General features: G+C 34.5%; 56 protein-coding genes, 2 tRNA genes and 1 pseudogene. 29 read left to right on the top strand and 30 right to left on the bottom strand.

Annotation, left to right across the window (positions count from 1 at the left end; translation table 11 throughout):
* Positions 1 to 58: 58 nt before the first annotated feature.
* Entirely contained in the window at positions 59 to 1819 is a 1761-nt protein-coding gene (sppA, locus tag IEV84_RS09380) for a signal peptide peptidase SppA (protein WP_188494030.1), read from the bottom strand.
* Positions 1820 to 1938: 119 nt separating this feature from the next.
* Between sppA and folK the strand changes: the two genes are divergently transcribed.
* On the top strand, positions 1939 to 3075 hold the full coding sequence (gene folK / locus IEV84_RS09375) for a 2-amino-4-hydroxy-6-hydroxymethyldihydropteridine diphosphokinase (protein WP_188494029.1): 1137 nt from the start codon (positions 1939 to 1941) through the stop codon (positions 3073 to 3075).
* Position 3076: 1 nt separating this feature from the next.
* On the opposite strand, the gene IEV84_RS09370 is transcribed toward folK, so the two are convergent.
* From IEV84_RS09370 to IEV84_RS09360, 3 genes are all read right to left on the bottom strand, one after another.
* Complete coding sequence (locus IEV84_RS09370) at positions 3077 to 5248, bottom strand: Ig-like domain-containing protein (protein ID WP_188494028.1); 2172 nt, start codon at positions 5246 to 5248, stop codon at positions 3077 to 3079.
* A 41-nt stretch (positions 5249 to 5289) separates the two neighbouring features.
* Positions 5290 to 5826: an RNA methyltransferase gene (locus IEV84_RS09365; RefSeq protein WP_188494027.1), complete on the bottom strand. Its 537-nt coding sequence runs from the start codon at positions 5824 to 5826 to the stop codon at positions 5290 to 5292.
* 81 nt (positions 5827 to 5907) lie between these two features.
* Positions 5908 to 6348 (bottom strand): DUF1573 domain-containing protein, encoded by a 441-nt coding sequence (locus tag IEV84_RS09360; protein WP_188494026.1) that lies wholly within the window; start codon positions 6346 to 6348, stop codon positions 5908 to 5910.
* 163 nt (positions 6349 to 6511) lie between these two features.
* Here IEV84_RS09360 and mutS point away from each other — a divergent pair, with 163 nt between their 5' ends.
* The 5 genes from mutS (at position 6512) to IEV84_RS09335 (ending at position 10294) form a co-directional block, all read left to right on the top strand.
* Positions 6512 to 9118 (top strand): DNA mismatch repair protein MutS, encoded by a 2607-nt coding sequence (gene mutS / locus IEV84_RS09355; RefSeq protein WP_188494025.1) that lies wholly within the window; start codon positions 6512 to 6514, stop codon positions 9116 to 9118.
* Positions 9119 to 9268: 150 nt separating this feature from the next.
* A tRNA-Gly gene (locus IEV84_RS09350) sits at positions 9269 to 9341 on the top strand.
* 13 nt (positions 9342 to 9354) lie between these two features.
* Positions 9355 to 9440: transfer RNA gene (locus IEV84_RS09345), tRNA-Leu, on the top strand.
* A 140-nt stretch (positions 9441 to 9580) separates the two neighbouring features.
* Positions 9581 to 9874, top strand: a complete 294-nt coding sequence (locus tag IEV84_RS09340; protein ID WP_229732647.1) for a Bor family protein — start codon at positions 9581 to 9583, stop codon at positions 9872 to 9874.
* A gap of 72 nt (positions 9875 to 9946) precedes the next feature.
* Positions 9947 to 10294: a YegP family protein gene (locus IEV84_RS09335; protein ID WP_188494024.1), complete on the top strand. Its 348-nt coding sequence runs from the start codon at positions 9947 to 9949 to the stop codon at positions 10292 to 10294.
* Between the two features lie 89 nt (positions 10295 to 10383).
* Here the strand turns inward: IEV84_RS09335 and IEV84_RS09330 are convergent, their stop codons facing one another.
* Positions 10384 to 10584, bottom strand: coding sequence for a hypothetical protein (locus tag IEV84_RS09330; protein ID WP_188494023.1), 201 nt, complete (start codon positions 10582 to 10584; stop codon positions 10384 to 10386).
* A 382-nt stretch (positions 10585 to 10966) separates the two neighbouring features.
* Complete coding sequence (locus IEV84_RS09325) at positions 10967 to 12193, bottom strand: 3-deoxy-D-manno-octulosonic acid transferase (protein ID WP_188494022.1); 1227 nt, start codon at positions 12191 to 12193, stop codon at positions 10967 to 10969.
* A gap of 153 nt (positions 12194 to 12346) precedes the next feature.
* On the opposite strand from IEV84_RS09325, the gene IEV84_RS09320 reads away from it, so the two are divergent.
* From IEV84_RS09320 to IEV84_RS09305, 4 genes are all read left to right on the top strand, one after another.
* On the top strand, positions 12347 to 13480 hold the full coding sequence (locus IEV84_RS09320) for a DegT/DnrJ/EryC1/StrS family aminotransferase (RefSeq protein ID WP_188494021.1): 1134 nt from the start codon (positions 12347 to 12349) through the stop codon (positions 13478 to 13480).
* 2 nt (positions 13481 to 13482) lie between these two features.
* Positions 13483 to 13926 carry a nuclear transport factor 2 family protein gene (locus tag IEV84_RS09315; RefSeq protein WP_188494020.1) on the top strand — a complete coding sequence of 148 codons (444 nt, stop codon included), beginning with the start codon at positions 13483 to 13485 and terminating at the stop codon, positions 13924 to 13926.
* Between the two features lie 104 nt (positions 13927 to 14030).
* Positions 14031 to 14228, top strand: coding sequence for a hypothetical protein (locus tag IEV84_RS09310; protein ID WP_188494019.1), 198 nt, complete (start codon positions 14031 to 14033; stop codon positions 14226 to 14228).
* Positions 14216 to 14533, top strand: a complete 318-nt coding sequence (locus IEV84_RS09305; protein WP_188494018.1) for a hypothetical protein — start codon at positions 14216 to 14218, stop codon at positions 14531 to 14533. Before IEV84_RS09310 ends, IEV84_RS09305 begins: the two co-directional genes overlap by 13 nt.
* A 37-nt stretch (positions 14534 to 14570) precedes the next feature.
* Here IEV84_RS09305 and IEV84_RS09300 read toward each other — a convergent pair whose 3' ends face one another.
* The 12 genes from IEV84_RS09300 to IEV84_RS09245 all read right to left on the bottom strand — a co-directional run bounded on the left by IEV84_RS09300 (position 14571) and on the right by IEV84_RS09245 (position 22610).
* Positions 14571 to 14822, bottom strand: coding sequence for a hypothetical protein (locus tag IEV84_RS09300; protein ID WP_188494017.1), 252 nt, complete (start codon positions 14820 to 14822; stop codon positions 14571 to 14573).
* Between the two features lie 114 nt (positions 14823 to 14936).
* Positions 14937 to 15809, bottom strand: a complete 873-nt coding sequence (fabD, locus tag IEV84_RS09295) for an ACP S-malonyltransferase (RefSeq protein WP_188494016.1) — start codon at positions 15807 to 15809, stop codon at positions 14937 to 14939.
* 202 nt (positions 15810 to 16011) lie between these two features.
* Positions 16012 to 16539 carry a YceI family protein gene (locus tag IEV84_RS09290; protein ID WP_188494015.1) on the bottom strand — a complete coding sequence of 176 codons (528 nt, stop codon included), beginning with the start codon at positions 16537 to 16539 and terminating at the stop codon, positions 16012 to 16014.
* A 114-nt stretch (positions 16540 to 16653) separates the two neighbouring features.
* On the bottom strand, positions 16654 to 17376 hold the full coding sequence (locus IEV84_RS09285; protein ID WP_188494014.1) for a hypothetical protein: 723 nt from the start codon (positions 17374 to 17376) through the stop codon (positions 16654 to 16656).
* A gap of 98 nt (positions 17377 to 17474) precedes the next feature.
* Complete coding sequence (locus IEV84_RS09280; RefSeq protein WP_188494013.1) at positions 17475 to 18842, bottom strand: sensor histidine kinase; 1368 nt, start codon at positions 18840 to 18842, stop codon at positions 17475 to 17477.
* A 3-nt stretch (positions 18843 to 18845) separates the two neighbouring features.
* Positions 18846 to 19520: a response regulator transcription factor gene (locus IEV84_RS09275; RefSeq protein ID WP_188494012.1), complete on the bottom strand. Its 675-nt coding sequence runs from the start codon at positions 19518 to 19520 to the stop codon at positions 18846 to 18848.
* A 146-nt stretch (positions 19521 to 19666) separates the two neighbouring features.
* Positions 19667 to 20197, bottom strand: coding sequence for an NADPH-dependent FMN reductase (locus IEV84_RS09270; RefSeq protein ID WP_188494011.1), 531 nt, complete (start codon positions 20195 to 20197; stop codon positions 19667 to 19669).
* Between the two features lie 2 nt (positions 20198 to 20199).
* Positions 20200 to 20424 (bottom strand): (4Fe-4S)-binding protein, encoded by a 225-nt coding sequence (locus tag IEV84_RS09265; RefSeq protein WP_188494010.1) that lies wholly within the window; start codon positions 20422 to 20424, stop codon positions 20200 to 20202.
* Positions 20425 to 20426: 2 nt separating this feature from the next.
* On the bottom strand, positions 20427 to 20834 hold the full coding sequence (locus IEV84_RS09260) for an OsmC family protein (RefSeq protein WP_188494009.1): 408 nt from the start codon (positions 20832 to 20834) through the stop codon (positions 20427 to 20429).
* Between the two features lie 20 nt (positions 20835 to 20854).
* Positions 20855 to 21139, bottom strand: a complete 285-nt coding sequence (locus IEV84_RS09255; protein WP_188494008.1) for a GNAT family N-acetyltransferase — start codon at positions 21137 to 21139, stop codon at positions 20855 to 20857.
* Between the two features lie 12 nt (positions 21140 to 21151).
* Positions 21152 to 21868 carry a pirin family protein gene (locus IEV84_RS09250; protein WP_188494007.1) on the bottom strand — a complete coding sequence of 239 codons (717 nt, stop codon included), beginning with the start codon at positions 21866 to 21868 and terminating at the stop codon, positions 21152 to 21154.
* Between the two features lie 166 nt (positions 21869 to 22034).
* Positions 22035 to 22610: a Crp/Fnr family transcriptional regulator gene (locus IEV84_RS09245; RefSeq protein ID WP_188494006.1), complete on the bottom strand. Its 576-nt coding sequence runs from the start codon at positions 22608 to 22610 to the stop codon at positions 22035 to 22037.
* A 201-nt stretch (positions 22611 to 22811) separates the two neighbouring features.
* On the opposite strand from IEV84_RS09245, the gene IEV84_RS09240 reads away from it, so the two are divergent.
* From IEV84_RS09240 to IEV84_RS09225, 4 genes are all read left to right on the top strand, one after another.
* Positions 22812 to 23411 (top strand): RNA polymerase sigma-70 factor, encoded by a 600-nt coding sequence (locus IEV84_RS09240; protein ID WP_188494005.1) that lies wholly within the window; start codon positions 22812 to 22814, stop codon positions 23409 to 23411.
* A gap of 168 nt (positions 23412 to 23579) precedes the next feature.
* Entirely contained in the window at positions 23580 to 24764 is a 1185-nt protein-coding gene (locus IEV84_RS09235) for a FecR family protein (protein WP_188494004.1), read from the top strand.
* Between the two features lie 97 nt (positions 24765 to 24861).
* Positions 24862 to 28341 carry a SusC/RagA family TonB-linked outer membrane protein gene (locus IEV84_RS09230; protein WP_188494003.1) on the top strand — a complete coding sequence of 1160 codons (3480 nt, stop codon included), beginning with the start codon at positions 24862 to 24864 and terminating at the stop codon, positions 28339 to 28341.
* A gap of 32 nt (positions 28342 to 28373) precedes the next feature.
* Entirely contained in the window at positions 28374 to 29783 is a 1410-nt protein-coding gene (locus tag IEV84_RS09225; RefSeq protein WP_188494002.1) for a RagB/SusD family nutrient uptake outer membrane protein, read from the top strand.
* 195 nt (positions 29784 to 29978) lie between these two features.
* Here the strand turns inward: IEV84_RS09225 and IEV84_RS09220 are convergent, their stop codons facing one another.
* The gene (locus IEV84_RS09220; RefSeq protein ID WP_188494001.1) at positions 29979 to 30341 is read right to left on the bottom strand and encodes a DUF983 domain-containing protein; all 363 of its coding nucleotides are present in this window, start codon (positions 30339 to 30341) and stop codon (positions 29979 to 29981) included.
* A gap of 91 nt (positions 30342 to 30432) precedes the next feature.
* Between IEV84_RS09220 and IEV84_RS09215 the strand changes: the two genes are divergently transcribed.
* Positions 30433 to 31299: an AraC family transcriptional regulator gene (locus IEV84_RS09215; protein ID WP_188494000.1), complete on the top strand. Its 867-nt coding sequence runs from the start codon at positions 30433 to 30435 to the stop codon at positions 31297 to 31299.
* A gap of 290 nt (positions 31300 to 31589) precedes the next feature.
* On the opposite strand, the gene purT is transcribed toward IEV84_RS09215, so the two are convergent.
* From purT to IEV84_RS09185, 6 genes are all read right to left on the bottom strand, one after another.
* Positions 31590 to 32750: a formate-dependent phosphoribosylglycinamide formyltransferase gene (gene purT, locus IEV84_RS09210; RefSeq protein WP_188493999.1), complete on the bottom strand. Its 1161-nt coding sequence runs from the start codon at positions 32748 to 32750 to the stop codon at positions 31590 to 31592.
* A gap of 165 nt (positions 32751 to 32915) precedes the next feature.
* Entirely contained in the window at positions 32916 to 33218 is a 303-nt protein-coding gene (locus IEV84_RS09205) for a helix-turn-helix domain-containing protein (protein ID WP_188493998.1), read from the bottom strand.
* Positions 33202 to 33546, bottom strand: coding sequence for a type II toxin-antitoxin system RelE/ParE family toxin (locus tag IEV84_RS09200; protein WP_188493997.1), 345 nt, complete (start codon positions 33544 to 33546; stop codon positions 33202 to 33204). The genes IEV84_RS09205 and IEV84_RS09200 overlap by 17 nt, the downstream gene beginning before the upstream one ends.
* 205 nt (positions 33547 to 33751) lie before the next feature.
* Complete coding sequence (locus tag IEV84_RS09195) at positions 33752 to 34222, bottom strand: Panacea domain-containing protein (protein WP_188493996.1); 471 nt, start codon at positions 34220 to 34222, stop codon at positions 33752 to 33754.
* Positions 34219 to 35154, bottom strand: coding sequence for a hypothetical protein (locus IEV84_RS09190; protein WP_188493995.1), 936 nt, complete (start codon positions 35152 to 35154; stop codon positions 34219 to 34221). Before IEV84_RS09190 ends, IEV84_RS09195 begins: the two co-directional genes overlap by 4 nt.
* Before the next feature lie 463 nt (positions 35155 to 35617).
* Positions 35618 to 36706: a mandelate racemase/muconate lactonizing enzyme family protein gene (locus tag IEV84_RS09185; RefSeq protein ID WP_188493994.1), complete on the bottom strand. Its 1089-nt coding sequence runs from the start codon at positions 36704 to 36706 to the stop codon at positions 35618 to 35620.
* 140 nt (positions 36707 to 36846) lie between these two features.
* Between IEV84_RS09185 and IEV84_RS09180 the strand changes: the two genes are divergently transcribed.
* Positions 36847 to 37698, top strand: a complete 852-nt coding sequence (locus tag IEV84_RS09180) for an AraC family transcriptional regulator (RefSeq protein WP_188493993.1) — start codon at positions 36847 to 36849, stop codon at positions 37696 to 37698.
* On the opposite strand, the pseudogene nhaA reads toward IEV84_RS09180, so the two are convergent.
* Positions 37695 to 38798, bottom strand: a pseudogene (nhaA, locus tag IEV84_RS09175) (Na+/H+ antiporter NhaA); the annotation flags it as partial. The gene IEV84_RS09180 and the pseudogene nhaA overlap by 4 nt on opposite strands.
* 284 nt (positions 38799 to 39082) lie before the next feature.
* Between nhaA and IEV84_RS09170 the strand changes: the two are divergent.
* A complete protein-coding gene (locus IEV84_RS09170) occupies positions 39083 to 39847 on the top strand; it encodes a peptidase associated/transthyretin-like domain-containing protein (protein ID WP_188493992.1) in 765 nt (254 codons plus the stop codon).
* Between the two features lie 79 nt (positions 39848 to 39926).
* Here the strand turns inward: IEV84_RS09170 and IEV84_RS09165 are convergent, their stop codons facing one another.
* Complete coding sequence (locus tag IEV84_RS09165) at positions 39927 to 40502, bottom strand: hypothetical protein (protein ID WP_188493991.1); 576 nt, start codon at positions 40500 to 40502, stop codon at positions 39927 to 39929.
* A 249-nt stretch (positions 40503 to 40751) separates the two neighbouring features.
* Between IEV84_RS09165 and kynU the strand changes: the two genes are divergently transcribed.
* Positions 40752 to 42029 carry a kynureninase gene (kynU, locus tag IEV84_RS09160; protein ID WP_188493990.1) on the top strand — a complete coding sequence of 426 codons (1278 nt, stop codon included), beginning with the start codon at positions 40752 to 40754 and terminating at the stop codon, positions 42027 to 42029.
* A gap of 140 nt (positions 42030 to 42169) precedes the next feature.
* On the opposite strand, the gene IEV84_RS09155 is transcribed toward kynU, so the two are convergent.
* A complete protein-coding gene (locus tag IEV84_RS09155; RefSeq protein WP_188494227.1) occupies positions 42170 to 43993 on the bottom strand; it encodes a hypothetical protein in 1824 nt (607 codons plus the stop codon).
* A 222-nt stretch (positions 43994 to 44215) separates the two neighbouring features.
* On the opposite strand from IEV84_RS09155, the gene IEV84_RS09150 reads away from it, so the two are divergent.
* On the top strand, positions 44216 to 45556 hold the full coding sequence (locus IEV84_RS09150; protein WP_188494226.1) for an FAD-dependent oxidoreductase: 1341 nt from the start codon (positions 44216 to 44218) through the stop codon (positions 45554 to 45556).
* A gap of 63 nt (positions 45557 to 45619) precedes the next feature.
* On the opposite strand, the gene IEV84_RS09145 is transcribed toward IEV84_RS09150, so the two are convergent.
* Positions 45620 to 47146: a helicase HerA-like domain-containing protein gene (locus tag IEV84_RS09145; RefSeq protein WP_188493989.1), complete on the bottom strand. Its 1527-nt coding sequence runs from the start codon at positions 47144 to 47146 to the stop codon at positions 45620 to 45622.
* A gap of 380 nt (positions 47147 to 47526) precedes the next feature.
* Between IEV84_RS09145 and IEV84_RS09140 the strand changes: the two genes are divergently transcribed.
* The 8 genes from IEV84_RS09140 to IEV84_RS09105 all read left to right on the top strand — a co-directional run bounded on the left by IEV84_RS09140 (position 47527) and on the right by IEV84_RS09105 (position 54586).
* A complete protein-coding gene (locus IEV84_RS09140) occupies positions 47527 to 48345 on the top strand; it encodes a MotA/TolQ/ExbB proton channel family protein (RefSeq protein ID WP_188493988.1) in 819 nt (272 codons plus the stop codon).
* 42 nt (positions 48346 to 48387) lie between these two features.
* Entirely contained in the window at positions 48388 to 49026 is a 639-nt protein-coding gene (locus tag IEV84_RS09135) for an ExbD/TolR family protein (protein WP_188493987.1), read from the top strand.
* A gap of 19 nt (positions 49027 to 49045) precedes the next feature.
* A complete protein-coding gene (locus IEV84_RS09130) occupies positions 49046 to 49594 on the top strand; it encodes an ExbD/TolR family protein (protein WP_188493986.1) in 549 nt (182 codons plus the stop codon).
* A 40-nt stretch (positions 49595 to 49634) separates the two neighbouring features.
* The gene (locus IEV84_RS09125; protein WP_188493985.1) at positions 49635 to 50447 is read left to right on the top strand and encodes an energy transducer TonB; all 813 of its coding nucleotides are present in this window, start codon (positions 49635 to 49637) and stop codon (positions 50445 to 50447) included.
* 320 nt (positions 50448 to 50767) lie between these two features.
* Positions 50768 to 51673 carry a PstS family phosphate ABC transporter substrate-binding protein gene (locus IEV84_RS09120; RefSeq protein WP_188493984.1) on the top strand — a complete coding sequence of 302 codons (906 nt, stop codon included), beginning with the start codon at positions 50768 to 50770 and terminating at the stop codon, positions 51671 to 51673.
* 46 nt (positions 51674 to 51719) lie between these two features.
* Positions 51720 to 53390 (top strand): tetratricopeptide repeat protein, encoded by a 1671-nt coding sequence (locus IEV84_RS09115; protein WP_188493983.1) that lies wholly within the window; start codon positions 51720 to 51722, stop codon positions 53388 to 53390.
* Between the two features lie 126 nt (positions 53391 to 53516).
* Complete coding sequence (locus IEV84_RS09110; protein WP_188493982.1) at positions 53517 to 54149, top strand: 7-carboxy-7-deazaguanine synthase QueE; 633 nt, start codon at positions 53517 to 53519, stop codon at positions 54147 to 54149.
* 2 nt (positions 54150 to 54151) lie between these two features.
* On the top strand, positions 54152 to 54586 hold the full coding sequence (locus tag IEV84_RS09105; RefSeq protein WP_188493981.1) for an energy transducer TonB: 435 nt from the start codon (positions 54152 to 54154) through the stop codon (positions 54584 to 54586).
* Positions 54587 to 54602: 16 nt separating this feature from the next.
* On the opposite strand, the gene IEV84_RS09100 is transcribed toward IEV84_RS09105, so the two are convergent.
* Complete coding sequence (locus IEV84_RS09100; RefSeq protein WP_188493980.1) at positions 54603 to 55307, bottom strand: class I SAM-dependent methyltransferase; 705 nt, start codon at positions 55305 to 55307, stop codon at positions 54603 to 54605.
* 89 nt (positions 55308 to 55396) lie between these two features.
* Between IEV84_RS09100 and IEV84_RS09095 the strand changes: the two genes are divergently transcribed.
* On the top strand, positions 55397 to 55894 hold the full coding sequence (locus IEV84_RS09095) for a YkgJ family cysteine cluster protein (RefSeq protein ID WP_188493979.1): 498 nt from the start codon (positions 55397 to 55399) through the stop codon (positions 55892 to 55894).
* A 91-nt stretch (positions 55895 to 55985) separates the two neighbouring features.
* Positions 55986 to 57221, top strand: a complete 1236-nt coding sequence (locus IEV84_RS09090) for an ABC transporter permease (protein WP_188494225.1) — start codon at positions 55986 to 55988, stop codon at positions 57219 to 57221.
* The last annotated feature ends 450 nt before the right edge of the window (positions 57222 to 57671 follow it).

Below are 57671 nucleotides of genomic sequence, written 5' to 3'. Positions count from 1 at the left end.
GCTGCTGCTAAGAGATAAAAAAACCGTTTAAGTTGGTCTTAAACGGTTCAAAATGTTTTTAATAAATTGAAATCTCAAATGGCATCATGGCCTGAACTCCTTTTCGGGATTGGAACTTTTTTACTTGTTGTAAAAGTTGGTAGTTGTCGTTTCCAATTTCTTCCTTTATGATGTTTTCTTTTGAGCTTCCAAAAGGTAATTTAGAAAATATTTCATCAAAATCTTTTTCGTATTCAGGGTAGTTTGTAATGTCGTAATGTTGTGTTTTAGATAAACGGGCAGCTTCAGTTATAGCTGCATTCAATCCGCCAATTTTATCGACAAGACCAATTTTTAGTGCTTCCGAACCCGACCAAACTCTTCCTTGTGCGATAGAATCTACTTCTGCAAAACTCATCTTTCGACCTTGAGCCACATGACTTACAAATGTTTTATAAATGTGTTCAATGCTTTCCAGTGTAACCGCTTTGAAGTTTTCGTCCATAGGTACAAAAGGACTGTATTCGGCCGAATTTTGATGTGTTTTCACCTGTTCGATATTAATGCCAATTTTTTTAGTCAACTGATTAAAATTGGGCAAAATCCCAAAAACACCTATAGAACCTGTAATCGTGTTGTTTTCTGCAAAAATAGTATTGGCATTACAAGCCATATAATAACCTCCTGAAGCAGCATAATTCCCCATTGAAACCACCACAGGTTTTACTCTTTTAGTCAATTCGACTTCTCTCCAAATCAAATCAGAAGTCAATGCATTTCCTCCCGGACTGTCAATTCTCAAAACGATGGCTTTTACTTTTTTGTCTTTTCTTGCTTCCTGTAAAGAACGGCGCATGGAGCCTTCGCCAATAGTATTGACATCGCCTTCGCCACTTTGGATTTCGCCCTGAGCAAAAATAACGGCAATCTTGTCTTCGGTTTCAGAAATTACCGAAGTACTGGTCATTTTATGGGTGTAATCGCTAATAGAAATTTTGTTGTAATCTTTGTCAGTACTTACTTTTAAAGCTTTTTTGATGTCATTATGATACATATCTTCATAAGCAATGTAGTCGATGAGTTTTTGTTGTTTTGCCATTTGGGGTGTTCGGGCCAGTAAACCGTTGGCAATTTCGTTTAATTTTTCGGTTGTAATTTTTCGACTTTTCGAAATGTCCGTACAAACAGAATTCCAAATGGATTGCAGTAATGCTGTAGTTTGTTCTCTGTTAGCATCACTCATTTTATTTTCTAAGAAAGGTTCAACGGCGCTTTTGTATTTTCCATGTCGAATAACTTCCATTTTCACACCTGTTTTTTCCTGTAAATCTTTAAAAAACATAATTTCTGAAGAAAGCCCTTTAAAGTCCAATTCGCCTACAGGATTCAAATAAATGGTATTGGCTACTGAATTTAGATAATATTCTTTTTGCGAATAACTATTGGCGTAAGCCATGACAAACTTGCCCGATTTTTTGAAATTTTCCAAAGCGTTTCTCAGCTCTTTACTTTGCGCCATTCCTAAATTGGAATTGTTGTTTAAAATCGAAATTCCTTTGATGTTATCGTCTATCGAAGCAACATCAATGGCATTGATAACATCCGAAAGACCGATGTTTTTTTCTTCAGAAAAGAAACTCATCCACGGATCTTTATATTTGCCGGCATAATCATATCGTACATCTTCAAGATTTAATTCGATGACAGAATTGGCTTTAAGAGCTTCTCCTTCCGTTTCACCGCCAAAAATAGCAGCAAGGAAAACAATTCCGAAAAAAAACAGCATCAGAAATACAAACAGACCTACAACTGTAGCGATAACATTGCTTAAAAACTTCATAATAGTATTCTTTGATTTAGAAAAAAAACATCCGGATTATAGTTTTATTGTACCAGAATTCGGTGCTATGTGCAAATATATTGCTATTTCTAAAATTGTTTAGTTAATTTGTGCTTAATATGAAAGCACAACATCAGGTTATTTTATCTATTGGCAGTAATCAAGGCGACCGACTTGAAGCAATAAAAGAATGTATCGCAATGATACATCAGGAAATTGGAACGGTAATTCAGGTTTCTCAGGTTTATGAAACCGCCGCCTGGGGTTTTGACAGTGATGCTTTTTACAATTGTGCTTTGGTTTTGCATACTTTCCATAAGGCTGAGATGGTACTTTTGAAGGCTTTAACAATCGAAAAGCAATTAGGACGTATTCGGCAAAATGCCGGAGGATACCAGTCGAGAATTATTGATATTGACTTAATTGCTTTTGATGAGGAAATTATCGATACGGATGATTTGAATATTCCGCATCCGTTGATGCAGGATCGAAAGTTTGTGTTGCTTCCTTTTCAGGATTTGAAAATAAATTGGACACATCCTGTTTTACAAAAAAATATTTCGGAATTAATTGAGATTTGTTCCGATGAAGGCGTTTGTGTAGCAGTAGCTGATATAGAAAATCCGTTGCAAAAAGTTTCTTTTGCTAAGGCAAATTATATTGCTTTAGAAGGAAATATCGGTGCCGGAAAAACTACTTTGGCAGCCAAAATAGCACAGGATTTTGGTGCTAAAACTCTTTTTGAACGTTTTGCAGAGAATTCTTTTTTAGAAAAATTTTATAAAAATCAGGAACGATATGCTTTTCCGCTGGAGTTGTCTTTTTTAGTAGATCGCTATCAGCAAATTTCAGAGAATATAGCTTCGGTGGATTTTGAAAAAGACGGGTTAGTTGCCGATTATCATGTTTTTAAATCGTTGATTTTTGCTAAGGTTACTTTGGAGGCTGAAGAATATCAATTGTATAAAAACCTATTTGATATTATTTATAAAGAAATCCCAAAACCGGATTTGTACGTGTATTTGTTACAGCATCCGGATCGATTATTAGAAAATATTAAAAAACGTGGCAGAGATTACGAACAGGAAATTTCAGCCGAATATCTTGATAAAATCAACAGTGCTTATTTGGATTACCTGAATTCACAAACCGATTTGAATGTTTTGATTATTGATGTGACCAATAGAGATTTTGTAAACAATCCGTTGGATTATCTTTTTATTTTGGAGGAAATTCAGAAGAAAATCAATAGTTAAGTTATCTTTTTAATGAAAAATGACCTCGTTTTTCGGTGCCCGAATCGTCAATTTTTAGAATATACCAATAATCAGAAGCGGGAAGCATAAGTTTATGATAAGTCCCGTCCCAACTGGTGTTTTTAGCATTTAAAATAGCGATTAATTTTCCAAAACGATCAAAAACGCTCAATGAGGATTTTGGATAATAGATTAGTTCATTGATTTCCCAAAGGTCATTGAAAGAGTCGTTATTAGGAGTGAAAAATTTTGGAACAATTAATACAATGAAATTTTCACTGTCTTGTCCACAGGAATTTATTTCTCTCACATAAGCCGTTTGTAAACCATTTGGAGCATTAAAAAATACATTAGAAGATTGATAATTAATACCGTCAATGGAGTATTCAAAATAAGTTTCTTCCTTTTTTAAATAAATTACTACGGTTGTTTCGTTTACATCGATACGGTCAATTTCGGGAAGATTGTGTTCGGTAACAATAATTTTTTTCTCTTTACTGCAGTTGTATTCGTTTGTGACGTTTACCGTATAGGTTCCGGCAGTATTAACGGTGATTTTTTGAGAGGTTGCTCCGGTGGACCATAAATAAGTCATTCCGCTTAGTCCTGCGTCCAGTTCTGTGTCAAATCCTTTGCATAAGATAACGGTCTGGTCAGAAACATTAGGTTTAGGATTTACTATGATATTTACTGCAGTTCGAATACTTGTGCTGCAGCCATTGTTAATTGCTTCAGCATAGTAAGTGGTGTTTTGTGTGAGGGCAGGAGTGGTAAATTGGTTTCCGGAACTTAAAATAATGTTGTCAGTTGAAGAAACATACCAGTTAATGGTGCCTACATCAGTTGTTGCAGTTAAGGTAGCTTTTTCTGATTCGCATATTGGGATTGTGGTGTTTGTTATGTTTAGAGTTGGGAGTTTATAGATAGTTGCTATAACTCTTACTCTGGTAGATTCGCAGTCGTCAGCCTGAACATAATAAGAAGTTGTCGATGATAGCGATGGTGTTGTGAAACTATTGCCTGTTGCTAAAAGATTTCCTCCGGTGGCAGTATCGTACCAATTAATTGTTCCGGCTGAGGCTGTAGCTTTTAAAGTAACACTACTGTTTTCGCATGCTGTAGCAGCTGTAGTGGTTTTAATTTCAAGCATAGTAAGGCTCGTACTGGCAGAAAGTTGTAATTCAGGATCACCCGGCATTCCGCCGTATTCTACGATGTAGCCTCTGGGATAGTAATTACCATTGGCTGTAGTTATAGGGTTGCCTCCTAATGGCAAATCATTCCATGTTCCCGGATTTCCTACTGCTGGAGAGGTTATGTGTGCATAATCTTCATTGTCTCCAGAGTCATTAGGTTCGTTTGGCGCATTCCAATTGGCATAATTAAAAGGAGCTGTTGCTGTTCCATTGCCTTCGCCTCTCCAAAAAATAGTTCCTGCTTCTGGTCCGGTAACCCATTTCCAGACACCTTCTGTTTCGATATCACTTCCGCCTATCCATCCCGCACCAGGTGCTTGTGCTCCTGCTAATTGTGCTTCGTCAGCAGCAGTTAAAGTGGCTAGATAGCCTTGTAAAAAGTAATAGGTTCTGGTTGCCGCAGCATTTTTTGCTGCCGTCCAATTAATTCCTAAATCTGGAACATATTCGTAATAATGTCCGTTTCTGGGTAAATAACTGAGCTGTCCTTTTCCTATGCTGATAGAAAAGTTCCTTGTCCCGGATGGAGAAGCGGATGAATTGTAGAATTCGACTTCTTTAATGGCGGTTACGAAATCTTCATAAGGCAAATTGCCAGTTGTGGCGGTTAGTGTTAATTTGCCTTCAGTAGCATTGAAACTTTCTGTTATTGTAGTATTGCTGCTTAAATAGTTGTTGCTTAATTTTAAAATATCCTGACCCTGAATGTATCCTGAGGAAATTTGTATAGAAACGGAACTGGTTGTACTTTCGGTAGCATCATAAGTGATGTTAACATCAGTTACAATTTTTACATTGGTTTGAGAACAATACGTTTGGTTTCCAACAGCGGTAATGCTTGGCGGGTCAATTAAGGAGAAATTATTGTTTATGGAATGTGTAAATATAATTTTCTTTTTACTTGTAGAAGAAAAAGAATTAATTGTGAATAAAATTATTGGTACTGTAAAAAAAAATAAAAAATTACACTTTTGCATTTAGTAAAAGTATAATTTTTTAGGAATAAACAAAAAAAAAATTATTTTTCCCAATTCATTTTCTGAAACAAATCCCAAACTACAATTCCTGCACTGACCGAAATGTTCAAAGAATGTTTGGTTCCTAATTGAGGAATTTCGATACAACCATCACATAGTGCTACGGCTTCCTGAGCTACTCCATGAACTTCGTTACCAAAAACCAAAGCGTATTTTTGATTTTTTTCGATTTTAAAATCCTGTAGAAAAATAGCGCTTTCAACCTGTTCAATAGCCAGTGTGATTACACCATCTTGTTTTAAAGCAGTGATGGTGTCTAAAACATTTTCGTTATGTTCCCAACTTACGGTTTCGGTTGCGCCTAAGGCTGTTTTGTGAATTTCTTTGTTAGGAGGAGTTGCGGTAATACCACACAAATATATTTTTTCAATCAAAAAAGCATCGGCGGTTCTAAAAACCGATCCAATATTGTGCAAACTGCGTACATCGTCTAAGACTAAGATAAGAGGTGTTTTTTGGGATTTTTTGAAATCTTCAATTGATTTTCTTTCCAATTCGCTGTTTTCGAGTTTTCTCATTTTTAATAATGAAATTAATTTGAATAAAAAAAGCTTCCAATTTAGAAAAAGGAAGCTTTTTTGTGTTTTATAATTTAAAAATTAGCTCTTTTTAGCATCGTCAGCCAGAACTGTTCCTTTGATAGTTAAGGTTTTAGATGGTTGCCCTTCTGCATTAGAAGTAACAGTAACTGTTTTGGTAAAAGCACCTACTCTGTCAGTTGCATATTTTACGTTGATTACTGCTTTTGCTCCCGGAGCAATAGGCTCTTTTGGGAAAGTAGGTACGGTACATCCGCATGAACCTACTGCATTAGTAATAATTAATGGTTTGTTTCCGTTATTTGTGAAAACAAATTCACGTTTTCCGTCTGCATTGTGCGGAATTGTTCCGTAATCAATCGTTTCTTTTTCAAAAAGCATTCCGGCACCGTTTACTCTTGCCATTTTAGTCGTTGCTTTTAATTTTTTAGATGTTTCCTGGGCTTTAGTAATGTTAATTCCAAAAACAACTAGTGCAGCAAGTAAAATTATCTTTTTCATCTTAATTATATTTTTAGTATTTGTAGAACAAAACTAAAGAAAAAATCATGCCAATGGTTTAAAATTTCCTTAAAAATGCTTTTAATTTTTGAAGTGGTAGTTATTCGTTATAAAATTTTTAAATTCGCTTCCACATTTTTCTAATAAATAAAACACAAATAAATTGGCATCTAAAGAGAAAGTAGTTAAGGAAACCCCATTAATGAAGCAGTATAATGAGATAAAAAGGAAGTATCCTGATGCTTGTTTGTTGTTTAGGGTTGGTGATTTTTATGAAACTTTTGGTGAGGATGCTATTCGCTCGGCAAAAATTTTAGGAATTACATTAACAAAAAGAGGGGCAGGTTCAGAAACCGAAACTGCTTTGGCGGGTTTTCCGCATCATTCCATTAATACTTATTTGCCAAAATTAGTCAAAGCAGGTCTTCGTGTTGCAATTTGCGATCAATTGGAAGATCCAAAAATGACTAAAACCATCGTAAAACGCGGTGTGACCGAATTAGTTACTCCGGGAGTTTCCATGAATGATGAGGTTTTGCATGCTAAAACTAATAATTTTTTGGCTTCGGTTTACTTCTCAAATAAATCAATTGGAATTTCTTTTTTGGATGTTTCTACAGGAGAATTTTTAACGGCTCAGGGAAATGTGGAATATATTGATAAGTTATTGCAGAATTTTAGTCCGTCTGAGGTTTTGATTCAAAAGAATCATAAGAATGATTTTAAGAATCATTTTGGTGAAGATTATCATTGTTTTTATCTCGAAGACTGGGTTTACAAAGAAGATTATGCTTTTGAAACTTTGACTAAGCATTTTGAAACCATTTCTTTAAAAGGTTTTGGGGTTGAAGATTTGAAAGAAGGAATTATCGCTTCCGGGGCTGTTTTGTATTATTTGTCAGAAACACAGCATAACAAAGTGCAGCATATTACGGCTATTCAGCGAATTGCTGAAGATGCTTATGTATGGATGGACCGATTTACAATTAGAAATCTCGAATTGTATCACAGTTATAATCCTAATGCGGTTACGCTTTTGGATGTGATTGATAAAACGCTTTCGCCAATGGGTGGGCGTTTGTTAAAACGCTGGTTGGCATTACCATTGAAAGATGCTAATAAAGTGCAAAGCCGTCATCAGGTGGTGGCTTATTTGAAAGAAAATCAGGAGGTGTTGCAGAAAATACAATACCAAATCAAGCAGATTTCTGATTTAGAAAGATTGATTTCAAAAATTGCAGCGGGAAAAGTATCGCCACGCGAAGTGGTTTATTTAAAAGAATCATTAGATGCTATTATCCCAATAAAAAACTTGTCTTTAGAAAGTCCGCAGGAAGCAGTAAAGGTCATTGGAGACAATTTGCATAGCTGTGATTTATTGCGCGAAAAGATAAAGACTACTTTAAATCAGGACGCACCTGTGGCTATTGCCAAAGGAAATGCCATTGCAAAAGGAGTAAATGCAGAACTGGACGAATTACGGGCTATTTCGACTTCCGGAAAAGAGTTTTTAGAAGGAATTGAAGCAAGAGAGTCAGAAAGAACGGGGATTTCTTCGTTGAAGATTTCGTTTAATAATGTTTTTGGCTATTATATCGAAGTTAGAAATACCCATAAAGATAAAGTTCCTGCTGAGTGGATTAGAAAGCAAACTTTAGTAAATGCCGAGCGTTATATTACCGAAGAATTAAAAGAATACGAAGCTAAAATTCTGGGTGCTGAAGAAAAAATTCACAAAATTGAATCGGAATTATTCGAACAATTAGTAGTCTGGATTGCTACTTATATCAAGCCTGTTCAGATGAATGCCAATTTAGTGGCACAATTGGATTGTTTGTGCTCTTTTACGCAGATGGCTATCGAGAACAATTATGTTTGTCCTGAACTGGATGAAACATTCGAATTAGATATTAAAAACGGAAGGCATCCGGTTATTGAGAAACAATTGCCGGTGGGTGTACCTTATATTGCTAATGATGTTTATTTAGATAGAGAAAGCCAGCAGCTGATTATGATTACCGGACCCAATATGTCGGGTAAGTCGGCTATTTTGCGTCAAACGGCTTTAATTGTTCTTCTGGCTCAAATGGGAAGTTTTGTTCCGGCAGACAGTGTGAAAATGGGTCTTGTGGATAAAATATTTACCAGAGTAGGTGCTAGTGATAATATTTCGATGGGAGAATCTACTTTCATGGTCGAAATGAACGAAACAGCTTCTATCTTGAACAATATCTCCGACAGAAGTTTGGTTTTGTTAGACGAAATTGGAAGAGGAACTAGTACTTATGACGGAATTTCGATTGCCTGGGCTATTGCCGAATATTTGCACGAACATCCATCTAAACCGAAGACATTATTTGCTACGCATTACCATGAGCTAAATGAGATGAGTGAATCTCTGAAGCGAATTCAGAATTATAATGTTTCGGTAAAAGAGTTAAAAGATAATGTGCTTTTTATTCGAAAATTAGTCAAAGGAGGAAGTGCACATAGTTTTGGGATTCATGTGGCTAAAATGGCGGGAATGCCTCAAATTGTGATTTCTAAAGCGCAAAAGATTTTAAAGAAGTTGGAAAAAGATCATTCTAGTGATGCTTTGAACGGAATTAAATCGGAAAAGGAGGAAATGCAGATGAGTTTCTTTAATTTAGATGATCCTTTGTTGGAAGAAATCAAGGAAGAAATATTAAATATCGACATTAATTCAGTTACACCAGTAGAGGCTTTGATGAAATTGAATGAAATCAAAAGAATGTTAACCAGGAAATAATTTTTTTTGATTTTTAAAATAAAGTAAATCAAAAGCTTAAAAAAAAGATTGATTATTTTTTGAAAAAACGCTTGTATAATCGAAAAAAGCTCTTAAATTTGCATCCGCAATACAGAACAAGTATCGCGGTTCTTTTTAGAAATTGAAAATGCGAAAATAGCTCAGTTGGTAGAGCGCGACCTTGCCAAGGTCGAGGTCGCGGGTTCGAGCCCCGTTTTTCGCTCGATTTTACATCAGCTCGGATGGTGAAATTGGTAGACACGCTGGACTTAAAATCCAGTGAACAGCAATGTTCGTGCGGGTTCAAGTCCCGCTCTGAGTACAAAGAAAACCCCTTATTTTTAAGGGGTTTTCTGTTTTTGGATCGGTTTTACTGGGTTTGATATATTTTGTAAGTAAATTTGCAAGTGTTTGTTTTTTTATATATTTTCGTGTTAATTATAAATCGAAAAATTCATAAAAATGAAGAAAAAATTTACACGTTTGGCGGTGGCTTTTTCAGCTGCAATTATGTTGACTTCTTGTTATTCTTACACTAGTGTAGTAGGTAATGGGGGAACTGGAAATCAAAAAACAACAAAATGGAATCACTATGTTATTGGTGGTTTGGCTCCTGTAGGGGTTTCTGATTCTAAAGCTATGGCTGGAGACGCTAAAGATTATACGGTGCATACAAGACAGTCTTTTGTGAATGGATTGATTTCGTCTATTACTTTTGGTCTTTATACACCAACAACAACTACTGTTACTAAATAAGAAAAAATAGATTTAGTTGAGAAAAAAGGTTGTTCTTTGAGCAGCCTTTTTTTGTTAAAATAAAAAATAGAAATGGGGACTTTTGTTATTAGTAAAAGATTTAGTGGAGATTATAAGTTTGAATTTACTTCCAGGAAAGGGAAAACTATTTTTACGAGCAGTGCTTATGAGTTAAGGATGGATTGCGAGGCAGATGCGGAGTATTTGCGTTCTGTGTTGGAGAACTGTTCTTATGTGAAGTTTAAAACGTCTAAAGGAAAGTTTTTTTTTAGAGTGGTGATTGATGATAAGGTTGTGGCTGTAAGTAGAAAATACAGTACTGAGTTGATGGTTCAAAAAGGTATCAATGAGATTGTGAAGTATGGTTCAAAAGCTGAGATATTGGATTTTGCTAATAATGATTTTGTGTTTGAGGATTAGCTTGTTTTAGTTGTTTTGTGTTTGAAAATATTGGGCATAAAAAAAGCCGTCACAATGTGAACGGCTTGTTTTTTTACTGTAATTTAAAATTACTCAGCAGCAGGAGCTTCAGTAGCAGCAGCAGCAGTGTCAACAGCAACAGCAGCAGTATCAGCAGCAACAGCAGCAGTGTCAACAGCTTCTACAGCAGTAGTATCTACAGCTTCTTCAGCAGGAGCCTCTTCAGCTTTTTTACAAGATACAACAGATAATACAGCAACTACAGCTAAACTTAAAAATACTTTTTTCATCTTACTTTATTATAAAAGGTTAATTATTAATTCGAGGCAAAGATATAAAATTTTTAATATGTAAAATATTTTTTCATTTTTTTTTTAAAATATTCTTCGATTATTTTTCTCACCTGGATAAAATTGGAATTTGTAGTGAAAGAAATAATTTAATAGTAGTACTAATTTTTGGTGGTTTTTGCTTTTTTGTTTGTAAATAACTGAATATTAAATACTTGTAATTGTTTTTTTGATTCAGCATTTGTGAATTATGGAATTTTAGACTTTCTTTTTTGAGGATTAAGGTGTTTTGAGGTTTGATTTTTAAGATTTGTTTAAATATTTTGGTTTGACTTTTTACGGTTCAACACTTTGAGAAAAGGTTTGATTCTCAAATGCTTTTCTAAATATTTTCCAGTATTGCCATTGTAGCTCCTTTGTTTTTACTGACAAAATCTTTACAAATAGTTCCTTTTTCAGTTCTTATTGTTTTGTCAGAAATTAATGTGTTGAAAATGGTTTTTAATTCATTTGGTTTAGTGATACTGATACAGCCTTCTAAATTTACTAATGCCATAGCTTCTGCAAAATGAGAAAAGTTAGGTCCAATGACGATTGGAACGCCAAAAGTAGCAGGTTCTAAAATGTTGTGTACTCCCGGATTTCCAAATCCGCCACCCACATAAGCAATGTCGGCATAGCTGTATATTTTAGTCAAAATCCCAATAGTGTCAATGATAAATACATCAAATTCAGCAAGGTTTTTATTTTCCTTTTCCGAAAACAGAACTGTTTTTTTAGTTATTCTGCTTTTTAGTTGTTGTATTTGTTCCGCTTTTATATTGTGAGGTGCAATGATGAATTTTACATTCTGGGAAGTTGAATTGATATATTCAATTAATAAATCTTCGTCTTTTGGCCAGGAACTCCCAATGACGATTGTTAGTTTGTCATTTTTGAATTCGGAAATAAAATCTAAAGTATTGTCTTTTTCTAAAATTGTGGCAACCCGGTCAAAGCGAGTATCTCCGGAAACAGCAACGTTAGTTTTTCCTAATTGTACTAATAGTTTTTTTGAGGCTTCGTTTTGCACGAAGAAATAACTAAAGGAGTTTAGAGCGTTTCTGTAAAATTGACCATACCATTTAAAAAACATCTGATTGTCTCTGAAAATGCCCGAAATTAGATAAGTTGGAGTGTTTTCTTTTTTTAGTTGGTTTAGGTAGTTTGGCCAATATTCATATTTGATAAAGAAAGCCATTTCCGGATGAACGAGTTTTAGGAATTTTTGAGCATTTCTTTTGGTGTCCATTGGTAAATAGACTGTGGCATCTGCAACCGTATTGTTTTTTCGAACTTCGTAACCGGAAGGAGAGAAGAAAGTTAGAACAATTTTATGCGAAGGAAATTTTTCTTTTATTTTTTCAATCACTGGAAGTCCCTGCTCATATTCGCCAAGTGATGCTGCATGAAACCAAATAGTTTTGTTGGAAGATTTTATTTTTTGCGAAAGCGTTTCAAAAACTGTTTTTCTTCCGGCAACAAAAAGTTTCATTTTAGGATTAAACAATGCGATAATTTTCAATAAAAAATCGGCTAATGTAATGATGATATTGTACAGAAAAAGCATTCGGATATTTTTTGCGGCTAAAATACATTTTCTTTAGTTTAAAATCATTGGTTTGAAATCAATAATACCTATTTTTGTTTCCGTTTTATGAAAGTTTTGCCGTTACCTAAGAAGTGTAAAAACAACAGCTTTCTAACTATTAATAAAGTTGAAATGAAGAAAATTCAAATGGTTGACTTAAAAAGTCAATACGATAAAATTGCTACTACAGTAAACACTTCTATTCAGGAAGTTTTGGATACTAATACTTATATCAATGGACCTCAGGTACATCAATTCCAAAAAGCTTTAGAAAGTTATTTGGGTGTAAAACACGTAATTCCCTGTGCAAACGGAACCGACGCCTTGCAAATTGCAATGATGGGATTGGATTTAAAACCGGGTGATGAGGTAATCACAGCCGATTTTACTTTTGCGGCAACTGTTGAGGTGATTGCTTTGTTGCAATTGACTCCGGTATTAGTCGATGTTGATTTAGACAATATGAATATTTCATTAGAAAGAATCAAAGCGGCTATTACTCCAAAAACTAAGGCGATTGTTCCGGTGCATTTGTTTGGTCGTGCGGCTAATATGGATGCGATTATGGCTTTGGCAAACGAACATAATCTATATGTTATTGAAGATAATGCACAAGCTATCGGAGCTGATTTTGTTTCGGCTTCAGGTGCAAAAACTAAGGTAGGAACGATTGGCCATGTAGGTGCAACTTCATTTTTTCCGTCTAAAAATTTAGGTTGTTATGGCGATGGTGGTGCGATTTTTACCAATGATGATGCTTTGGCGCACATTATTCGCGGAATTGTAAATCACGGAATGTACGAGCGTTACCATCATGATGTAGTAGGAGTGAATTCGCGTTTAGACAGTATTCAGGCTGCTGTCTTGAATGCCAAATTGCCTTTGTTGAACGATTACAATACTGCTCGTCGTGCGACAGCTGCAAAATACAATGCTGCTTTATCAGCTCATGCAAACATTATAACACCTTCATTTGATGCAAATGGAAACAACCATGTTTTTCATCAGTATACATTGCGAATTATTGATGCAGACAGAAACGGATTGATGCAACATTTGTTAGACAAGGGGATTCCTTGTGCTATTTATTACCCAATTCCGTTGCATTTGCAAAAAGCTTATGTTGATGTGCGTTACAAAGAAGAAGATTTTCCGGTGACCAATCAATTGGTTCAGGAAGTGATTTCGTTGCCAATGCACACTGAATTAGACGATGAACAAATCCAATTTATAACTGATTCTGTTTTAGAATTTTTAAATAAATAAAGATGAAAAAATCCTTGTTAGTTTTTGCGTTATTTTTGATTTCATTTTCAAATTGGGCACAAACAAAACCAATTTCTAAAGAAGAAACTGTGGTTGCCAATAGTGTGGAAGCTTTCCGAAAAGCATTAATTGATCCAACAGATAGTAATTTGAAAGCTTTGACTTCAGCTGATTTAAGTTACGGACATTCCAGCGGTGTACTTCAGGATCAAAAAGTTTTTATTGAAAAATTGCTTAATGGAGAATCGGATTTTGTGACGATAGAATTTCAAAATCAAAGTATTCAAATCACCGGAGACGTTGCGATAGTAAGACATAATCTGGCAGCACATACTAAAGACAGCGGTGTTGAAAAAGATATTAAAATCGGTAACGTATTAGTTTGGCAAAAGCAAAAAAACAAGTGGTTGCTGATAGCTAGACAGGCTTTTAAATTACCTCAGTAAAAAAAGCTATAAAAGTAAAAATCTCAAATTGTCAAAATTGATAGTTTGGGATTTTTTGTTTTAAAGTATTAGTTGTAAATTCGTTAGAGATAAAATTAAGGAATATGAATGCAAAAGGGAAAAAATCTAAAATAGATAAAGTAGAAGAAACTGTTGCTGCTTACGATATTTCTAAAACGAAACAACAAGGTGTTGATCATGCAACTTTTGATTTTGATGCCGAATTTGAAAAAGGATACACGTTAGAAGAGTTTAAGGCTGAAATGCACAAACGTATACAGGCATATCCTTGGAAAAAATAATCTTTAAGAATAATGTTTTAGAATATTTCGATGAATTAGTTTTTTTGCTATTCAAAGAGGAATATTTCAGTTATGCTGAAAATGCACAACTTTATGTTGATAAGATTGTAGATTTTATTTTCATGGAAATAAAAAGTTTCCCTCACAAAAGAACTCCACAGAAAATAAAATATTTAGGTTCAAATTATGTTTTTTATAAGGCAAATAACAGAACAACCTGGTTTGTATTTTTTGAAAAACAACATAATAAATATTTGATTACTTCTATTTTAAATAATCATTGTGAAGAAGCGAAAGATTTATAAAAAATCCCAAATTGATAGTTTGGGATTTTTTGTTAGATTACTTTTTAGCTGCTTCTTTTAGTTTATCGGCAGCTTCGTTAAGTTTTTCTGCTCCTTTTTCAAGGATTTTGCCTGTTTTTGATTGTGTAGAATCTATGGCTTTTTCTACTTTTTTATTTACAGTATCCATTTTTTGTTCTACTTCAGCTCCAACAGCTTCTTTGGCATCTTCGATTTTGTCTTTTGTCTTGTCCTGGCAGGAAGCCATTGCAACCAGCATGAAAGCTGCTGCTAAAATTGTTCTTTTCATTTGTAGGATATTTGAGATTTGTATTTAAAAACGATGTCTTTCAAATATAAAAAAATCCCCGTAAACTTTTGTTTACGAGGATCTATTTATGAAAAATTTAAAACAGTTTGCTAATTAAGCATTCGCTGTAACAGCTTCTTTATTGATTTTTCCAATCAATCCGGTCAATACTTTTCCGGGACCAACTTCGGTAAATAAAGTTGCGCCGTCAGCAATCATTTGTTGTACCGATTGTGTCCATTTTACAGGAGCAGTTAACTGAATAATTAGGTTCTTCTTAATTTCGTTTGCATCCGAAACTGCATTTGCAGTTACGTTTTGATATACCGGGCAAATTGGAGCAGAGAAAGTAGTAGCTTCAATTGCAGCTGCCAGTTCTTCTCTTGCCGGTTCCATCATTGGTGAGTGGAAAGCTCCACCAACAGGTAATAATAATGCACGTTTTGCGCCAGCTTCTTTCATTTTTTCGCAGGCTAATTCCACTGCTTTAAACTCTCCTGAGATTACTAATTGTCCGGGGCAGTTATAGTTAGCCGCTACTACAACTCCGTCGATAGAAGCACAAACTTCTTCCACAATGTTATCAGCCAGTCCTAAAACGGCAGCCATTGTTGAAGGTGTTATTTCGCAGGCTTTTTGCATGGCTAAAGCTCTTTGAGAAACTAATTTTAATCCGTCTTCAAAAGACAAAGCACCATTGGCAACCAAAGCTGAAAATTCACCTAAAGAGTGTCCTGCCACCATTTCTGGTTTGAAATCTTCTAAAGTTTTTGCTAAAATTACCGAGTGTAAAAACACTGCCGGTTGGGTAACTTTAGTTTCTTTTAATTCTTCTGCTGTTCCTTCAAACATGATGTCTGTAATGCGGAAACCTAATATTTCGTTTGCTTTTTCAAACAGTTCTTTTGCTAATGGAGAGTTTTCATATAAGTCTTTACCCATTCCTGTGAATTGAGCTCCCTGACCCGGAAATACGTATGCTTTCATGTTTTTTAATTTAAAGATTTGCCCTTCGATTGCGCTCAGGGTGACATTATTTAAAGATTGAAAAATTAGTCAATCGGGATGCAAAAGTAGTATTTTTTTAGGATTAATTAGGAAAGATAAAAATGGGTAAAAACAAAACCTCCTTACTTGCTAATGAAGACAGGAGGTTTGTATATAAAGAAAAATCAGTTTTGCGGGATTCTTATAGTTTTATTAATTGTAATTCGATGTTTAAACGAACGTCTTCGCCTACTAAAACACCTCCTGTTTCTAAGGCCGAGTTCCAGTTCAATCCCCAGTCTTTACGGTTGATTTTGCCTGAAATGTTTAATCCGGCTTTGGTATTTCCCCAAGGATCTTTCATTAATCCGCTGAATTCGGCAGGAAGTGTAACCGATTTTGTTACGCCTCTCAAACTCAAATCACCTGTTAATTCGTAGTCATCACCGTTTTTAGTAAAAGAAGTAGCTTTGAAAGTCAGTTTTGGATGATTTTCGGCATCAAAAAAGTCGCCACTTTTAAGGTGATTGTCTCTGTCAGTATTATTGGTGCTGATTGAATCGATGTTTGCCGAAAATTCGATGTTAGCGTTTTCAAAATTGTCATCTTCAGTAGCAATAGTTGCTTCATAATCGCTGAAATTTCCTGAAACATTAGTAAACATCATGTGTTTTACTTTAAAACCAATTTCTGAGTGTGTTGCGTCAATTGCCCATTTTGTAGTTGCCATAATTTTATTTTTTTTAATTGTTATTTCATTTTGATAAGGCAAATTTATGGTAACAATCCCGGCGTCTCACTTAACCTAGGTTAAGAAATAAAATGGGATACTGATTTTTAAAAATTACAGCACTCTTTCATATAAAGATAAAATAGGCAAGTCAAAATTTTCGTTAGTATTGGTGTTTTTATTTTTGAGTTTGATTTTTTTCGGTTTTCTGGTCTCGATTAAAAGATCTATTTTGTTTTTTACTATGGCTTCATTTAATGAAGATTTCAGGTCTTCGGGATTTTGATCGTTAAAATCTGTAGCCAGACTTACAATTTTGAAATCAAAATGATTAGGGATTAGTTCCTGTAAATCTTCCGGCTGTAGTTTGGATTTACTTTGTTTCAGATACATTGCTTTGGTCAAATCGTATTCTTCGCAATTGGAAGACAGATGCAAAATAGGGCATTTACAGTTGTTCAGAATTTGGACAAACTGATTGTGAATTTTTCTTTCTGTTTTTCGGTATGAAGGAGTCAGGATGGCCAATTCAATTTCAAGATGTTGGATTAGATTTCGCATTAAAGGTGCTGAAATTCCGTATTGATAATGGATTTTAAGAGTACAGTTTTGAGAAATAGTAATTAATTCTCGGCAGTATTCCAGTACTTTTTTTTGAGAAACGGTCATTTCGCTTTTCATGCTTCTTAAAAATGTAGCCGAAGAATGAGTATCCGGGATTTCTTCTGCTAAAACTAAAAAGAGCGTGCACTTTTTCCCTTTAGATTGTTGAATGGCAATTTTGACAGCATTTATGGTATCAGGTTCTAATGTTGAAGGTATTAATATGTTTTTCATGTATGTATTGTTTTGATGATACATACAAAAGAAGCTATCGAAAATTAAAATCGGATTGGATTAAAATTAGATTTTCCTTAGATTTTAAATTAGAATTTTTAATGTTGCTTCTTTTCAAAAGTAATATTCACCACAGTTCCTTTTCCGGTTTCCGACTGAATTTGAAGTTCACCATTGTGCATTCGGATTATTTTCATGGCTAATGGTAATCCAAGTCCGTAACCGTTGTATTTAGAAGCAATTTTACCTCTAAAGAAAGGTTCGTAAAGATAAGGGATATCTTCCGGGGGAATTCCGATTCCAATATCGGTAATGGCAATTTTAATAATAGCTTTATCTACGGATAAATTAACAAATACTTCATCGTTGTCGGAATATTTTACCGCATTCGAAATAATATTATTCAATGCTAATTCGAGGAGAGGTCTGTTGCAAGGAATGGTTAATAATGATTCGTCTTCCGGAATGGCTTTGATTTTTATATTAACACGGTTGTTAGGAAAAAGAGTATCTATCGATGCTTTTACTTCTAAAAGAATTTCGTCAATTCGGGCAATGTCTAAAACCTGTTTGGTTCCGTCATAGCCGGTTTGAGTAAGTTTCAAAAGACTTTCGGTAAGGTTTCCTAATTTTGAAGCCTGCTTGTTAATGTTTTCTAAGGAATAAATATATTCTTCGGTGGCTCTTTCTTTCAAGAGCATGATTTCGGTTTCGGCAATAATGGTGGTGATTGGGGTTTTTAGTTCATGCGAAGCATTATTGATAAAATTAGCCTGAATTTCAAAAGAAGTTTCTAATCGATCCAGCATGTCGTTAAAGGTTTTTGTAAGATCTGTAATTTCATCTTTTCCGTCAGTATCGGCTAATCGGTTATGAAGATTCGATGCGCTGATTCGGTGTACTTCTTTGGTAATTAAAGCAATAGGGTTGATTACTCTTCGGGCCAAAAACTGACCGAAAAAATAGGCCAGAACAATAAAACCCATGCCTCCAAAAATTAGAATTTGCAAAATATAAATGGCGCTGGTGTTGCCTCTGCGGTCTTTAGCCGTTACAATTACAATGTGTTTTTGTCCTTCTTCACCAAAAATTTGTCCATAATAATAACGGTAATCTTCTTCAAACCAACTCGATCCTTTTTTCATGATTTCTTTGTAGAATTCAGGAGGAAGATGCAAATCGGTGTTGTATTCAAAGGTGTTTTTTCCTTTTACAGGCAGTATGTATTCCTTTTCTTCGATAAGTTCTTCCAGACCGCTTTTTTTGAATTCTTTGAAATAATTCTTTTTCTCCAGGTTTTTTTGAGAATGAGCTGATGAAGCAATTTTGGCTCTGTCCTGAAGCCTTTTTATAAAATAATATTCATTGTTTTGCTTGAATAGAGAAAAAATCACAATGCACAAAAGTGAGGTACTAAAACAGGATAGTGCAATGTAAGTGATGGTTATTTTTTTTCTAATCTGCATAAATTATGATTTTATAATGTAGCCCAGACCTTTGATGGTATGGATTAATTTATTTTGATAGGGTTTGTCTATTTTGTTTCGAAGATAATTGATGTAAACATCAACTACATTGGTATTCATATCAAAATTAATGTCCCATACATTGTCTAAAATCTTTTCTCTGGGAAGAATGGTTCCGGTATTGCTGGCCAGATAATATAATAATTTGAATTCTTTTGCAGTTAGTTGAATGAGTTCTCCGTTTCGTTTGACTGATTTAGCTCTTCGGTCAATTTCCAAATCATCAATTTGAATTAAATCATTAGGTCTGTGTTCCTGATTGGATCTTCGGGCTAAGGCAGCTATTCGTGCTTCTAATTCTGAAAATTTAAAAGGTTTTGCCAGATAATCATCGGCACCGGCATTCAATCCCGTAACAATGTTTTCGGTGGTTCCCAGAGCGGTTAGCAGTAGAATAGGAACAAAATTTTTAGCGTCTCTGAGTCGTCTGCAAATTTCGATTCCGTTAATATCCGGCAGCATGATGTCGAGAATGACTACATCAAAATTGTGATTCAAAATCATTTCCAGCCCTGTTGTACCATCGAGCGCTACACTTACTTCGTTGTTTTTTTCAGAAAGTCCTTTTCGAATAATCGATAAAAGATGGGGTTCGTCTTCAACAATGAGTAGTTTCATGAAATGATTTTTTGAATTCTTTTTCAAAAATAGATATTGTCTTCTTAAAATTGTGCAAAATAATAACTAATCTTTTGTTTTTTCATGGTTTAAAAAAAGAAAGCGCTGCAAAATGCAACGCTCTCTGGTAGGGTTTGAATTATTTTTTAAAGTTCGATAGATTCGATAATTTCCAGTAAATCGTTCTTTAGTTTTTCATTTGTAATTCCTTTGTTGCTGTCAAAATTATCGTTGAAACTAGGTAATGAAAAACTTCCTTTTACATCAGCTCCCTGAAATGGGAAACGGTTTTTTGCAATTTCTAAAACAGAAAGTCCGCCTCTGGGTCCCGGTGAAGTCGCCAAGATTAGTGTTTGTTTTTCCTGAAAAAATTTTGGATTCACGCGGGAAGTCCAGTCAAAAATATTTTTAAAAGCCGTTGAATAAGCTCCGTTGTGTTCGGCCAGAGAAACAATAACTAAATCAGCAGTTCCCAGTTTATCGAAAAAGTCTTTTGCTAATTCAGGAATGCCATTTTTAGATTCTCTATCCAAAGAAAAAATAGGCATTTCGTAATCGTTTAAGTCCAGCACTTCTACATCAGTGTTTTTAAATTGTGATGCAGCATAAGTAGCCAATTGTTTATTGATAGAATTTGTGCTTGATGATGCGCCAAAGGCGATAATTTTTTTAGTCATTTTTATTCGTTTAAAAAGTAAGTCAATGCTCCCGAAGGACATTTCTTTACTGTATCGATAATTTTTTCTGTTGTTGAAGCCTCCGGTTTTATCCAGGGTTTTTCTTTTGGCTGAAATACATCAGGATTATTGCGAACACAATTAGCCGAATGGATACATTTTGCTGATTGCCATACAATGGTTACTTCACCATTGGTGTATTCTTTTGTAAGGTCTTTAGGATTCATAATTATAATGCTGTATTAATGGTTATTTTTCCTTTTAAGATTTTAGAAACGGGGCATTTGTCAGCAATTAATAGTAATCGTTCTTTTTGTTCCGGAGTTATAGCATTAGAAAAAGAAATTTTTCTCGAAAAAACAGTTTCAAATTCAGCATCTAACTCCTGAGTTGCATTAATTGCAATGTTGATTTCAGGAATGTCCCAACCTTTTCGGTCAATGTACATTCGTAGAGTAGCCAGCGTACAACTTGCTAAGGAAGCTAAAAGGGTCGAAAATGGATCCGGTCCTAAATCTTTTCCTCCATTGCTTTCGGGTTCATCCATAATTAGTTGACCATTGCGCCAGGAAATAGTGCATAAATATTTTTGAGAACCAATTGTTCCAACAATGTCTTTTTCTAATAAATTTTTCATAAACTGATTTTTAAGAACAATTATAAAACATCTCCGTATTCAGGAGTTTTGTCAAAAACTTTTTTGGCAAATGGGCAAAGAGGAAGGATTTTTAAATTCATTTCTCTGGCAAATGCAACTGCTTTTTCTACCATTTTTTTTCCAAAGTTCTTGCCGGTGTTTCCAGGATTTACCTCGGTGTGATCGATAATTATTTTATGCGGTCCGGCAAAAACAAAGGTCATTTTTGCCTCTGTTTTGTCGTTGACTTTGACGTAAAAATAACCTTTCCTTTCGTTGTATTCTAAACCTATAGTTTCTTCCATTATTTCCTTGTATTAGTAGTTCATTGGGACTTCCATAATTAAAAATTTAGCAGCAGTAGAGGCTTTCACTTCAATTTCGGCAGTATTCCAAATTCCAAATCCGTCTTTGGTTGCTAATTTTTGACCATTCACTTCAATCTCTCCTTCAATGTTGAAAATGTAAAAACCATTTCCTTCTTTTTGCAGAGCCAGTTTTTTAGAGAAATCTTTGTCGAAATCGCTTAAATAAAACCAGGCATCCTGATGGATCCAAACTCCGGCATCGTCAGCATTTGGAGATAGTATTTGCGCAAAATCATTTTTCTCTAATGATTTGTCCAGAGTGATTTGTTGGTAACGAGGTGCTACATCACGTTTTTTAGGAAATAACCATATTTGGAAAAGTTTAGTTCTTTGATCTGCATTTGGGTTAAATTCACTATGTCTGATTCCGGTTCCGGCACTCATTACCTGAACATCGCCATTTTTTATGGTTGACTCATTTCCCATGCTGTCTTTGTGAGCTAAATCGCCTTCTAACGGAATGGTGATGATTTCCATATTATCGTGAGGATGTGTTCCAAAACCCATTCCGGCTGCAATAGTGTCGTCATTCAATACTCTAAGTGCGCCAAAATTTACTCTGTCCGGATTGTACCAGCTGGCGAAACTAAAGCTGTGGTAAGCGTTTAACCATCCGTGATCTGCGTGTCCTCTTGTGTCTGCTTTGTGAAAAACTGTATTTGCCATGATATTTTATGTTTGTTGATTATTACATTACAAATGTACATCCGCAGTTAGTGTTTAGCACTTAACCTAGATTAAGAAAGTATTCAGTGTGCAGTTTTTAGTGTTCAGTCTTTTTCTCTGAATGTTTACAATGCTGTTCTGATTGCTTAAAACGGACCACTGACCACTATTTTCTCAATAATTTTGCTTTCATCTTGCTAAAAAACTCTGGCGTTACACCTATATAGGATGCGATTTGTTTTTGTGGTATTTTATGATTCAGACCGGCATATCTTTTTAAAAATTTGTCATAGCGAACTTCAGCAGATAAACTTAAATTATCCATTATTCGTTCCTGGTTAGCAACTAATGAATTTTCGGTAAGGATTCTAAAGAAGCGTTCCAGTTTAGGGATTTCGCTATAAAGCTGTTCCTGATTTTCTTTTGAAAGTAAAACCACTTCAGCATCTTCTATTACTTCGATAAAAAGATTTCCGGGTTTTTGAGATATTAAACTGTACATGTCGCCCATCCACCAGCCTTCGCAGGCAAAGTTTAAAACGTGTTCAACAATATTGTCATTAATATTAAAACTTCTTAAAATCCCTGAGTTTACAAAATAAGAATGCTTGCAAACTTCTCCCGAATTGAGTAGAATAGTTTTGGCTTTGTAATGATGAATTTCAGTTTTGCTTAAAAAAAGCTCTTTTTCTTCATCGGTAAGTTGGACATGTTTTTGTATATTATCAATAATTAAGGGCATGGTATTTTTTTTGAAGTTTTATCTTGCAATATAGTTATTTTAGTTCTAATGTTTGAAGTGTGTTTTTTCTACATTTAATTATATATTGTCATTCAAATTGCTATATTCGTACTGAACAGGGGTTCAAATGAGAATTTTTATACAAAAACAAAGGTGTTTGTAGTAAATTAATAATTTATAGCTGTCCCGGGACTATTGATAATGACTGAAACAAAAGCAATTAATAATAAACTATTGGTTACTGAACTTATGTTGGGTAGTGAAAAAGCTTTTAGTGCGCTTTTTAATACCTATTGTAATGATGTATATGCTTATAGTGTAAGTATGCTTAAAAATCAGGCTCTTGCAGAAGAAATAGTTCAGGATGTGTTTTTAAATATCTGGTTGCACAGGGATCGGCTGAATGCTGATTTATCTTTTAAGTCCTATGTGTTTACTATTACCCGAAACCTAACATTCAATCTTATTAGTAAAGTAGCCAATGGTCATAAGCTAAAAGAAGAAGTGTTTTACGTAAGTCAAAAATCCTATAGCCCTATTGAGGATATTATTGACGAAGCAGATTATGATGTCTTAAAGCAAAAAGCTATTGAACAATTGCCTCCCAAACGTAGAATGATTTTTGAGATGTCCCGTAATGAAGAAATGAGTTACGAGGAAATAAGTCAAAAATTAAATATTTCGGTAAGTACAGTAAAAGGTCAAATGAGTAAAGCTCTGGCCGATATCAGACATTTTTTAGAAACTCACGGAGATGTCACGCTTCTAATTACGCTTCTTTCGTCCCGTTGGCTGGAATAATAATCAGCTAATTATTGTTACTATTGTTTTCTTTTTTCTTTTTATTTCTTTCTATAATTTTCTTTTTATTTTTTATTTGAGTATTATTTTTTTATTTTTCAAAAAAAATAATAATACTCGATAGTACTTTTTCTTTTCTTATCTGTATTATATATAAGAACGTATATTATGCAACACGATAGTCATATTCAAAATTTATTAAAAAAGTTCATCCTGAATCAATGTTCCAAACAGGAGGTTGATGAAGTGGTTCAGTACATTCAAACGTTAACTGAATCCAGCGAACTGCCAACGGTAGAAGAAGTGTTGGCAATTTTAGATGAAAAACCAATGTTGACCGATCCGGATGCTATCCGTATTCGGGATAAAATATTAGCTACTCCCCAAAAAGAACAAAAGCTTCCAGTAAAAAGAAAATTCCATTTTATGAGATATGCGGCTGCCGCTGTTTTGGTGGGAGTTTTAACTACAGCTTATTTTTTTAAGGATGTTCTTTTTAAACAACAAAACCCAGCTATTCCGGTATTAGTTAACAGAGATACTAAAAAAGTTCCGGAGCCGGGTACTGATAAGGCGGTACTTACGCTGGCAAATGGTTCGCAAGTTGTTTTAGTCAATGGGGCTTTGGTAAAAACACAAAATGCCAAAAGTAACGGGGAGGAAATTGTTTATGAATCCAAAGACGGAAATAATAAGTTGGTTTATAATTATCTGACCATTCCCAGAGGAGGTAAATTCAGTATCAAATTGTCTGATGGCACGCAGGTTTGGTTGAATTCTGAAACTCAATTAAAATTCCCGATCGCTTTTATTGAAGGACAAACCAGAAAAGTAGAATTGGTTTACGGAGAAGCCTATTTTGATGTATCACCTGCTGCAAAACATAAAGAGGTTCATTTTGAGGTGATTACTAATAAACAAAAAGTAGATGTTATTGGGACTGAATTTAATATCAAAGCTTACAAAGACGAAGCAAATATTTATACCACTTTGGTTGAAGGTAAAGTTGATGTGAGTATTAAAAACAAAAAACAACGATTAACACCAAATCAGCAATTGAGTTTAAATATTGCAACAAGTGGTTCGGTAATAAAAAATATAGATGTTTATAATGAGATAGCCTGGAAAGAAGGAGTGTTTAGTTTCGAAAAAATAACACTCAGGGACATGATGAAAGTGCTTTCCCGCTGGTATGATTTCGATGTGGTATTTAAAAATAAAGCAATTGAAAATGAAATTTTTGACGGGGTTATCAGGAAAACCCAAAGTCTGGATGAGATTTTGAAAAGTATTAAGAATTTTAAAATTATAAAGAACTATGAAATAAAAGACAAAGAAGTAACTCTTGAATAAAAAACGGGACAGGAGTATCACATCCCTCAGTGATTACGCATCCCGACTGTTTAAATCGATTAAGCTATTGTATAACCAACCAACCAAACCAAAAATTATGGAAATTAAAGTACGTAATGTCTTTGTTCTTGTTAGAGAAAGACTAATTAAAACTGCTATGAGAGCGTTTATCTTTTTATGGTGTACCAATGTTTTTTGTCTCAATGTAGGTAAAACATTTGCACAAGCGAATGTTACTATCGAAAAGGATCAATCGGTCACCATTTATGAGGTGTTTAAAATTATAAAACAGCAGACTGATTTGAATTTTGTTTATCCCAGAAAAGTATTTAAAGACATTCCGGATATTGAATTAAAAAAAGGTACAATTGCAGTAACCAAATTATTAGGACAATGCCTCTCAAAAAACAATCTCAATTTTGAGCTTACGGGCGATAATACCATTTTAATTAAAGAAAAGCCTGTAGTTGTGCAAAACGTAGTGCAGCAAAAAACAGTAAATGGAAAAATTACCGATGCTTCAGGACAACCAATTCCGGGAGTAAACGTTGTTGAAAAAGGAACTACAAATGGAGTTCAAACCGATTTTGACGGTAAGTTTTCATTAAAACTAAGAAATGAAAAATCGATATTGGTGGTTTCTTTTATTGGTTTTACAACAAAAGAAATTCCGTTAAGTGGACAGGATAATCTTGTAATTAAATTACAGGAAGATGCAGCTAAGCTGGAGGAAGTAGTTGTTGTAGGTTACGGTTCTGTGAAGAAAAAAGATTTGACCGGAGCAATCGTTTCTGTTGGTGCAGAAAAAATAGAAGGCAGGTCTAATAGTAACGTACTTCAATCCCTTGCAGGACAGGCTACGGGAGTGCAAATTACACAGTCTCAGGGTGCTCCGGGTCTTGCTCCAACAGTAAAAGTTCGTGGTGCTTCTTCGATAAATGCAGGAACTACTCCGCTTTATGTTATCGATGGGATTCCGCTGGAAGACAATTCTACAAACTCAACAGATACAGGGGTTACTACAGCGAGTAATTTAAGTTTTAACCGAAATCCGCTGAATTTTATTAATCCTAATGATATTGAGTCGATTGATATTTTGAAAGATGCATCTTCGGCGGCGATTTATGGTTCCAGAGGAGCAAACGGAGTTGTTATTATAACCACTAAGCAGGGAAAAGCAGGAAAAACTAAAATAGATGCCACTTTTGAAACCAGTTTTTCTCATGTTAACCGTAAGACGGATATGATGAACGCTTCTGAATTTATAGCTTTCAATACCGCAGCAAGAAATAATTCCTGGGCTACAATTGTGGCAGCTAATCCATCGGCAACAAGAGGAAATAATACTCTTGTTCCTGCAGAATTCTCTGATCCGGCGTGGCTTGCCCGTATCGGAAACGGAACAGATTGGCAGGATGTTACCTTTAGAACAGCACATACCCGAAATATTCAATTGTCAGCTTCGGGCGGAAGCGAGAAAACACAATTTATGGTGTCGTTGGGTTATTTGGATTCAGAAGGTGTTGTTGACAGAAATACCTATGAGCGAATTAATCTAAGATCAAATATCAAACATAAGTTTAATGATAAAGTTCGTATGGGAATGAACATTGGTCTAAGTCGTGCCAATGAAGCGCCTTACGGTACAGGTGGAAAAAGTGACGTGGTGAGTTTGGCTTTGCAAAGTGATCCTTTTTTTCCGCTTTATGTTGAAACAGGAAGTCTAGGTTTTAAAGATCCTGCTTCTATTTGGAATACATTTGCTAAATATGGTTTCCAGCTTTGGCATCCATATTCGTTAACCAGAGAAGCAACTGCTAAAAAAACATCAAATGTATCTACGATTACTTCTTTCTTAGAATGGGATATTATTAAAGATTTGACTTTTAAAACTTCCGGAAGTTCTAATATTGAGAATACGGTTCATAATTTCTATTGGAATGCAGGTCAGAATTGGGGTTACTCAGGATGGGTGCCGGCACAGGCTGATTTCAAAACACTGCAATCCAATAACTGGATTTTAGAAAATACATTGACTTATAATAAGACATTCAATGAAGCGCATACGTTAAATTTATTGGCGGGTTATTCTGCTCAGGAACAGGCTACTGATTTGAGTAGTATGACTGCGGGTAGTTTTCCAAATGATTTAGTACATACTTTGAATGCGGGAGTTGTGAATGCCGGAAATACTTTTTCTGAAGAGTGGTCATTGGTTTCTTATTTGGCTCGTGCTAATTATTCTTATAAAGGCAAATACCTGGCTTCTGCGGCAATTCGTGCTGATGGTTCTTCCCGTTTTGGAGCTAATAATAAATGGGGATATTTCCCGTCAGGATCGCTGGCATGGCGTATTTCTGAGGAATCTTTCTTAAAAGATGTTTCCTGGATAAACAACCTGAAAGTGAGGTTGAGTTATGGAGCTACAGGGAACAATCAGATTCCAAACTACGGTTCGATCGGGGTATTGGCTTACAGCCCTTATGTAAATTCAGGAACTGTAAATCAGGGGATTTATACATCCAATTTTGCAGATAAAAATTTGAAATGGGAAAAAACAGGTCAGACTAACTTTGGTGTTGACTTCAGTGTGTTCAACGGACGTGTGAAGTTTACAGGTGATATTTATTATTCTAAAACCAAAGATTTATTGTTGAATGTTCCTATTCCAATTCTTTCCGGTTTTACTTCTACTTTGACAAATATCGGAGAACTTGAAAACAGAGGAATTGAAGTCAATCTAAGCACGCAAAATTTCGATGGAAAATTCAAATGGAGTACTGACTTTAATATTTCGGCTAACCGAAACAAAGTCTTAAAACTGGGTGCAAATAACGCTCCGATAGATATTAATGTGAGCAGTATGACATCGCGCACTGCTGTAGGACAACCAATAGGGATGTATTATGGCTATGTTGTTGATGGAGTAATCATGTCACAGGCAGAATTGAATAGTAATGCTTATCCGGTATGGCCGGGCAGTGAAGCAGGTGACCCAAAGGTAAAAGATGTTAATAAAGATGGGAAAATTGATTCTAACGACCGTACTTATTTAGGAAATTACCAGCCTGATTTCCAATGGGGCTTGACAAACAATTTTTCTTATGCAGGATTTGAACTTTCTGTTTTGTTACGCGGTTCACAAGGTGGAGAAATTTTAAATCATAATGCCCGATACCTAAAATCAGGTGTAGGAGGAGGTAACCGTAATATGTATTCGGTGGTAAATAATTACTGGAAATCAGAATCTGAGCCAGGTAACGGAATGATTCCTAAACCACGTATGTTGCCAACTACTGTTCGTGATTTTGGCTCTAGTTTTTGGGTTGAAGACGGATCATTTGTTCGTATTCAAAATATTCGTTTAGGATATAATTTGCCAAAAACATTTGCTGAAAAAATAAAGGTAAGCAATGTGAAATTGTATCTGAATATGGAAAATGTACATGTGTTCTCGGATTATTTAGGCTATGATCCGGAGGGAAGTACTTATCAGTCTGGAGTTTTGGTAGGTTTTGATTATGGTGCTTATCCAAATCCTTTCACGGCTACTGCCGGAATAAATATTAGTTTCTAAAGAATTAGACCAATCATTTAAAATGTAAGAAAATGAAAAAAATAATATATATCATGATTTTTTGCAACTTATTCTTAATAGGATGCAGTGGAGATTTTTTAGATAAAGCACCTATTTCAAATGCTAATGAAGTAGAGTTTTATAAATCTCAAAAAGATATTGAAACCGCTTTGTGGTCGGCTTATAATTCGCTTTATACCTTGTATGGTCCTGAAAGTTTACCTTCGTTTTATGGTGAGTTAATGTCCGACAATGCCTATAGCGATAATGCGGCCGGAAGAATTCAGGACTATGAAAGTTTTGAATTGCACACAATGAGTGTTGACAATGAATTAGTATATAATTTTTGGAACAATTATTATAAGGCAATTTATATTGTAAATAATATTATTGTCAGTGCCGAAAAATTGGATTTTGCCAGTAGAGATGCTTTAATTGGTGAAGCTAAGTTTTTACGTGCTTTGTATTATTTTGATATGGTTCGTGCCTGGGGCGATGTGCCATTGGTTACAACTCCGTTAAGTGTAGCAGGTTCTTATGCTCAGGGACGCACGCCAAAAGAGCAGGTTTATGCTCAAATTGTTGAAGATCTTGATTTTGCAGCAGCGAAATTACCGGTAAAAACAAGTCAGCGTTTTGTAGGTGCGGCCAGTCAGGAAGCAGCTAATACTTTACTTGGAAAGGTTTATCTGACTATGGGGAATAAACCAAAAGCAGCTGAAACTTTGTTAAAAGTATATGGCAAGTTCAGCTTGGTACCTTATGCTGATTTATGGAATTTAACTAAGAAAAATGGTGCATCTTCTATTTTTGAAATTCAGTACAAAGGTGGTGTGTCTAGTCCTTACAGTTTGTATTGGGCTATGTTTACACCGGTTGATAACAGAGTGGTTACCGCCTGGGGTGGAGGATTCAATCAGATTACGGATGATTTATGGAATGCTTATGAAACAGGAGATCCAAGGAGATCGATTTCCATTCAAAATGGTTATACAACGGCCAATAACTCATTTGTCGATGTGAAATTTCCAATTAAATGGAAAGATGCGGCTGCTCCGGTTGCCGGATTAAGAGAAGCTGCCAATAATAATTTTATCATTCTTCGTTATGCCGATGTTCTTTTGATGTTGACAGAAGCAACTTCAGATCCAAAATACCTGAACGAAGTTCGTGCCCGTGTGGGTTTACCGGCTTATCAAGCTGTAGGTTATCCGGCTCAGTATAATACGGTAGCTCTTGCTTTGGAACATGAAGCTCAGGTAGAATTTGCTTCTGAATTCCATCGTTGGTTTGATTTAATCAGAACCGGAAGAGCTATTCAGGTGATTAAAAACAGCAGTAAGAATATCACTATTACTGAGGAAGAGTTATTATTACCAATTCCATTTTTAGTAATTAACCAAAATCCGGATGTGATTACTCAAAATGAAGCTTATAAATAGAAGTTAGTTTTTTTTAGTGTTAGTTTGGTTAGTAGTAAAGACTGCTTGCCTGTCGAATAGACGGGTAAGCGGTCTTTCTTTTTTTTCTCCAAAAGAGGTAAAACTACGCGACTTCCCCTCCTTTGGAGGGGTGCCCAACGGGCGGGGTGGTTTTTTTCTAAAACAATAATCGCATTCTGAACAGTTTGTTCTTTGTTAACTCGAATAATTCTTAAACATATAAATCCATAGAAGTCTCGACAATCGGATGTTGAATGTAGCCAGAAGAATAATTACGGTCATAATAATTGGGATGATCCTCAGGTCGAAGGTTTCTTCGAAGAAAAAACGGGCAATAACATAAGTCGCAATTCCCTGTGCTACGGTTAATCCATAACTAACATACATAGCACCAAAAAAATAACCCGGCTCTTTTTTGAATTTATAATGACAATGCGGACAATATTCGTTCATTTTAGGAAAACTGAATTTGAAAAAGATAGATTTTTCATTAAAAACTTTTCCCTGATGACAATGAGGACAATCGTTGTTTAGTATGTGAAGAAGTGAATTTGACATAACTCTTATTTTTTATTCAAAGGTATTTATTATCCATGTGTTGGCTATTTTGTATATTCGCTTATTATAGGACAAAAAAGACATTTTTCGAATGAAAAAGTATCCTGTTTACAGTATCGAACAATTTAATTGCAATTCGGTCAATAGTGATTTGTATGTCAATACGTTTAAAAATCACTTACTGAATCACAGTTTTGTAGAAAAACCCCATCGTCATAATTTTTACTTATTGGTTTTGTTTACCAATGGTTCAGGCGTACATGAGGTCGATTTTGATCGTTTTGCTATTCATTCGGGAAGTGCTTTCGTTTTACAACCCGGTCAAATGCACCATTGGGTTTTATCGGAAGATATTGAAGGATTTATTGTTTTTTATTCTGCCGAAATGTACAATTTGTATTTTGGAAATAAGAGGATTGAAGATTATCCCTTTTATTTTTCAATTCAAAATAGTCCCGAAATTGTATTGGATGAGCAGGAAATAAAATCGGTTTTACCTTATTTCGAAAGTTTGATAGCGGAAACGCAAACACACAAACTATTGCAACGGGACAAAATAATGAACCTGTTGGACATTATTCATATTGAATTGGCTCGTAAATACAACAAAATTCATATTCACGAAACCCATTCGTATAATGTGAAAATTAAAAATTTGGAACAGCTTTTAGAGAAAAAATACAAAGAAGAAAAATCCGCAGCCTTTTACGCCTCAGAATTGAATATCACTTTGAAGCACTTAAACAGAATTTGCAACGAAATCCTAAAAAAAACAACCACCGAAGTGATTGTTGACAGAATTATTCTCGAAGCCAAGCGAATGTTGCTCGATAAAAACTGGACGGTTAACGAAATCGCTTTTGCTTTAGGCTATGAAGATTACTCTTATTTTACGCGTATGTTTAAAAAACACACCGCAATGACACCTACAAATTTTAGATTATTGAAAAAAGACTAAGACTTATTTCTTTTGCAAAATTGCTTTTTAACCGCAGATTACGCAAATTTCCGCAGATTACTTTGTCCTTAGCTTTCGCAGTCGAGAGTCAAATGTTTGAAGAATGCGTAAAAAGAAAAGCTGTTTGAGTCCCGAAAGCTTTCGGGGCGAGTTCTTTTCTTTTAGCATTCGAAAACTAATTTGACCGACGAGGAAGCGTAAGACTTGAAATCGAAGATTCACGGAATCCAATTAAAATAAAATCTTGGAGTAATTTTTTGTTTCTTTTTTGATCAAGCAAAAAAGAAAAATTAGTTTACAGTAACTAAACTCGCCGCTTTTTTAGCGCGTTCTACTATTTCTTCAATAGGCGTTTCTAAAGTATCATTTACTAATGCCACTCCCATTCTTCGATACGCTCTGGTGCTGGGTTTGCCAAAAATCCTGAAATCAGTTTTTGGTAAAGCAGCAATTTGTTCGATTCCGCTATAACTTGGGTTCGAACTGTTTTCAAAAGCCAGAATTACGGCACTTGCTCCGGCTTTTTCTAGTGTAATTTCGAAAATAGGCAAACTCAAAATCGCTCTGAGATGCAATTCAAATTCGTTGAAATTTTGTGTTCCTGCCAGCGTTACCATTCCGGTATCGTGTGGGCGAGGGGATAATTCCGAAAAATAAACACCGTCATCAGTTATGAAAAATTCTACCCCAAAAAGTCCTGCACCACCCAAAGCTTCAGTTACTTTTTCAGCCATGTCCTGTGCTTCGTATAAATCTTTATCGGAAATTCGTGCAGGCTGCCAGCTTTCCTGATAATCGCCGCGTTCCTGACGATGCCCAATAGGCGCACAGAATAAAGTATGATTATTATTTTGGGTTACAGTCAATAATGTAATCTCCGAATTGAATTTCACAAAAGCTTCAACAATTACTTCTACCACATCACCACGGGAACCGGCTACGGCATATTCCCAGGCTTTATCAATATCGGCTTCGGTTTTTATAGTTGATTGTCCTTTTCCTGACGATGACATTAATGGTTTTACCACGCAGGGAATCCCCACTTCGAGTACGCCTTTTCGCAACTCTTCGGCAGTGGTGGCATAACGGTATTCGGCAGTTTTTAATCCTAATTCTTTTGAGGCTAAATCACGAATGGCTTTTCGGTTCATTGTAAAGTTGGCAGCCTTTGCCGATGGAACTACGGTAATTCCCTGTTTTTCGTAATCGTAAAAACGCTCGGTTCTAATGGCTTCTATTTCGGGAACGATGAAATCGGGATTGTGTTTGGCTACAATCTTATCTAAAGCGTCGCCGTCTAGCATATTAATCACTTCAAAATTATGAGCCACTTGCATAGCAGGAGCATTTTCGTAACTGTCAACCGCAATTAAGGTTTGCCCGATGCGTTGCGCAGCGATTACAAATTCTTTACCAAGTTCGCCTGAGCCGAGAAGAAGGATTTTTGCCATTTTTATGATTTTCTGTCATTGCGAGGAACGAAGCAATCTCACAGCGAGAATTAATAATGTGATGGCGCCCGTTCCTCGCAATGACTATTTCGAAAACAAAAATAGTTTAAAATTTGGAGTATTGCCACTTCAAATTTTAAACTATTTTTAGGAATAGGAGGGGGTTTATAATTTAATTGACAATTCTAAATGTCCACCCAAACCAAGTTCAACAATTTTTTGTAATGTTGAAAATCTTGCTTCTTTTACATTGTTTTCGATTTTAGAAATATAAGATTTTGTTGTTCCTGCTTTCTCGGCTAGCTCTTCTTGTGTTAAACCTTTTTCAATTCTTGCGTCGTGAATCATTGCTCCAATTTTGAAGTTTTCATAACCTGCATCCAGTTCATCACGTTTAGCTGTTCCGGTTTTTCCAAAATGTTTATCCTTGAATTGATCCAGTGTCTTAATATTATTTTTCGCTTTCATATTCATTTTTGATTTTAATAGCTTTTTCAATTTCTTTTTTTGGCGCCTTTTGTGTTTTCTTCTGAAATCCGTTTGCTAATATTATTAATTTACCTTCATCGAAAAAACAAAAGATTCTAAAAATATCACTTCCTTGTTGCACTCTAATTTCATAAAGTCCATCAGTATTTTCAATGTGTTTGAGATACGTTTCCGGTACTCTTTCTAATTCCTGAATTAACTCTAAGGTCCAGATAATTTTGTCTTTAACTTTATCACGCTGCTTTACAAAGAATTCTTCAAAGTAATCTTTGTAAAAAACAATTGTGCGTATCTTTTGTTTATCCATTGCACAAATATATGAAAAAGTTGTCTTAAAGTGAAATTGTTTTTTTGTCTGAAACGTTTCTTGTCTGTCATTCTAATTTTCGAAAAAAAAACTTATAAGGTTTTGGTTACTAGTAATTTTAAGTATAATGAGTCGCGTTGCAAACGCTTAGTTTTATGTTTTTATAGTAAGTAGGTACTCGTTGTAAACGAGCACTAGTGGGGAGTTATTTTGTTTTTAAATATTCTTTTGCAGATTTTATTAAATTTAATTCACTCATTTTTGGGCTATTCATAATTGGATATGTAGAGTAAACTAAAGTTATAAAATCACTCCAATTTAATTTAGAACAAATGTTTATCACGAAATCAATAGTTTCCTTTTCACTAGAAGATAAATTCAATTCATTAGGATGTGTGTTTTCTTTTAATTTAATAATTTCTTTATCTTCTCCGTATGAATTTTGAGATGAAAATATTTCGAAATACTCACTTTTTTTAATATCATCAATTATAGTCTTAACAAATGGTCCATAATGATTGTAATACCATTTAGTTTCAGAAATTTGTTGTTGTGTTAATAAAACATTTTTCCAATCAGCTAAATATATCATTTTTACTAGCCTAGCTTTGGATAATTCTAAAGGAAAAGGGTAGTTTTGATAAATGTATGTAACTATAGATTCTAATTTAGTCATAGCCCTTTATTTTTAGCGATTGTTAAACTTGGTTCTAATCTTTTTAGAGCTTCTAAATCATGTTGAATTTCAATTGAGATTTCTTTGTAGGAATTATTAATCGCATTAAAATCTAAACCTTTTGGGTTTTTACTTTCAATTACTATTATAGCAATCGGATAAACGTTCGAAGTATCTTTAATTGTATTAATATAGAAGCTGCTACTTTTCATATTAATATTATTTAAAACATCTTTTGGTATCTTACACTCGTTTCGAATAGCAGTTATGTAGGCTGCTTCATTTTTTTCAAATCTTGGAAAGCCATCTCTTGTGTATTTTCCGTTTTGCCAACCAATTGCTATAAAACCTTGGTCATCTTTGTATATTTTACGATCTGGTTCACAATAAATAGGTGATTTAGAAAATCGAGAAATTAATTCAAAAGATTTTTCATCTTTATTATGTCTGTAAACAGTAATCCTTTCATTTTCAGATAGAGATAGTCTTTTTGTCGCGATTTTGGCTAATTTAAAATTTAATAAATCATAATAATCTTTTGAAGTTTTTGCTAGAGTATCTTCAAGTGTATTCTTGTCTTGTGATAATGAATTAATTCTATCTTTTAGTGTTTCTATATCTGAGTTGTATTGAATTAAAATTTTAGATTTTGAAACTTCAGATATTTTAACAAAAACAATGGATATTATATCGAGTAAAATTCCTAAAATTAACACCCATTTACCATTTTTATATTGTTTTTCATTAAGAATACTATATAAATCTTGACAATTAGTTTTCATTTTAATTAATAAGCTTTCATCTGGACTAGCAGATTCAAGCATATAACCTGACCAAGCTATTAATATTGCTCCAAGAATTCCAAGAAGCCAATGCCAATTATCGGCTAAAAATGTTATTATTTTACTTAATTTAGGAAATCTTTCTTCCATTTATTTTTTTACTCGTTTAGTTCTGATAAAATAACGTACAACTTGTATATACTCGCTATTGTCTATGCTTATTAAGCATCCTTCAAATATATAAAAATATCCTACAAAATAGGTTGTAGGGTTTTTTTAGATGTTTTATTACCGTCAGTTCGAGTGTTTTCTTTAAAAAATGCGACAGCTTTTTTAAAAGAAAATGTATCGAGAACCTTTAGAGTAAGAAAGCTTCTCGATACTATTTTTAATCAAAAAGCTATGGCATTATGATTAAAAATCACTCGAAGTGACGATTGAAAAGTCTTAAGTTGATGAGGTTGAGCCCGACCGGAGGGAACCACATAAAAAAAAATAGTTTAAAATTTGAAATACAATACTCCAAATTTTAAACTATTTATATTTAATGAAAACGTCTGTTCGAGTGTTTTTTGTGCAGTGTAACGAAACAAAAAAAGTATCGAGAACTGTTTTATAATTTAATTTCAGTCATTCTATCATCGATAAAACTGAATCCCCAACCCGGTAAATCGTGTGGTTTTGCAAAACCATCCTGAATAACCATTGGGTTGTCAATTAATGGATCGACCCAGTCAAAAGATTCCACACCCACGCCGTTAGAAATGGTACACAACAACGGCACATCGTAATCTTTGTAATAATGAGGCAGCACCGGCAGGTTGAAGCTTTTAGCCAAAGCGGCACTTTCTCTCCAGGCTTCTACACCACCAATACGTAAAATATCCGGTTGCCAGATATCCAAAGCATTTCGGGTGGCTAATTCTCTTAATGGCAAAGTATCAAATTCTCTTTCTCCCATCGCTAATGAAATTCCGGTTTGGTTTTTTAGGATTTCGTAACCCTGAAAATTTTGGTGATGGATAGGTTCTTCAAACCAGTTGATGTTTAAATCGCGTGCTTCCCTGGCTAATTTCATTGCCGATGGCAAATCCATTCCCTGATTGGCATCCATCATAATATCGACTTTGTCGCCCACAGCTTCACGCACCAATCTCAAACGCTCAACATCAGTGCTGACTTTTGGCGAACCTACTTTTATTTTTACGGCTTTAAATCCGCGATTGGCATAATTAGTTACTTCTTCAATCAATTCGTCAATAGAATAAGAAATCCAGCCGCCGCTTCCGTAAATCGATACTTTTTCTTTGTGGGTTCCCAGAATTTTATGAATAGGCTGTCCTAAAGTTTTTCCCCAGGCATCCCACATCGCGATATTGATAGCGGCTTGTGCCCAACGCAATACGCCCTGATTTCCGAAATATTCGGCTAAATCGTCCAGTTTTTGATAAACCGCTGCTGTTTCATTGGCTTTGTAACCTTTCACTACAGGGATAATATCTTTTAATGCGCCTACAATTGCATTAGGAGAATATTGAAAAGACAACAAATAGGATTCACCAATCACTCCATTTTCTAATTGAATTCGCATCACGATAAATGAGATTTCGGTTAGCGTATGCGTAGCATCCGAAATAGGTTTTTTAAGCGTAGTGGAGGCTTTGTATAATTTTACGTCTCGGATGGAAGTAGCTGATGTCATTGTAGTATTGTTTAGGAATACAATATTACAAATCTAAAACCAACACTATTTGCACCATAAAAGCAAAAACTAACACGATATTGATTAAGAGTAGTGTGTATTTGTGTTATTTTTGATGTTTTAATGTATGAAAGCTATTTATGAAGGCAGAATATAGAAGTATCAGTCCGTCGCCGGGGAGTTCGTTTAGAACCAGTATTTTTGAAGGTAAAGAATTTATTGCTTCCTGGCATTTTCATCCTCAATATGAGCTGACTTATATTTTGGGCAGCAGCGGTATTCGGTATGTGGGCGACAATATGGCTAATTTTGAATATGGTGATTTGGTTTTGGTAGGTTCAAATTTGCCGCATTGTTGGAAAACTGTTGGTGAACAAAAAGAAGATGTACGCTGTATCATTATCCAATGGGATGAAGACTTGCTTAGCGATTGGCTGGAAAAAGAAGAGTTTCAGCATATCAAACAGCTAATGCAGTTGGCATCGAGAGGAATCCATTTTGATAAAGAAAAGGCAAAGAAAGTAGAATCAAAAATGTTGGATTTGATTGCATTGCCGCCTTTTGAAAGGCTGCTGTCTTTTTTGCAAATATTACAGGAATTGGCTGTAAATGCTAATTATAAATATCTGGCGGGACAAGGGTTTACTTCTAATTTGACTGTGAAAGAAAGCGAGCGTGTCAATTTAATTTACAATTATGTAAAAGAACATCATAACCAACAGATTAGTCTGGATGCCGTTGCTGAAAAAGTAGCAATGAATAAGGAGTCTTTCTGCCGGTTTTTTAAAAAGACTTTCCGTAAATCTTTTTTCGAATTCATCAACGAATACAAAATAAGTATGGCGACTAAAATGCTTATCAATACTGACTTAACGGCTTCTGAAATAGGTTATAAGGTAGGTTATAATAACTTGAGTTTTTTTAACAGACAGTTTCAGAAATTTGTGCAAATGCCACCTTCTAAGTACCGAAAAATGTATCGGGATATTTAGTTTTTTAAAGTTTGTTTTAGAGTGAAAAATCCAAGTAATCCTGCAATTAGGGAAGAAATTAAAATGACCAGTTTAGCGTTGTTAATGATTGTTTCATTTTCGAATGCCAATAAAGTAATGAAAATGGACATGGTAAAACCGATTCCCGCCAAAAGACCAACTCCAAAAATAGTTTTCCAGCTAAGTCCTGATGGGAGTTTACAAAATCCCAGTTTGACTGTAGCATAGGATAAAATAAAAATTCCCAATGGTTTCCCTGCAATAAGACCAAGCAGAATTCCTATGCTGTAATTTTGAGTTAAAGTTTCCTGAATATTTCCGCTAAGAAGAATGGCTGTATTGGCTAATGCAAAAACGTGTAAAATGATAAAAGCCATCGGTTTGTGTAAAAAATCCTGTAAAATATAAGAAGTTGAGTTTTTGTCGCCATTTCCAAAAGGAATCGCAAAAGCTAATAAAACGCCGCTAATTGTAGCATGAATCCCCGAATTAAGCATAAAATACCACATAGCTACACCGCCAATTAAATAAGGGATGAGGTTTCTCACTTTTAAACGGTTGAAAACTAATAGCAAAGCAAATATTCCTAAAGCAATAAATAAATTGTTCAGATGAAGGGTTTTGGTATAGAATATAGCAATGATAATAATAGCTCCTAAATCATCAATAACTGCCAGTGCTGTCAGAAATATTTTTAGAGTTACAGGAACTCGTTTGCCTAAAAGAGACAAGATTCCTAAGGCAAAAGCAATATCGGTTGCCATAGGAATTCCGGCTCCGGATTGTGTGGGAGTTCCGTAATTAAATAGCATATACAGTCCTGCCGGAAATACAATTCCACCCAGTGCGGCAAAAATAGGCAGCATGGCATTTTTAATGCTCGAAAGTTCTCCTTTGTAAATTTCTCTTTCCAGTTCTAAACCAATGAGTAAGAAAAAAATACTCATGAGTCCATCGTTAATCCAATGTCCTATACTGTGTGAGCCTATTTTAGTTTGAAATAAATCGAGGTAACTTTCTCCAAAATTTGAATTAGTCATTATTAATGACAACAATGTGCATGCTATTAATGCAATTCCACTGGATTTTTCACTATCGAAATGTAGTTACTCTCATTTTTCAGGTAGATTTTTTCCTTAGAATTCAGGAAGACTTTTATTTGTTGTTTAACAAAAAAACAGTGTTTTTTCAAATATACTAATTTTGTCTATAAACCAAGAGCTTATTTTATTATTGAAAGGTTAAACAGTATTATGCTTGTCGAGATGCTGAATGGTTATCATAAATGTTTGTTTTTATTTTAATTAAAATTTTATCAAGTCTTTAACAATAAGTTGTGTAGCTTTTGTAGTACTTTTAAATGTAAGAAATAATTTGTTTACATATGAAAGTAATTTTACCACTACTACTGTTTTTTTTATCTCAATTGTGTTTTGGACAATCTGTTGACGGAAAAGTAATTTATGGAAAAATAGTGGTGGCTTCTGGTAATTTTGAAGGGGTTACGATTGTTAATTTGGTTAATGAAAAATCTACAGTAAGTGACAGTAAAGGCGAATTTTATATTTTAGCCAAACCAGAAGATTTATTGGTTTTTTCTTCTGTAAATTTAGAAATTTACAGAAAACTTATTGAAGAAGAGGATTTGAAATTGCCAATTTTGACGATAAAAATGTTTGACAAAATTACACAACTGGATGAGGTGGTTGTGAATAAACATCCGGAAATAAACGCTGTTTCCATGGGAATTATCCCTAAAAAGGTAAAACATCTTACACAAATGGAAAGACAATTATATACTGCCGGAGATTTTAAACCGATACATTTGTTAGGGCTTTTAGGTGGCTCACTGGAAATTGATCCTATTTTAAATGCTATAAATGGCAGGACTAAAATGATAAAAAAAGGAATAGAAGCGGAGAAAAAAACAGCTATATTAAATCATCTGGAATTTCTTTTTGAAGAAGAGTATTATACAAATAAGCTTCATATTCCTAAAGAATATATTAAAGGATTTCAATATTATTGTGTAGAAGATGAAAAAAATCGTATTGTTTTTAAATCTAAAAATAAAACGAGTATTGAGTTTACGATGGTGAAATTGGCAAAGGAATACAATGAGGTAATTCTTTGTGAATCAGAAGAGTAAAAACTTAGTGGAAGTAGCTTAAATATTTCCATAAAAAAGGCCCAAGTTTCCTTGATGCATTTTCAGTTATTTTAAAAAATTAATTGTTTATAGGAATTGAAACCCCTGCGGCAAAAGCACCTGAAATTTGTTTCATGGATGGATAGAAATAATAACTTAATGCGATATCTACACTATGTTTACGCCCAACCGCTAATCCTAACGAAAATGGAATATGCATCAAAACACCATTTTTTTTGAGATTAGTAGATGGTGTATAAGTATGAAAAGAACCAATAGACGCTCCAATTCCTGATTCGATAAAAGGAGCAACATAAGGAATAGGTGCTGCAACACGAATTTTTCCACCCAATGAAAATGCTTTAGAGCTTATTCTGTATTCGGTTGGATCTCCATTTTCATTCGTTTTGTCTCCGTTAGTAAGTATAACTCCTGCGTAAGTTCTTAGTCCAATCCATTTTGTTATTCCATTTGCATATTCAGCCTGAGCATAAAAGCCAGTTCCTCCACCGTCTTCTTCATAATAGGAAGTACTTAGTCCTAAGCCGATAGAAGCATTAATGTATTCTCCTTTTTTAGGTTGCGCTTTTAAAGAATTTGAATAAAATGTTGAAACTAGTATTATGATTATTACTGAACGAAATGATATTGACATAAAAAAATAGTTATAAAATTACGATTGCAAAAATAGAATTAATCATAATAAATATGTAAATAAATAACTATAAATTTTGGGTTAATGATGCAAAAATGCCCCAAGTTTCCTTGAGACAATACAATTGAATGAGAAAAATGTTCTAAGATAATATTGGATTAATATTTTGTTTCATTTTTAAAAGAAACCCGAAGTAATGAATTATTGAATTGAGGTTTTTAATTATTTTTACTAAACAAAATTCAAATTATGATTTTCGAAAATACTAAAGCATTTGCCCAACAGCTCGACTCCCGGGATAGTTTAAATAAATACCGAAACGAATTTCATTTTCCGAAAGTGAATGACAAAGAGGTGATTTATTTTACCGGAAATTCATTGGGGTTACAGCCAAAACGAACTAAGGCTTATGTTGATGAAATAATGAATGATTGGGCTAATCTTGCTGTCGAAGGTCATTTTTATGCCGGGAAACCCTGGTGGGATTATCAGGAACGTTTTGCAAATCCGTTGAGTAAAATAGTAGGCGCAAAACCGTCTGAAGTTACTGTGATGAATACCTTAACAGTAAACCTTCATTTGTTGATGGTTTCATTCTATCGACCAACAAAAAACAGATTTAAAATTATTTGTGAAAAAAAAGCATTTCCTTCCGATCAATATATGTTTCAAAGTCAGGTGCATTTTCATGGTTTTAAATCGGAAGAAGCTATCGTGGAAGTGAAACGTCGTGAAGGCGAACATAACATTCGAACCGAAGATGTTTTGGCAAAAATCAAAGAAGTAGGTGATGAGTTAGCTTTAGTTTTAATAGGGGGAGTGAATTATTACACCGGACAGGTTTTTGATATGAAAACCATCACTGCGGCTGGACATGAAGCAGGGGCTTATGTAGGTTGGGATTTAGCGCATGCAGCAGGTAATGTTAAATTAGAATTGCACGATTGGAATGTGGATTTCGCTGCCTGGTGCAGTTATAAATACATGAACTCAGGACCGGGAAATGCCTCTGGTTGTTTTGTACACGAAAAGCATCATACTAATCCGGATCTGCCAAGATTTGCAGGTTGGTGGGGACACAATAAAGAGCGGCGATTTAAAATGGAACCCACTTTTGATCCCATTCAAGGTGCCGATGGATGGCAAATTAGTAATTTACCGGTTTTGTCTTTAGCACCTTATTTGGCTTCGGTAGAAATGTTTGCCGAGATAGGGATGGATGCCCTGATTGAAAAAAGAGATCGAATTACTGCTTATTTAGAATTCATTCTTCGCGAAATTGATAAGGAAGTAAAAGGTAATTTCGAAATTATTACACCTTCAAATCCTTCGGAAAGAGCCTGTCAGTTATCTGTTTTTCTTCATGGGGAAGGGCGCAGTTTGTTTGATTATTTGATGAAAAATGGTGTGGTTATCGATTGGAGAGAACCCAATGTTATCCGATTAGCACCAGTTCCGTTGTATTGTTCTTTTGAAGATATGTACAATTTTGGGCAAATTTTAAAAAGAGGAATTTTGGGAAAATAGTTTACCGCAAATTCGCAAATTACTTAAAATCATAAATAATTTGCGAATTTGCGGTCTTTTTATGTTTTAACCAGACAGATTTGTATAATTCTTTGGATTATGAAAATTCGTTTTCGTGAATTCGTGGCTATTGTTTTTAATTAAGCAACCGCTAATCTCGGAATTTCAATACCGAATAATTCGTTTTTATAACTGTTGAGCTGATTTAAAACGTCATTCTTGATGTTTTCAAAATTAGAGCTAGTCGAAAATAAATTTTGGTAATATTCAATTCCTTCCAAAAGATTGTTTTTAAATGATTCCAGTTTTTTGGTTTTGGCAGTATTGATTTCTTCTGTAATGGCCTGAATGTCATTTTTTAAATAATCAATATACATTTTCAGTTCTTTTATAAACAGATTCGGTCTGTTGGTATTTCTTAGAACTGTTGCGTTTCCGTAAATATGCTGAATCATTTTTGAAAGCGAAACTTCCTGATCAAAATAAGCAATATTAGGTCCGGGACAAATTACCACGCCTTGGTCTTGTCCTTTTATTTTAATGTTGTTTTCTAAGTAAGAAGCATTGGCTAAGCCTACACAAAGACAGGATTTCTCAGTGATTTGTTGTTTTGCTTTTTCGTAGTTTTCAGTAGAAATCGTATTTCTTTTTTCTTCTAATTCTTCTAGTTTAGCATCCTGGTATTTTTTAGATGCCGTACAAATTCCTTTTCCTTCGGTATCTTTGTTGAGTGCCAGGAATTTTTTCGGACAAGAACTTCCTGCTTTATTTTCCTGAATGCGTTTTTGTTTCAATTTTTCGTTTGTAGTCCCTCTCAGGGTGTTGAAAGGAACTCCCAAAGGCGAAATATGGCTTAAATACAAATCTTCTTCTTTGGCATTAATCAATAAGTTGCGGGTAGCCTGATCTACCGAAGTTGCTTCGGGAACTAATAAAAAAGGTGAACCCCAGCCAACAGAATCTACTTGGTAATGGTCTAATAAAAACTCATGTTCTTCCGAATTTCCTACTCCGCCCTGAACTGTAATTTTTAAATCCAGAGGAGTTTCAGGAATTGCCATTCCTTTTTGTTCCAAAGCTTTTACCATTAAATCATGAGCCGATTGAACAAGTTGTTCTTTTTTCTGTTTGAATTCATCCATGATTGGACCTAGTAGAAGACCTTCGGTAGCAAAGGCATGTCCTCCGCAATTTAATCCTGATTCGATACGGTATTCAGAAACCCAAAGCCCTTTTTTTGCTAAAAAATTACCCTGAATCATTGCCGATCTAAAGTCGCTAACTTTTAAAGTGATTTTCTTTTTCAGTTGGTTGTTTTTGTCTGGGTAGAAGTCTTCGAAGTTTTCAAAATAACTGTACAATCTCGGATTCATTCCGGCCGAAAGAACAATCGACGAGTTTACGGTACTATTGGCAAAACCTCTCAGTGCAGCATGCGCATCATTGTAGATGATAGGAAGTTGTTCGTTTTTGACAAAATTGTCTTTGTCTAATTTTGTCATGATGTTGACATCGATTTCACCGGCTGATAAATGTTTTTCGATATAGTTTTTGATGTTTTCTTTCCAATGGAATCCTTCTTCAACCAGGTTTTGAAGTCCTTTTTTAATTTCAGATTTGTTAGGTAAAAGGTTAATGTAATCTTCTAAGGCTTCTTTGCTTTCGGCTAATTCGTTTTTAAAATTCTCAAATTTTTCTTTTACAATTTTGTCAACTAAATTCAAATAAGAAGTAATGCGTTTTGCCCTGTAGTCGGCTACTTTTTGAGATATTTCCTGGTAGGGAAGATTGAATTTTTGGTGATAAAAAGCACTCATTTTCTCTATCAGTTCGTCATCTGCTATCGAAATTACCGAAGAAATTCCATAATGTGCCACTCTTATGGGGCTGTCTATTGTATAAGCAAGCCCCATAACCGGAATATGGAAGCTATGTAATGGTTTTTGATTTTTTGTCATGTTCATACCTTCATTAATAGTTTGTGCAAAGTTTGTGAAAATCATTGGCTTAAAAACTGATAATTATCATGTATGCTCTGATAGAGGGTATTGTTTAGCTATGATAATTAAAAAACATTCTTATTGAAAATCAGTGGTTTGCAATATTTGGGCAAGTGATAAAAGAGTGTTTTTGAATACGGTTCAAACAATAAATCAGTAATTTTGTTTAAATCTTATAGGGTAATGATGCAAACTCCTAAAAAAATAGCGATTGTAGGTTCAGGTTTAGTGGGTTCACTATTAGCTATTTATTTGAAGAAAGCCGGACACATTGTTCATATTTACGATAGGAGTCCGGATATTAGAAAAATACAATTTTCGGGGCGTTCGATTAATTTAGCAATGTCAACCCGTGGATGGAAGGCTTTAGACGGAGTAGGAGTTGGCGATGCCGTGCGTGAAATTGCGATTCCCATGGATAAGCGCGCGATTCATTTGGTAGATAATCTTAAGTTTCAAAATTACGGTCAGGAAGGAGAATCAATTTATTCTATTTCTCGCGGAACTTTGAATCGGAAAATGATTGACCTTGCCGATGAAGCGGGTGCCGAATTTTTCTTTGAGCATAAAGTTTGGGATGTGACTTTGGCAACAGCTACTTTACATATAGGAGAAACTGAAAGAGGGGAGTGGGAGGAACGAAAATACGATATGGTTTTCGGAGCTGATGGTGCATTTTCGAGAATTCGTCATCGTATGCAGCGTCAGAGTATGTTTAATTATTCGCAGGAGTTTTTAAATATTGGTTATAAAGAATTAAATATCCCGGCAAATGAGGATGGTTCTCATAAATTAGATAAAAATTCATTTCATATCTGGCCTCGTGGGGAGTATATGTTGATTGCTTTGCCTAATATTGATGGTAGTTTTACCTGTACTTTATTCATGCCTTTTGAAGGCGAAAACTCATTTGGTTCATTAACCGATAGAAAAGAGGTAGAAGTTTTTTTTGAAAAGAATTTCCCTGATTCTATTGAGGTTATTCCGAATTTAGCCGAAGATTTCTTTAAAAATCCTACCAGTACCTTAGTTACTATGAAATGTTTTCCCTGGGCTTATACTGATAAGGTGGCTTTAATTGGTGATGCCTGTCACGCTATTGTGCCTTTTTATGGGCAGGGAATGAATGCCGGTTTTGAAGATATCACAGTGCTTTATGAAATGATTTTAGAATATGGCGAAGATTGGGAACGTATTTTTTCGGAATATCAGGAATCACGAAAACCTAATGCTGATGCCATTGCTGAACTTTCGTATCGCAATTTTATGGAAATGAGTTCCAAAACTGCTGACGATAAATTTTTATTGCAAAAGAAAATCGAGAAATGGTTTTCAGAAAAGCATCCGGATAAATGGATACCTTTATATAGTAGAGTAACTTTTAGTGACCGTCCGTATGTGGAAGCTCTGGCAATTGGCGATTTTCAAAATGCAATTATGGAAGAAGTTTTAAGGATGGGCAATATCGACAATATTTGGAATTTTCCAGAAGTCGAAAATAAAATTTTAGAATTGTTGCAGGGATAATTTCAATGGCAATTTCAAATTTGAGATTGATTTTTGAAATTGCCATTGATTATTGCTGTTGATTTATTTTTTCAGGAATTTAGAAAGAATTCCAAAAGCACCACGAATAAAAGTAGCACTTGTAAGTACTTTTAAAACCGATTTTCCAACAACTTCTGAAGTACTCGGCTGATTAGAAGTTCTGGTTTGTTTCATTTCGTTTTGTTCTTCTTCTTTTTTAGCATTTTCCTCTTCGATAGTAGTGATTTTTTTGTTCAGCATTTCGTAGGCACTCTCGCGGTCGATATTTTCGCTGTATTTTTTCACCAGCTTCGATTTGCTGTTGATTTCCTGAATTTCAGTTTCGGTCAGGATATCCATTCTGCTCATTGGTGCTCTAAGCATAGTAGCGGCTAATGGAGTTGGAGTTCCTTTTTCGCTTAAGGCGGTTACCAGAGCTTCTCCAATTCCGAGGCTCGTTAATAGTTCGCTGGTGTTGTAAAACTCTGAAGTTGGGTAATTATCAGCGGTTTGTTTTATGGCTTGCCTGTCATTAGCTGTAAAAGCTCTCAGGGCATGTTGGATTTTTAAACCTAATTGAGCTAATATTCCGCTTGGAACATCCATTGGATTTTGAGTGATAAAGTAAATTCCAATTCCTTTAGAGCGAATTAATTTTACGATAGTTTCAATTTGTTCTAAAAGAGCTTTGCTGGCTTCTTTGAAAATTAAGTGTGCTTCATCAATAAAAATGACTAATTCCGGTTGATCGGCATCTCCCTTTTCAGGCATTTGCTGATAGATTTCTGCTAATAAACTCAACATGAAAGTAGAAAATAATTTGGGTTTGTCCTGGATGTCGGTTAAACGAAGGATGTTGACGTATCCTTTTCCGTTTTCGTCAATTCGCATTAAATCATCAATATCAAAAGACATTTCTCCAAAAAACAGTTCTCCGCCTTGTTGTTCTAATTCGATAATTTTTCTGAGGATAATTCCTGTTGTTGAAGTTGATATCTTACCGTAGCTCTCGGTAATTTCGTCTTTTCCCTCTTCGGTAATGTAATTGATTATTTTCTTAAAATCTTTTAAATCCAGTAATGGCATTTTATTGTCGTCACAATATTTGAATATAATGGCAACCACTCCGGCCTGGGTATCGTTCAAGTCTAATATACGTGAAAATAAGACCGGACCAAATTCGGATACAGTGGCACGTAAACGGACTCCGCTTTGTTCGGATAAACTTAATAGTTCTACAGGAAAGCTTGCGGTTTGATATGGAATGTTGATTTTAGTATGTCTTTCGGTGATAAAAGATTTTCCTTCGCCTTCTTTGGCAATACCGCTAAAATCTCCTTTGATATCCATCATTAATACAGGGATTCCAAAAGAAGATAACTGCTCAGAAAGTACCTGAATCGTCTTTGTTTTACCCGTTCCGGTTGCTCCGGCAATAAGTCCGTGTCTGTTTAATGTTTTTAAAGGGATTTTTACATGAGCGTTTTCTAAGGTTTCTCCTTCTAAAATTGCTCCTCCCAGTAGAATGCTTTCTCCTTTGGATTGATATCCCAAATTGATTTGCTCGGTAAATAGTTTGCTTTTATCCATGGAAATAGAGTTGTTTTTTAATTTTCTAATTATACTGTAAATGTTTTTAAGTTGTATTTATTTAGTGTTTACTGTAATTTTAAGCCTTTTTTTTTGTTAAATATTGAAAAAAAATGATTTTTCGGTTTTAGAATTAGATGTTGAAATATTGCCTTGTAAAATAGCAAATTAATAAATTATTTTATCAAAATCTTTGAATTTTAATGGTGAAATTGACAATAAAACAATAATTATATTTTTTAAACTTCAATTTACAAATGATTAATTTGAATATAACGAAAAAAAATTTTTTTATTTGAACGAAACGTATAAATTTGCGGGACTACAAGTTAATTTATAACTCAAATAAAATTATTTAAAACTATTAAAATTTAAAAAAAATGGCAAACGTTAAAAAAGAAAGCAGTTCAAAAGGAGGAGGAATGATTTCAGGAATCATCATTTTATTATGTGTGGCGGTAGGAGCTGTAATTTGGAAATTCATCATGGGGTCTCCTGCTAACTTCGAGGGTGGAAATCCAGAAACAGGTCACCCAATTAATACTTTAGGACAAGTTTATAAAGGAGGATTTATAGTACCTATTTTGTTAGGTATGTTATTAATGGTTATTGTGTTTTCTATTGAGAGATTCTTCGTAATCACTAAAGCTGCAGGAAAAGGAAACTTAGATGTTTTCATGACAAAAGTACAATCTAGTATCAAAGGTGGTCACATTGAAGAAGCTATCTCTGCTTGTGACAAACAACAAGGTTCAGTTGCGAATGCAATTAAATCAGCGTTAGTAAAATACCAAGATGTTAAGAAAGAAGGATTCAACAGTGAAGAAGCTTCTGAAACTATTCACAAAGAAATCGAAGAGGTTACTTCTCTTGAAATGCCAATGTTAGAGAAAAACATGACTATCATTTCTTCTTTAGTATCTTTAGGAACTCTTGGAGGTTTGTTAGGGACAGTATCGGGGATGATTAAAGCGTTTGGTGCGTTAGCTTCTGCTGGTACTCCTGATCAGGCTGCTCTTGCAACAGGTATCTCTGAGGCACTTATCAATACTGCAACAGGTATCTCTACATCTATCTTAGCTATTGTTGCTTACAACTTCTTTACTGCAAAAATTGACGATTTGACTTACTCTATTGATGAGGCAGGTACTACAATCGTTAATACTTACAGAAAATTCAGAGGAAGTTTGAAACAATAATCATTTTTGATATTATAATATCAAAATAAAAAAACAAAAAGAATGGCTAAAATAAAAATGAAAAAGAAGTCAACATCGACAGATATGACTGCCATGTGTGATGTTGCGTTCCTTTTGCTTACCTTCTTTATTTTGACAGCTACAGCTAAAGTACCAGAGGCAATGCCTGTTGATACCCCTGCCTCAACTGTACAAGTAAAGTTGCCTGATTCTGATTTGGCTACTATTACAATTGGTAATGTTGATGGTAAGGATAAAGTATTCTTTGATTTGAAAGGAAAGGATATTCGTAAGAGAACGTTGGAGTTGATGTCAGAAAAATACGGAGTGGCTTTTTCTGATGAAGACAAAGAGAAATTTGCTTTGATGACTGATTTTGGTGTGCCAATTACAAGTCTTAAGCAAATAATTGATATGAAGGCTTCTGATCGTGTAAAAGCGAATCAGCCGGGTGTTCCGATGGATTCACTGGATAATCAATTAAAAGAGTGGATTTATAATGCTCGTATTGCTAATAATGAATATAACAATTCTATTGGTAGCAAGCAAGAATTACAAATTGCCATTAAAGGAGATGCTAAAGAGGAGTATCCGGTTATTAAAAAAGTAATGGATATTTTGCAAGATCAACATATCAATTCTTTTAGTTTAGTAACAGGACTGAGAGGAAAAGATTTTTAATTAAAAAAAATATACTAAAATGGCTGAATTAAATACCGACAGTGGTGGTGATAAAGGCGGCAAGGTAAGAAGTAAAAAACAGAATTCGAAGGTAGATTTAACTGCCATGGTGGATTTGGCGTTCTTACTTATTACATTCTTTATGCTTACTACTTCGTTGTCAAAACCTCAAGCAATGAGTTTAGGCTTGCCAGATAAAGATCCAAAGGATAAGACAGCAGATATAAAAGTTGATGAAAATCGTACCATGACCGTATTATTGGGAGATGGTGATAAAATGTACTTTTATATGGGGATTATTAATAGTCCTATGGCTCCTAAAGGTATTCCTTATGGTAAAGATGGTATTCGCAAGGAATTGTTAAAAAGGAAAAAAGAAGTTGCTGCTTATACGGCTGCAAAAGGAAGACCTGATCAAGGGATGATTGTAATTATCAAACCAGGTAAAAAATCAACATATAAAAACGTAGTTGATATTTTAGATGAAATGGCTATTTCTTCAATTCCTACCTATACAATCGTTAATGATTTTTTACCTGAGGAACAAAAATTGTTAGAAGGAAAATAAGAGTTATCTTGTTTTCTTAATAACCTAATAATTAAGAAAAATGAAATTAGATATATTAAAAAACCAATGGGTTGAAATTGTTTTCGAAGGTCGTAATAAGCTTTATGGAGCTTATGATTTGAGAAAATCTAACCGTAAAACTACTACTAAAGCACTGCTTATAGGGGCTTTCTTTTTTAGTTTAGCAGTTAGTGCGCCTCTTATCATTAGTTTGATTCCTAAATCGACAGACGAAGAAGATAATTCAATTAAGGATATTAAACTTACAAATGTTAAGTTGCCTCCAAAAAAAGTGGAACCACCTAAATTAAACGCTCCACCACCACCACCACCACCACCGGCAGTAGATCAGGTGAAGTTTGTTAAACCAGTTGTGGCAAAAGCGGAAGAAGTTGTTGAGGAGCCACCAAAGATTGAAGAAATCAAAGATAAAAAAACTGGTGCTGAGACTATTAAAGGAGATCCGGATGCAGTATTAACTGTTGCTCCGGCTGGTACTGGACCTAAAACAAGTCAAGTTGTTGAAGAATCTGATGATCAGGTTTACAGTACAGCTGGTATTGAGGTTAAACCTGATTTCCCAGGAGGTATGGAGAAGTTTTATGCATTTGTTGGTAAAACTTACCGCATGCCAGAAGAAGAAGGTTTAAAAGGAAAGGTTTATGTTTCTTTTGTAGTTGAAAAAGATGGTTCACTAACAGATATCAAAGTGTTAAGAGATATTGGTTATGGAACTGGAAAAGAAGCGATACGAGTTTTACAAAAATCTCCTAAATGGAATCCTGGTATTCAAAATGGAAAACCGGTAAGGGTTCAATATTCATTACCAATTTCACTTGTACAACAAGAATAATGTTGAAAAGTATTATTACAAATATTAAGAAGAAATCGCTTAAAGAGCGATTTCTTCTCGTTATAGCCATTTTGTTTTTCCTGATTTATTTGATTTTAGGTTTGATGGTTTTGTTTATGACTAGCCTGCCTCTGAATATGCCAAGGAATTACAGAATAGCTTTTGGAGTCCTTTTGATAGTTTATGCTGTTATACGTTGTGTAAGGATTATCAAAGATAATAAGGAAGATTAGTTTAAAATTATTGTTATTTTGCTATGGATGTAGAATTTGTGTTATGTCGTTAGTTCGAATAAGAATCTGTCTTGAAAAAATTGGTGTATGAAAAAAATAAAATTGTTAGCGTGTTTCTTTTTTGTTGCTGTATTGTTTGTTACGTGTAAACAATCAGATGCTAAAAAAAACAAGGAAACTATCATTAAGGGGAAGACAACTTTATTGGTTGATGAGACTGTTAAGCCATTGATTGAAGATCAAATTGCGGTTTTTGAAGGTACTTATAAAGCTGAAATTGTACTTGAAGCTAAATCAGAAAAAGAAGCAATGCAGGCTTTCCTTAAAGATACTTCTCGAATAGTTGTTTTGTCCAGACAATTAAATGCGGATGAAGCAAAGTTTTTCGAACAATTAAATATAAAGCCCCGAACAACAAAAATTGCAACTGATGCCATTGCTTTGATTTCGAATAAAAAAGATGCAGACACCTTAATTGCAATAAAAGATGTAGTTGCTTTTTTAAAAGGTGATAGTCAAACAAAGATTAAAGGTTTGGTTTTTGATAATCCAAATTCAAGTACTGTACGTTATATGACAACGCTAGCCGGAGTAAAAGATGTTCCTCAAAACGGAGTTTATTCTTTTAAATCAAATGAAGAAGTGGTTAAGTTTGTTGCTGAGAACGATGGGATGATCGGTGTTATAGGCTTGAACTGGTTGTTGCAGCCTACAGCAAATATTAAAGATTATTTAACTAATATTAACGTTTTAAGCGTGCAGGGATTGAATAAAAATTCTTATTTTGCACCAACTCAAAATAATCTGGCAGAAGGAACTTACCCTTTGGCACGTGATTTGTTTATTATCAATTGTCAGGGATATTCAGGTTTAGGGATGGGTTTTGCTTCATTTTTAGCCGGAGAAATTGGTCAAAGGATAGTGCTGAAATCAGGTATGTTGCCAACTACAATGCCAGGTAGAAAGCTCTTAATCAAAAGCAGAATAAAATAATTGAGGGAAATAAATTTAGAAAATGAATAAATTAAATACCATTACAATGAACAAGTTTAAATTTTTAAGTGTTGCACTTTTTGCTTCGGCTTCTGTGTTACATGCGCAGGATATTAATGAAGTGAAAAAACAGATAGATGCAGAGCAATTTCAAAAAGCAAAAACATCTTTAAAATCGATTATAAAATCAAATCCTTCTGAAGGTAAAGCTTTTTTTCTTTTAGGAAATATTTATTTGAATCAAAGTGTAATTGATTCGGCTAAGATTTCTTATGATGAAGGTTTAAAGGCTAAAGATAATGCTCATTTTAACTCTATTGGATTAGGTCAGATTGATCTAGAAAAGAAAGATTTGGCTGCTGCAAAAGCAAAATTTGATGCTGCTAAAGCTCAAATGCGTAAAAAGGATTTTGAAGAATACATTTATATTGCTAAGGCATATATGGATAATTCTTATCCTGATTACAAAGCAGCTTTGGCTGTTTTAGCTCAGGCAAAAGAGAAAAATCCAACTGAACCACAGGTTCTTTTAGCCTTAGGAGATGCTTTTTATGGAGATAAAAACCAAAATGAAGCTTTTTCTGCATACCGTAGTGCTTTTCAGGCTGATAATACTTTGATTAGAGCTAAAATGCAATTAGGTGTTTTGTTAAAAGGTGCAAAAGCGTATCAGGAAGCTGTAGCTGCCTATAACGAAGTAATTGCTTTGAGTCCTAATTATGGTCCGGTTTACAGAGAGTTAGCGCAAACTTATTACTATTGGGCGCTTAATGCTCCGGGGCGTTATGATCAATACATTAAACAAGCTTTGACTTTTTATGAAAAATATATGTCGCTTACTGATTATTCATTGGCTTCCCGTATGCGTCATGCTGACTTCTTAATCTTGGCTAAAGATTACAAGGCTTTAGAAATTGAAGCTAATAAGATGAAAGAATTGGATAATGTAAATCCAAGAATTTTTAGATATTTAGGATATGCTGCTTACGAAAATGGTCATATTGATGAAGCTATTTCTTCGTTAGAGCAATATATTAATAATCCGGCTAATAAGATTATTTCGTTAGATTATGTGTATTTAGGTCAGGCAAAAATTAAAAAAGGAACAAATGCAGAAGATACTGCTGTAGATCCTGCTCTTTATGCTGAGGGTATCTCTTTTATAAAAAAAGGAGTTGAGCTTGAACCATCTGTAGCTGATGGATTAGGAGAGTTAGGAAAAAAATACTATGAGAAGAAAATGTTTAAAGAGGCTGCTGCAATTTTAGAGATTGCCACTTCTTACAAAGAAAGTAAATCATTCCTGTTAGATAATTTTTATTTAGGAAACGCCATTTATTTTGCTAATGCTGGTAAGCCGGTAGCAGAAAGAGATATGGAATCGTTGAAGAAAGCAGATGCAGCTTATGCAAATGTTTTAGAGGCTTCGCCTGATACGGTTGATGCGTATATTTCTCGTGCAAGAACAAATAGTTTGTTAGAGGATGATCAGGCAATGATTAAATATTATCAGGAGTATATAGATCGTATTACAGCTAAAGGAGCTGAGGAATTGGCTAAACCAGCTGTTAAAACGAAGTTGATTGAAGCTTATAATACAATGGGTGCAGGATATGCAAACTTTGATAAGGCTAAGGCAATCGAGCATTTCAATAAAACACTTGCTATAGATCCTACAAATAAATATTCACTTCAATCATTGAAGTCACTTCAATAATTGATTTGATAAAGTTAATTAAGCCAGTAGAGATACTGGCTTTTTTTATGTCGTTTTGTTAAGCATATCACATAATTGAATAATGTCTTTTGTAAATTAGTTATCTTTGCACCCTAAATTATAAAAATGCTATCAAAAGAAATTCAATTAGAAGTGAACAAAGGGGCGATGTTGCCTTTGATGGAGGAGTTTTATACTATTCAGGGAGAAGGATTTCATACTGGGACTGCAGCTTATTTTGTTAGAATTGGCGGATGCGATGTAGGTTGTCACTGGTGTGATGTTAAAGAAAGTTGGAATGCCGAATTACATCCTCCTACAAGTATCAGTCAAATAGTTGATAATGCCAGTAAATATGCAGATACTGTTGTAGTAACGGGAGGTGAACCTTTGAGCTGGGATATGACTTTGCTGACTTCAAGATTGAAAGATAAAAATTTGAAAGTACATATAGAAACTTCCGGTGCTTATCCGCTTTCGGGAACTTGGGATTGGATTTGTCTTTCTCCAAAGAAAAATAAATTACCAACAGAAACTGTTTACAACGCTGCTAATGAATTGAAAGTAATTATTCATAACAAGCATGATTTTAGTTTTGCTGAAGAACAAGCAGAATTGGTAAATGACAATGCTATTTTGTTTTTACAGCCGGAATGGAGTAAAAAAGAAGAAATGACTCCGTTAATTGTAGATTATGTGATGAATAATCCAAAATGGAGGGTTTCGTTGCAAACACACAAGTATTTGAATATTCCTTAGATATGAAAAAAGCTTTATTTTTAGTGTTTTTTAGCTTTTTAGTGCAAATTAATTTTGCGCAAAATACAAATGCAGAAAATAGTTCGACGATTACTAAATCTGAAACTGTTGCTCCATCTTCTCTTGGTGGAAAAAGTATTAGCTCGGAGGAAATGGAACCTTCAAAGAAAACAAAATTATACCAATATATTGCATATAATTATCGTATGCCAGATGTTTCGGGATTAAAAGGTAAGGTGGTGGTTGATTTTGTTATTGATGAAAAGGGGGATATAGGTGATTTTAAAATTGTAGATGATTTAGGGTACGGAACGGCAGAAGAGTTGATTAGGGTTTTAAAGAGAACTCAAGGAAAGTGGAAGCCAACATTTAAAGATGGTAATCCTGTTAAAGTGAAATATACGATTCCATTAAGTATTGATGTTCCTAAAAAGTAATGTTTTGGGAATTTTTTTAGATTGAAAGTCTGGCTAAATAATCATAATGTTCGCCTTCTGAAATCAATTCGCATTTTAATCCATTATCGTTAGCGGCATTTTGAAGTGTGTTGTAATCCAGATAAAGCCAAGGAAAAGAATCTTCTTTTTCTCCTTTATAGCTAATAGTGAATTCTAATTCTCCGTAATAGCCATTGGCAGGAATTTCGTATGCGCCATCTTCGTCTTCGTCAAACATATAAATGATATCGGAACTGTCAATTAAAATTTGTCCTCCTGGATTTAATAGAGATTTTAATTTTTGAAGAAATTTAGGAGTGTTTTTTAGAGTACCAAAAATCCCGGTTCCGTTCATTAAAAGTAAGATAGTGTCGAATTTTTCGTTTTCCAAAGTCAAAATATCTTGGATAAAAGCGTTTTTTAGACCACGAAGTTGGCATGCTTGTATGGCATTTGGAGAAATGTCAATTGCGGTGGTTTCTAAATTTCTTTCGTTTTGTAAATACAAACTATGACTTCCTGCTCCACAGCCTATATCTAGAACTTTTCCCTTGGCTAGCTCTAGAGCTTTTTGTTCGATGGAAGGCATTGATTCAAAATTTCGAAATAAATAAGTAACACTCATTTCGTCTTCTTCTGAAATAGTAGTTTCGGTAATTATATCTTCTGGGGAATTATTGGTTTGGTAGTCAAGAATGGCTTTGCCAAATAGGTCTTTCATAATAGTTTGTTGAGTAAAGTGCTAATTTGTTTATTGGATTTGAGTAATTTTGCTGCGTTATTTTCGAATAAACGAATAATTAAACACAAATGCTCAAACCATCTTTAAACGATCTCGGAAAACTGGCCAAAGATAAGCAACTTGAAAATAAAAAGTATTTTGATAAGCTTAAAAAGAAAACGCCAAAGAATTTAGATTATGTAATGCAGGATTTACATGATGCTGAATTTAAAAAAACAGATTGTTTAGAGTGTGCTAATTGTTGTAAAACAACAGGGCCGTTGTTTACTTCTGCCGATATCGAGCGAATTTCGAAACATCTCAGACAAAAACCGCAGCAGTTTATTGAGCAATATCTTCGCATTGATGAAGATAAAGATTATGTTTTGCAAACTGTTCCTTGTAGTTTTTTGGATTCGGATAATACCTGCTTTATTTATGATGTCCGTCCAAAAGCCTGCCGGGAATTTCCGCATACTGATAGAAAGAAGTTTCAGCAAATTACAGATATCACATTGAAAAATATTCCTATTTGTCCGGCGGTCTATAATATTGTAGAGGAGATGAAAAAGAAAATGCCTCTTTAATTATAGATTTCGTTTTATTTAATATGTTGGGATTTGCGAACGGCTAAGAATAAAACTGTATTTTTGAACACCAAATTTGAAATCATATCCATTGAATTTAGAATATTTCATCGCTAAAAGACTCATTACTGCTAAAGATAATAAAAGCAGTATTTCTGCACCTATCATAAAAATTGCAATTTCGGCTATTGCTATCGGAATGGTTATGATGATTGTGTCTGTGGCAACGGGAATTGGACTCCAACAAAAGATTAGGGAAAAAATTTCGGCATTCAACGGTCATATTATTATTGCTAATTTCGATAATAATCAATCGGATGCTACTTTGGTTCCGGTTCCAAAAAACCAAAAGTTTTATCCTAAATTTAGTTCGGTGTCCGAAGTGAGTCACATTCAGGCTGTTGCTAGTAAGGCTGGTATTATCAGGACGGCTGAAGCTTTTGAGGGAATCGTTTTTAAAGGAGTCGGTACCGATTATAAATGGGATAATATAAAGGAGTATCTTATTTCGGGCAGATTGCCTAATTTATCTGCAAGTTTGAATCCGGAAGTTTTGATTTCTCAGTTTTTAGCCAATAGGTTAAAACTTAAAGTGGGTGATGAGTTTAATACTTTCTTTATGAAAGAAGGGCAAAATAAATTACCTAATATAAGGAGATTTAAAATTGTTGGGATTTTTAATTCGGGTTTTCAGGAATTTGATGCGACTTATGTGTTGGGTGATATTCGACATATTCAACGAATCAACAAATGGAAGCCGGATCAGGTAGGTGCTTTTGAGGTTTTTGTAAATGATTTTGATAATATCAGTGCTATTGGAGAGCAGGTTTATGAACATACGGGTTCAACTTTGGATTCACAGACTATAGTTGAGAAATACAATTATATTTTTGAATGGCTTCAATTGTTTGATTTTAATATTGTGGTTATTCTTATTGTAATGATATTGGTGGCTACTATAAATATGGTAGTGGCGTTATTGGTTTTAATTTTGGAGCGAACGCAAATGATTGGGATTTTAAAAGCAGTAGGGGCAAGTAACTGGTCAATCCGAAAAACCTTTTTGTATAATGCTTCTTATTTAATATTTCGCGGTTTGTTTTGGGGGAATCTAATAGGTGTTAGTGTTCTCTTGGTTCAAAAGTATTTTGGCATTGTCGAGCTTAATCCAGAGAATTACTATGTTAACCAGGCGCCGGTAGATATAAATGTTGTTTATATTATATTGTTGAATGTGCTGACGATTGGGGTTTGTTTCTTGGTTTTGCTTATTCCGTCTTATATTATTACTAAAATTACTCCGGTAAAAGCAATTCGATTCGATTAGTTAAGCTTAATTTATTCATATAAATAGACTAAAATAGTGTTTTGTCGCTATTTTAGTCTTTTTTTTATGTAGCTATTCCTGCTATCCACTACAATCTTTCCTGACTAAAAGTCGTCAGGAAAGGATTTTCGCTGCTATCAGGGCTAGGTGATTGGGGTTGAAACAACTTTTTGTTCTCTAAATTTTAGAAAAACCCTTCGTGAATCTCTGTGTTTTCTTAGTGAACCTTTGTGGAAAAGCCTCGAAACGCAGCCTTCGTTCATCTAAACTCCTACAAAGGCTAAAAAACCCAAAAAATAAGTTTCACGTTTTCAGAGTATTAAAAAATAAATAAAAAATAGTTTCGAAAATCTATTGTCAAAACGAATAAAGGTTCTACTTTTGCACCCGCAACAGCGCAGACGTTATTTAAAATACTGACAGACTAATAAATCAAATTCGAAATTTAAT

It is taken from the genome of Flavobacterium palustre (assembly GCF_014639535.1).
GTDB lineage: Bacteria > Bacteroidota > Bacteroidia > Flavobacteriales > Flavobacteriaceae > Flavobacterium > Flavobacterium palustre.
This window is presented reverse-complemented; position numbering and strand designations above follow the sequence as displayed.

Coding starts and splice junctions, on each gene's coding strand:
- sppA (WP_188494030.1), bottom strand. CDS start 1,819: ATGAAGTTTTTAAGCAATGTTATCGCTACAGTTGTAGGTCTGTTTGTA.
- folK (WP_188494029.1), top strand. CDS start 1,939: ATGAAAGCACAACATCAGGTTATTTTATCTATTGGCAGTAATCAAGGC.
- IEV84_RS09370 (WP_188494028.1), bottom strand. CDS start 5,248: ATGCAAAAGTGTAATTTTTTATTTTTTTTTACAGTACCAATAATTTTA.
- IEV84_RS09365 (WP_188494027.1), bottom strand. CDS start 5,826: ATGAGAAAACTCGAAAACAGCGAATTGGAAAGAAAATCAATTGAAGAT.
- IEV84_RS09360 (WP_188494026.1), bottom strand. CDS start 6,348: ATGAAAAAGATAATTTTACTTGCTGCACTAGTTGTTTTTGGAATTAAC.
- IEV84_RS09340 (WP_229732647.1), top strand. CDS start 9,581: ATGAAGAAAAAATTTACACGTTTGGCGGTGGCTTTTTCAGCTGCAATT.
- IEV84_RS09335 (WP_188494024.1), top strand. CDS start 9,947: ATGGGGACTTTTGTTATTAGTAAAAGATTTAGTGGAGATTATAAGTTT.
- IEV84_RS09330 (WP_188494023.1), bottom strand. CDS start 10,584: ATGAAAAAAGTATTTTTAAGTTTAGCTGTAGTTGCTGTATTATCTGTT.
- IEV84_RS09325 (WP_188494022.1), bottom strand. CDS start 12,193: ATGCTTTTTCTGTACAATATCATCATTACATTAGCCGATTTTTTATTG.
- IEV84_RS09320 (WP_188494021.1), top strand. CDS start 12,347: ATGAAGAAAATTCAAATGGTTGACTTAAAAAGTCAATACGATAAAATT.
- IEV84_RS09315 (WP_188494020.1), top strand. CDS start 13,483: ATGAAAAAATCCTTGTTAGTTTTTGCGTTATTTTTGATTTCATTTTCA.
- IEV84_RS09310 (WP_188494019.1), top strand. CDS start 14,031: ATGAATGCAAAAGGGAAAAAATCTAAAATAGATAAAGTAGAAGAAACT.
- IEV84_RS09300 (WP_188494017.1), bottom strand. CDS start 14,822: ATGAAAAGAACAATTTTAGCAGCAGCTTTCATGCTGGTTGCAATGGCT.
- fabD (WP_188494016.1), bottom strand. CDS start 15,809: ATGAAAGCATACGTATTTCCGGGTCAGGGAGCTCAATTCACAGGAATG.
- IEV84_RS09290 (WP_188494015.1), bottom strand. CDS start 16,539: ATGGCAACTACAAAATGGGCAATTGACGCAACACACTCAGAAATTGGT.
- IEV84_RS09285 (WP_188494014.1), bottom strand. CDS start 17,376: ATGAAAAACATATTAATACCTTCAACATTAGAACCTGATACCATAAAT.
- IEV84_RS09280 (WP_188494013.1), bottom strand. CDS start 18,842: ATGCAGATTAGAAAAAAAATAACCATCACTTACATTGCACTATCCTGT.
- IEV84_RS09275 (WP_188494012.1), bottom strand. CDS start 19,520: ATGAAACTACTCATTGTTGAAGACGAACCCCATCTTTTATCGATTATT.
- IEV84_RS09270 (WP_188494011.1), bottom strand. CDS start 20,197: ATGACTAAAAAAATTATCGCCTTTGGCGCATCATCAAGCACAAATTCT.
- IEV84_RS09265 (WP_188494010.1), bottom strand. CDS start 20,424: ATGAATCCTAAAGACCTTACAAAAGAATACACCAATGGTGAAGTAACC.
- IEV84_RS09260 (WP_188494009.1), bottom strand. CDS start 20,834: ATGAAAAATTTATTAGAAAAAGACATTGTTGGAACAATTGGTTCTCAA.
- IEV84_RS09255 (WP_188494008.1), bottom strand. CDS start 21,139: ATGGAAGAAACTATAGGTTTAGAATACAACGAAAGGAAAGGTTATTTT.
- IEV84_RS09250 (WP_188494007.1), bottom strand. CDS start 21,868: ATGGCAAATACAGTTTTTCACAAAGCAGACACAAGAGGACACGCAGAT.
- IEV84_RS09245 (WP_188494006.1), bottom strand. CDS start 22,610: ATGCCCTTAATTATTGATAATATACAAAAACATGTCCAACTTACCGAT.
- IEV84_RS09240 (WP_188494005.1), top strand. CDS start 22,812: ATGACTGAAACAAAAGCAATTAATAATAAACTATTGGTTACTGAACTT.
- IEV84_RS09235 (WP_188494004.1), top strand. CDS start 23,580: ATGCAACACGATAGTCATATTCAAAATTTATTAAAAAAGTTCATCCTG.
- IEV84_RS09230 (WP_188494003.1), top strand. CDS start 24,862: ATGGAAATTAAAGTACGTAATGTCTTTGTTCTTGTTAGAGAAAGACTA.
- IEV84_RS09225 (WP_188494002.1), top strand. CDS start 28,374: ATGAAAAAAATAATATATATCATGATTTTTTGCAACTTATTCTTAATA.
- IEV84_RS09220 (WP_188494001.1), bottom strand. CDS start 30,341: ATGTCAAATTCACTTCTTCACATACTAAACAACGATTGTCCTCATTGT.
- IEV84_RS09215 (WP_188494000.1), top strand. CDS start 30,433: ATGAAAAAGTATCCTGTTTACAGTATCGAACAATTTAATTGCAATTCG.
- purT (WP_188493999.1), bottom strand. CDS start 32,750: ATGGCAAAAATCCTTCTTCTCGGCTCAGGCGAACTTGGTAAAGAATTT.
- IEV84_RS09205 (WP_188493998.1), bottom strand. CDS start 33,218: ATGAAAGCGAAAAATAATATTAAGACACTGGATCAATTCAAGGATAAA.
- IEV84_RS09200 (WP_188493997.1), bottom strand. CDS start 33,546: ATGGATAAACAAAAGATACGCACAATTGTTTTTTACAAAGATTACTTT.
- IEV84_RS09195 (WP_188493996.1), bottom strand. CDS start 34,222: ATGACTAAATTAGAATCTATAGTTACATACATTTATCAAAACTACCCT.
- IEV84_RS09190 (WP_188493995.1), bottom strand. CDS start 35,154: ATGGAAGAAAGATTTCCTAAATTAAGTAAAATAATAACATTTTTAGCC.
- IEV84_RS09185 (WP_188493994.1), bottom strand. CDS start 36,706: ATGACATCAGCTACTTCCATCCGAGACGTAAAATTATACAAAGCCTCC.
- IEV84_RS09180 (WP_188493993.1), top strand. CDS start 36,847: ATGAAGGCAGAATATAGAAGTATCAGTCCGTCGCCGGGGAGTTCGTTT.
- IEV84_RS09170 (WP_188493992.1), top strand. CDS start 39,083: ATGAAAGTAATTTTACCACTACTACTGTTTTTTTTATCTCAATTGTGT.
- IEV84_RS09165 (WP_188493991.1), bottom strand. CDS start 40,502: ATGTCAATATCATTTCGTTCAGTAATAATCATAATACTAGTTTCAACA.
- kynU (WP_188493990.1), top strand. CDS start 40,752: ATGATTTTCGAAAATACTAAAGCATTTGCCCAACAGCTCGACTCCCGG.
- IEV84_RS09155 (WP_188494227.1), bottom strand. CDS start 43,993: ATGAACATGACAAAAAATCAAAAACCATTACATAGCTTCCATATTCCG.
- IEV84_RS09150 (WP_188494226.1), top strand. CDS start 44,216: ATGCAAACTCCTAAAAAAATAGCGATTGTAGGTTCAGGTTTAGTGGGT.
- IEV84_RS09145 (WP_188493989.1), bottom strand. CDS start 47,146: ATGGATAAAAGCAAACTATTTACCGAGCAAATCAATTTGGGATATCAA.
- IEV84_RS09140 (WP_188493988.1), top strand. CDS start 47,527: ATGGCAAACGTTAAAAAAGAAAGCAGTTCAAAAGGAGGAGGAATGATT.
- IEV84_RS09135 (WP_188493987.1), top strand. CDS start 48,388: ATGGCTAAAATAAAAATGAAAAAGAAGTCAACATCGACAGATATGACT.
- IEV84_RS09130 (WP_188493986.1), top strand. CDS start 49,046: ATGGCTGAATTAAATACCGACAGTGGTGGTGATAAAGGCGGCAAGGTA.
- IEV84_RS09125 (WP_188493985.1), top strand. CDS start 49,635: ATGAAATTAGATATATTAAAAAACCAATGGGTTGAAATTGTTTTCGAA.
- IEV84_RS09120 (WP_188493984.1), top strand. CDS start 50,768: ATGAAAAAAATAAAATTGTTAGCGTGTTTCTTTTTTGTTGCTGTATTG.
- IEV84_RS09115 (WP_188493983.1), top strand. CDS start 51,720: ATGAACAAGTTTAAATTTTTAAGTGTTGCACTTTTTGCTTCGGCTTCT.
- IEV84_RS09110 (WP_188493982.1), top strand. CDS start 53,517: ATGCTATCAAAAGAAATTCAATTAGAAGTGAACAAAGGGGCGATGTTG.
- IEV84_RS09105 (WP_188493981.1), top strand. CDS start 54,152: ATGAAAAAAGCTTTATTTTTAGTGTTTTTTAGCTTTTTAGTGCAAATT.
- IEV84_RS09100 (WP_188493980.1), bottom strand. CDS start 55,307: ATGAAAGACCTATTTGGCAAAGCCATTCTTGACTACCAAACCAATAAT.
- IEV84_RS09095 (WP_188493979.1), top strand. CDS start 55,397: ATGCTCAAACCATCTTTAAACGATCTCGGAAAACTGGCCAAAGATAAG.